Annotated in this window: 54 protein-coding genes, 1 tRNA gene and 1 riboswitch; of the genes, 36 read left to right on the top strand and 19 right to left on the bottom strand. The window is 60.3% G+C overall.

All coding sequences use genetic code 11. From position 1 onward, the window contains the following. The first annotated feature begins 43 nt into the window (after positions 1 to 43). Positions 44 to 1042: an AAA family ATPase gene (locus DYI20_RS07480; RefSeq protein ID WP_110101413.1), complete on the top strand. Its 999-nt coding sequence runs from the start codon at positions 44 to 46 to the stop codon at positions 1040 to 1042. 19 nt (positions 1043 to 1061) lie between these two features. On the opposite strand, the gene DYI20_RS07475 is transcribed toward DYI20_RS07480, so the two are convergent. The 4 genes from DYI20_RS07475 to purB form a co-directional block, all read right to left on the bottom strand. Continuing rightward, positions 1062 to 1256, bottom strand: coding sequence for a hypothetical protein (locus DYI20_RS07475; RefSeq protein ID WP_122549234.1), 195 nt, complete (start codon positions 1254 to 1256; stop codon positions 1062 to 1064). A gap of 201 nt (positions 1257 to 1457) precedes the next feature. Beyond that, the gene (locus DYI20_RS07470) at positions 1458 to 1871 is read right to left on the bottom strand and encodes an MFS transporter (protein WP_122549233.1); all 414 of its coding nucleotides are present in this window, start codon (positions 1869 to 1871) and stop codon (positions 1458 to 1460) included. A 60-nt stretch (positions 1872 to 1931) separates the two neighbouring features. Further along, on the bottom strand, positions 1932 to 2828 hold the full coding sequence (locus DYI20_RS07465; RefSeq protein ID WP_341771012.1) for a trimeric intracellular cation channel family protein: 897 nt from the start codon (positions 2826 to 2828) through the stop codon (positions 1932 to 1934). A gap of 17 nt (positions 2829 to 2845) precedes the next feature. Further along, positions 2846 to 4291 carry an adenylosuccinate lyase gene (gene purB, locus DYI20_RS07460; RefSeq protein WP_122549232.1) on the bottom strand — a complete coding sequence of 482 codons (1446 nt, stop codon included), beginning with the start codon at positions 4289 to 4291 and terminating at the stop codon, positions 2846 to 2848. 170 nt (positions 4292 to 4461) lie between these two features. Between purB and DYI20_RS07455 the strand changes: the two genes are divergently transcribed. Beyond that, a complete protein-coding gene (locus DYI20_RS07455) occupies positions 4462 to 4878 on the top strand; it encodes a hypothetical protein (protein ID WP_110122982.1) in 417 nt (138 codons plus the stop codon). Next, positions 4878 to 6452: a hypothetical protein gene (locus DYI20_RS07450; protein WP_147472544.1), complete on the top strand. Its 1575-nt coding sequence runs from the start codon at positions 4878 to 4880 to the stop codon at positions 6450 to 6452. The genes DYI20_RS07455 and DYI20_RS07450 overlap by 1 nt, the downstream gene beginning before the upstream one ends. 12 nt (positions 6453 to 6464) lie before the next feature. On the opposite strand, the gene DYI20_RS07445 is transcribed toward DYI20_RS07450, so the two are convergent. Continuing rightward, positions 6465 to 6860: a phage holin family protein gene (locus tag DYI20_RS07445; protein WP_110098154.1), complete on the bottom strand. Its 396-nt coding sequence runs from the start codon at positions 6858 to 6860 to the stop codon at positions 6465 to 6467. A gap of 64 nt (positions 6861 to 6924) precedes the next feature. On the opposite strand from DYI20_RS07445, the gene DYI20_RS07440 reads away from it, so the two are divergent. The 9 genes from DYI20_RS07440 to DYI20_RS07400 all read left to right on the top strand — a co-directional run bounded on the left by DYI20_RS07440 (position 6925) and on the right by DYI20_RS07400 (position 18147). Next, a complete protein-coding gene (locus DYI20_RS07440; protein ID WP_110110952.1) occupies positions 6925 to 8118 on the top strand; it encodes a histidinol-phosphate transaminase in 1194 nt (397 codons plus the stop codon). 133 nt (positions 8119 to 8251) lie between these two features. Continuing rightward, positions 8252 to 9460, top strand: coding sequence for a thiamine pyrophosphate-dependent enzyme (locus DYI20_RS07435; protein ID WP_110101417.1), 1209 nt, complete (start codon positions 8252 to 8254; stop codon positions 9458 to 9460). Next, on the top strand, positions 9457 to 10461 hold the full coding sequence (locus DYI20_RS07430; protein ID WP_110122979.1) for an alpha-ketoacid dehydrogenase subunit beta: 1005 nt from the start codon (positions 9457 to 9459) through the stop codon (positions 10459 to 10461). Before DYI20_RS07435 ends, DYI20_RS07430 begins: the two co-directional genes overlap by 4 nt. Positions 10462 to 10476: 15 nt before the next feature. Next, complete coding sequence (locus DYI20_RS07425; protein ID WP_122549230.1) at positions 10477 to 11832, top strand: dihydrolipoamide acetyltransferase family protein; 1356 nt, start codon at positions 10477 to 10479, stop codon at positions 11830 to 11832. Positions 11833 to 12222: 390 nt separating this feature from the next. After that, positions 12223 to 13053, top strand: a complete 831-nt coding sequence (locus DYI20_RS07420) for an alpha/beta fold hydrolase (RefSeq protein WP_166769842.1) — start codon at positions 12223 to 12225, stop codon at positions 13051 to 13053. Between the two features lie 110 nt (positions 13054 to 13163). Then, complete coding sequence (locus DYI20_RS07415) at positions 13164 to 13937, top strand: LamB/YcsF family protein (protein ID WP_255580650.1); 774 nt, start codon at positions 13164 to 13166, stop codon at positions 13935 to 13937. Next, positions 13934 to 15595 (top strand): 5-oxoprolinase subunit B/C family protein, encoded by a 1662-nt coding sequence (locus tag DYI20_RS07410; RefSeq protein ID WP_122549229.1) that lies wholly within the window; start codon positions 13934 to 13936, stop codon positions 15593 to 15595. Before DYI20_RS07415 ends, DYI20_RS07410 begins: the two co-directional genes overlap by 4 nt. Before the next feature lie 37 nt (positions 15596 to 15632). Next, entirely contained in the window at positions 15633 to 17372 is a 1740-nt protein-coding gene (locus DYI20_RS07405) for an acetyl/propionyl/methylcrotonyl-CoA carboxylase subunit alpha (RefSeq protein WP_122549238.1), read from the top strand. After that, entirely contained in the window at positions 17365 to 18147 is a 783-nt protein-coding gene (locus tag DYI20_RS07400) for a GntR family transcriptional regulator (protein ID WP_122549228.1), read from the top strand. The genes DYI20_RS07405 and DYI20_RS07400 overlap by 8 nt, the downstream gene beginning before the upstream one ends. Here the strand turns inward: DYI20_RS07400 and DYI20_RS07395 are convergent. The 3 genes from DYI20_RS07395 to DYI20_RS07385 all read right to left on the bottom strand — a co-directional run bounded on the left by DYI20_RS07395 (position 18064) and on the right by DYI20_RS07385 (position 20852). After that, entirely contained in the window at positions 18064 to 18840 is a 777-nt protein-coding gene (locus tag DYI20_RS07395) for a putative hydro-lyase (protein WP_110122989.1), read from the bottom strand. The genes DYI20_RS07400 and DYI20_RS07395 overlap by 84 nt on opposite strands. After that, entirely contained in the window at positions 18837 to 20012 is a 1176-nt protein-coding gene (locus tag DYI20_RS07390) for an NRAMP family divalent metal transporter (RefSeq protein ID WP_233242879.1), read from the bottom strand. Before DYI20_RS07390 ends, DYI20_RS07395 begins: the two co-directional genes overlap by 4 nt. A gap of 297 nt (positions 20013 to 20309) precedes the next feature. Next, complete coding sequence (locus DYI20_RS07385) at positions 20310 to 20852, bottom strand: hypothetical protein (RefSeq protein WP_122549227.1); 543 nt, start codon at positions 20850 to 20852, stop codon at positions 20310 to 20312. Between the two features lie 105 nt (positions 20853 to 20957). On the opposite strand from DYI20_RS07385, the gene argG reads away from it, so the two are divergent. From argG to DYI20_RS07365, 4 genes are all read left to right on the top strand, one after another. Further along, positions 20958 to 22379, top strand: coding sequence for an argininosuccinate synthase (gene argG, locus DYI20_RS07380; RefSeq protein ID WP_122549226.1), 1422 nt, complete (start codon positions 20958 to 20960; stop codon positions 22377 to 22379). Positions 22380 to 22567: 188 nt separating this feature from the next. Then, positions 22568 to 24043 (top strand): sucrose phosphorylase, encoded by a 1476-nt coding sequence (gtfA, locus tag DYI20_RS07375; RefSeq protein ID WP_208392136.1) that lies wholly within the window; start codon positions 22568 to 22570, stop codon positions 24041 to 24043. Further along, positions 24030 to 24803 carry a glycerophosphodiester phosphodiesterase gene (locus DYI20_RS07370; protein WP_166769843.1) on the top strand — a complete coding sequence of 258 codons (774 nt, stop codon included), beginning with the start codon at positions 24030 to 24032 and terminating at the stop codon, positions 24801 to 24803. Before gtfA ends, DYI20_RS07370 begins: the two co-directional genes overlap by 14 nt. A 136-nt stretch (positions 24804 to 24939) precedes the next feature. Then, positions 24940 to 26016, top strand: coding sequence for a 2,3-butanediol dehydrogenase (locus DYI20_RS07365; protein WP_122549224.1), 1077 nt, complete (start codon positions 24940 to 24942; stop codon positions 26014 to 26016). 64 nt (positions 26017 to 26080) lie between these two features. Here DYI20_RS07365 and DYI20_RS07360 read toward each other — a convergent pair whose 3' ends face one another. Continuing rightward, the gene (locus tag DYI20_RS07360; RefSeq protein WP_122549223.1) at positions 26081 to 27598 is read right to left on the bottom strand and encodes a protein adenylyltransferase SelO; all 1518 of its coding nucleotides are present in this window, start codon (positions 27596 to 27598) and stop codon (positions 26081 to 26083) included. Positions 27599 to 27601: 3 nt separating this feature from the next. Continuing rightward, positions 27602 to 28231 (bottom strand): GerMN domain-containing protein, encoded by a 630-nt coding sequence (locus tag DYI20_RS07355; RefSeq protein WP_147472543.1) that lies wholly within the window; start codon positions 28229 to 28231, stop codon positions 27602 to 27604. A 162-nt stretch (positions 28232 to 28393) separates the two neighbouring features. On the opposite strand from DYI20_RS07355, the gene DYI20_RS07350 reads away from it, so the two are divergent. The 11 genes from DYI20_RS07350 (at position 28394) to DYI20_RS07300 (ending at position 41059) form a co-directional block, all read left to right on the top strand. Beyond that, the gene (locus DYI20_RS07350) at positions 28394 to 29239 is read left to right on the top strand and encodes an HpcH/HpaI aldolase/citrate lyase family protein (RefSeq protein WP_122549221.1); all 846 of its coding nucleotides are present in this window, start codon (positions 28394 to 28396) and stop codon (positions 29237 to 29239) included. Positions 29240 to 29350: 111 nt separating this feature from the next. Next, positions 29351 to 30469: a mevalonate kinase gene (gene mvk / locus DYI20_RS07345; RefSeq protein ID WP_110122991.1), complete on the top strand. Its 1119-nt coding sequence runs from the start codon at positions 29351 to 29353 to the stop codon at positions 30467 to 30469. Continuing rightward, positions 30466 to 31476 carry a diphosphomevalonate decarboxylase gene (gene mvaD / locus DYI20_RS07340; protein ID WP_110098139.1) on the top strand — a complete coding sequence of 337 codons (1011 nt, stop codon included), beginning with the start codon at positions 30466 to 30468 and terminating at the stop codon, positions 31474 to 31476. Before mvk ends, mvaD begins: the two co-directional genes overlap by 4 nt. After that, the gene (locus DYI20_RS07335) at positions 31476 to 32669 is read left to right on the top strand and encodes a phosphomevalonate kinase (protein ID WP_122549220.1); all 1194 of its coding nucleotides are present in this window, start codon (positions 31476 to 31478) and stop codon (positions 32667 to 32669) included. Before mvaD ends, DYI20_RS07335 begins: the two co-directional genes overlap by 1 nt. Next, complete coding sequence (fni, locus tag DYI20_RS07330) at positions 32666 to 33826, top strand: type 2 isopentenyl-diphosphate Delta-isomerase (RefSeq protein WP_122549219.1); 1161 nt, start codon at positions 32666 to 32668, stop codon at positions 33824 to 33826. Before DYI20_RS07335 ends, fni begins: the two co-directional genes overlap by 4 nt. Further along, positions 33823 to 34917, top strand: a complete 1095-nt coding sequence (locus DYI20_RS07325) for a hydroxymethylglutaryl-coenzyme A reductase family protein (RefSeq protein WP_122549218.1) — start codon at positions 33823 to 33825, stop codon at positions 34915 to 34917. The genes fni and DYI20_RS07325 overlap by 4 nt, the downstream gene beginning before the upstream one ends. 77 nt (positions 34918 to 34994) lie before the next feature. After that, on the top strand, positions 34995 to 36170 hold the full coding sequence (locus DYI20_RS07320; RefSeq protein WP_122549217.1) for a hydroxymethylglutaryl-CoA synthase: 1176 nt from the start codon (positions 34995 to 34997) through the stop codon (positions 36168 to 36170). Further along, positions 36167 to 39709, top strand: coding sequence for a DEAD/DEAH box helicase (locus tag DYI20_RS07315; protein WP_122549216.1), 3543 nt, complete (start codon positions 36167 to 36169; stop codon positions 39707 to 39709). The genes DYI20_RS07320 and DYI20_RS07315 overlap by 4 nt, the downstream gene beginning before the upstream one ends. Before the next feature lie 10 nt (positions 39710 to 39719). After that, positions 39720 to 39944, top strand: coding sequence for a hypothetical protein (locus DYI20_RS07310; RefSeq protein WP_146206446.1), 225 nt, complete (start codon positions 39720 to 39722; stop codon positions 39942 to 39944). Between the two features lie 45 nt (positions 39945 to 39989). Beyond that, the gene (locus DYI20_RS07305; RefSeq protein WP_233242891.1) at positions 39990 to 40301 is read left to right on the top strand and encodes an antibiotic biosynthesis monooxygenase family protein; all 312 of its coding nucleotides are present in this window, start codon (positions 39990 to 39992) and stop codon (positions 40299 to 40301) included. Between the two features lie 44 nt (positions 40302 to 40345). Beyond that, positions 40346 to 41059, top strand: coding sequence for a DUF2625 family protein (locus DYI20_RS07300; RefSeq protein ID WP_110110978.1), 714 nt, complete (start codon positions 40346 to 40348; stop codon positions 41057 to 41059). On the opposite strand, the gene DYI20_RS07295 is transcribed toward DYI20_RS07300, so the two are convergent. After that, a complete protein-coding gene (locus tag DYI20_RS07295) occupies positions 41056 to 41763 on the bottom strand; it encodes an ABC transporter ATP-binding protein (RefSeq protein ID WP_110098131.1) in 708 nt (235 codons plus the stop codon). The genes DYI20_RS07300 and DYI20_RS07295 overlap by 4 nt on opposite strands. Beyond that, positions 41760 to 43403 (bottom strand): ABC transporter permease, encoded by a 1644-nt coding sequence (locus tag DYI20_RS07290; protein WP_122549215.1) that lies wholly within the window; start codon positions 43401 to 43403, stop codon positions 41760 to 41762. The genes DYI20_RS07295 and DYI20_RS07290 overlap by 4 nt, the downstream gene beginning before the upstream one ends. A gap of 73 nt (positions 43404 to 43476) precedes the next feature. On the opposite strand from DYI20_RS07290, the gene DYI20_RS07285 reads away from it, so the two are divergent. Next, positions 43477 to 44457: a hypothetical protein gene (locus DYI20_RS07285; RefSeq protein ID WP_110101436.1), complete on the top strand. Its 981-nt coding sequence runs from the start codon at positions 43477 to 43479 to the stop codon at positions 44455 to 44457. 45 nt (positions 44458 to 44502) lie between these two features. Here DYI20_RS07285 and DYI20_RS07280 read toward each other — a convergent pair whose 3' ends face one another. Further along, complete coding sequence (locus DYI20_RS07280; RefSeq protein ID WP_122549214.1) at positions 44503 to 45594, bottom strand: thiamine ABC transporter substrate-binding protein; 1092 nt, start codon at positions 45592 to 45594, stop codon at positions 44503 to 44505. A gap of 80 nt (positions 45595 to 45674) precedes the next feature. Further along, positions 45675 to 45784: riboswitch (TPP riboswitch) on the bottom strand. 277 nt (positions 45785 to 46061) lie between these two features. On the opposite strand from DYI20_RS07280, the gene ectA reads away from it, so the two are divergent. From ectA to DYI20_RS07265, 3 genes are all read left to right on the top strand, one after another. Next, entirely contained in the window at positions 46062 to 46580 is a 519-nt protein-coding gene (gene ectA, locus DYI20_RS07275) for a diaminobutyrate acetyltransferase (protein WP_110098127.1), read from the top strand. Between the two features lie 74 nt (positions 46581 to 46654). Then, complete coding sequence (gene ectB, locus DYI20_RS07270; RefSeq protein WP_122549213.1) at positions 46655 to 47962, top strand: diaminobutyrate--2-oxoglutarate transaminase; 1308 nt, start codon at positions 46655 to 46657, stop codon at positions 47960 to 47962. A gap of 82 nt (positions 47963 to 48044) precedes the next feature. Next, complete coding sequence (locus tag DYI20_RS07265) at positions 48045 to 48470, top strand: ectoine synthase (protein ID WP_122549212.1); 426 nt, start codon at positions 48045 to 48047, stop codon at positions 48468 to 48470. 88 nt (positions 48471 to 48558) lie between these two features. Here DYI20_RS07265 and DYI20_RS07260 read toward each other — a convergent pair whose 3' ends face one another. The 3 genes from DYI20_RS07260 to DYI20_RS07250 all read right to left on the bottom strand — a co-directional run bounded on the left by DYI20_RS07260 (position 48559) and on the right by DYI20_RS07250 (position 52188). Continuing rightward, the gene (locus tag DYI20_RS07260) at positions 48559 to 50610 is read right to left on the bottom strand and encodes a TRAP transporter permease (protein WP_122549211.1); all 2052 of its coding nucleotides are present in this window, start codon (positions 50608 to 50610) and stop codon (positions 48559 to 48561) included. Continuing rightward, positions 50607 to 50954 (bottom strand): DUF1850 domain-containing protein, encoded by a 348-nt coding sequence (locus tag DYI20_RS07255; RefSeq protein ID WP_166769844.1) that lies wholly within the window; start codon positions 50952 to 50954, stop codon positions 50607 to 50609. Before DYI20_RS07255 ends, DYI20_RS07260 begins: the two co-directional genes overlap by 4 nt. A gap of 178 nt (positions 50955 to 51132) precedes the next feature. Further along, positions 51133 to 52188, bottom strand: a complete 1056-nt coding sequence (locus tag DYI20_RS07250; RefSeq protein WP_199223138.1) for a TAXI family TRAP transporter solute-binding subunit — start codon at positions 52186 to 52188, stop codon at positions 51133 to 51135. 175 nt (positions 52189 to 52363) lie between these two features. On the opposite strand from DYI20_RS07250, the gene DYI20_RS07245 reads away from it, so the two are divergent. The 4 genes from DYI20_RS07245 to DYI20_RS07230 all read left to right on the top strand — a co-directional run bounded on the left by DYI20_RS07245 (position 52364) and on the right by DYI20_RS07230 (position 54707). Continuing rightward, positions 52364 to 52436, top strand: a tRNA-Ala gene (locus DYI20_RS07245). Positions 52437 to 52862: 426 nt separating this feature from the next. After that, on the top strand, positions 52863 to 53753 hold the full coding sequence (locus tag DYI20_RS07240) for a DUF6226 family protein (RefSeq protein WP_122549209.1): 891 nt from the start codon (positions 52863 to 52865) through the stop codon (positions 53751 to 53753). Continuing rightward, a complete protein-coding gene (locus tag DYI20_RS07235; RefSeq protein ID WP_110098121.1) occupies positions 53746 to 54459 on the top strand; it encodes a putative RNA methyltransferase in 714 nt (237 codons plus the stop codon). Before DYI20_RS07240 ends, DYI20_RS07235 begins: the two co-directional genes overlap by 8 nt. A gap of 62 nt (positions 54460 to 54521) precedes the next feature. Beyond that, the gene (locus tag DYI20_RS07230; RefSeq protein ID WP_110101443.1) at positions 54522 to 54707 is read left to right on the top strand and encodes a hypothetical protein; all 186 of its coding nucleotides are present in this window, start codon (positions 54522 to 54524) and stop codon (positions 54705 to 54707) included. On the opposite strand, the gene DYI20_RS07225 is transcribed toward DYI20_RS07230, so the two are convergent. From DYI20_RS07225 to DYI20_RS07215, 3 genes are all read right to left on the bottom strand, one after another. Next, positions 54679 to 55050 carry a hypothetical protein gene (locus DYI20_RS07225; RefSeq protein WP_146206448.1) on the bottom strand — a complete coding sequence of 124 codons (372 nt, stop codon included), beginning with the start codon at positions 55048 to 55050 and terminating at the stop codon, positions 54679 to 54681. The two genes, DYI20_RS07230 and DYI20_RS07225, sit on opposite strands and share 29 nt — an antisense overlap. 195 nt (positions 55051 to 55245) lie before the next feature. Then, complete coding sequence (locus tag DYI20_RS07220) at positions 55246 to 55605, bottom strand: GntR family transcriptional regulator (RefSeq protein WP_110098119.1); 360 nt, start codon at positions 55603 to 55605, stop codon at positions 55246 to 55248. 8 nt (positions 55606 to 55613) lie between these two features. Beyond that, on the bottom strand, positions 55614 to 56636 hold the full coding sequence (locus DYI20_RS07215; RefSeq protein ID WP_110101445.1) for a hypothetical protein: 1023 nt from the start codon (positions 56634 to 56636) through the stop codon (positions 55614 to 55616). Between the two features lie 328 nt (positions 56637 to 56964). Here DYI20_RS07215 and DYI20_RS07210 point away from each other — a divergent pair, with 328 nt between their 5' ends. After that, complete coding sequence (locus tag DYI20_RS07210) at positions 56965 to 57540, top strand: MFS transporter (protein WP_110101446.1); 576 nt, start codon at positions 56965 to 56967, stop codon at positions 57538 to 57540. The last annotated feature ends 131 nt before the right edge of the window (positions 57541 to 57671 follow it).

Raw genomic sequence — 57671 nt, 5'->3', positions numbered from 1 at the left:
GATGGGTATGTCACACTACATGATCTAAGGGACTGATTTCTCCATGTCAGGGCTAAGCCACGACATTTCTGCCTTAGTCGCCAACCACGCTGCCGGCGACGACGAAAGCTTCTATGCGGTGGCCCGCGACGTTGCTACCCGCGAGCTACGCGACGGGCGACGCAACTCCGCCCAAGAGATTCACAACGCGGTCAATGCTGCCACCGGTGAGAAAGCCAGCGAAGACGAAGACCTCGACGCCGAATACACCGACGCGTTGGTTGATTCGGACCTGACCGAATATATTGAGGTCACCCGCCCCAAGGGACATCTGGATGATCTGATCATCTCTGATGACCTCATCGAACGGCTCCGGCAACTGATTGCCGAGCACCGTTCGGAAGAAGAACTCAAAGAAGCCGGCCTCTACCCAGCCTACCGGGTGCTCTTAGAAGGCCCGGCCGGGACTGGTAAAACCGCTACCGCCAAAATTTTGGCCTCAGAACTGGGGTTGCCACTGGTCACCGTCTGGTTGGACTCGCTGTTGGCGGCCTACTCCGAAGATGAGGATGTTCGGTCCTTGCGGGGCGTATTCAAAAAACTCACGCAACGCAACGCGATCTTCTTATTCGACATGTTCGGCGTCGTCGCCATCGAACACCGCGACGCCCGGGACCGTGGCGTGTTCCGGGCGTTCATGATGTTTTTGGACGAGATTCAGCCCGGCTCCATCGCGCTGGCGGCCACCAATCGGCGGGAAGCGCTGGAACGGTACATGTTCCGCCACTTCGACGTCGTGCTGAACTTTTCGCTACCAGACCCGCGGGTGGCGGTCCAGGTGATGCGCAATGAACTGGGTAACCTGGCTCCGGACGTCACGGTCAATGAGGCCGACGTGTACGGCCAATACATGCCCGGACTCAGCCACGCCGAACTGGTGCTGGCCGCCCAGGACGCCGCCAAGGCCGCAGTGCTACGTGGCGCGACCCAGGTGACACAGGACGATCTGATTTTCGCACTCACCAACCGTGGAGCGCACATGCTCAACGACCACGAGGACTAGTACCCTGCCGATACCGCCCTCAGTGCTGAGCGCGGGAAGCGAACACCACGGCCACCAGTGACAGCAGGCAACAACCGGCCAGGAAGGCACCTTGGCCTCCCGAGGTGAAGGTGATGACCAGGCCGTCGCCGGTCGCTACGGCCAGCACGGCGAGCCACGCAGAACTCGAGGCCAGACCGAGCAGGATCGCAAAAGCGGTGACCGAGCCGATCATCGCCCCGGGCGGCCGGGCGGGAGAGCCCGACGTGTTCGAAGGTCATCGGCGAGATGGCGAACACCGCCAGGGTGTAGTTGATGGCATTGTGGCCGGTCATCATCAAAAACCCGGTGACCAATCCGTGCAAATGGTGGCGGAACAGTCGTGAGACCGGAGCACGCTGCTGGTCCTCTCGTTCTTCGGTGCGGTCACGTGCCTCTAAGTACTCGGGTGTTTCTTCCAGCCGTTGGCGGATGAAAACCGCCAGGAACGCCAGTGTCGCCAGGGCGATACCGGCCGCAGGCCTGCCCACGACGAATGAGGTGAACAGTCCACGCCGTTTTGGGGAACAAATTCGGCTACCAGCGTGGTGGCCCCGGAGAGCCCGATGCCGGCGGTAGCCACACCCATGACCATGACGGTCAGCAACAATGCGGGGCGACGGCCGTAGTGGTCGCCGACATGACCAATGATCAACCCTCCCAGCCGACGGGCAATACATCCCACCGCAAAAGTGGCGAACGCAGCCAGCGTGGCAGGTGTCTCCCCGCCGGGGCAGAACAGCGGCGCGACTAGGGCTCGGTGGGCGTCAGCAGACGGGCGCTCACGACGTTGTTCAAGTATGGCCGTCATTTATCAATGCTCAACGTCAGCCCCCAGAAAACGGCCTGTTTATGACACCGGGCACACACCCTAGAACTTGTCGGGGCCGTGATCGGGATCTGAATCATCCGAGTCAGAACCTGGATCGTCATCGGGACCATCAAGCTCGTCGAGTTCATCCTCCAACTCGTCCGCTAATTCCTCTTCATCGTCAGGCTTGGGATCGATACGTTGCCAGGGCCAGGCGAAGGTCCCGCCAAAAGCCGCGCTGGGAGCATGCCACTTAAATCGCAGGGCCACGAGTCGGAAACTAAACACCGCCACGGCAGTCACGGCACCCCAGAGTGGCTCGTAGACATCCAAGGCGTTCAAAATTGCCACCACCGCAGCGCCGGAGACCGCCGGGATGGCATAGATATCGTGGGGGTTGAAGATGGCCGGGATCTGGTTGGCCACCACATCGCGTAAGAGCCCGCCAAAGACCGCGGTGGCAGCGCCCAAAAGTGTTGCCGAGACGACCGGTAGCCCCGCATCGGTGGCGATCAGGGTACCGACCACGCAAAACACAGCGAGTCCTCCGGCATCAAACACCAGGATCGTGCGTCGGAGCCGGTCTGAGTCAATGACTCGGATATACACCAGTAAGACCGCCAGGGCCACCGGGATCATGTAGGACGGGGAAGCGAACGCATTGGGGACCCCAGCGTTAATGATCACATCGCGGACCACACCGCCACCCAGTCCGGTCAGCGCTGCCAGCAGCGCCGAGCCGATGATGTCGAAACCACGCCGGGAGGCCAGCAGTGCACCGGAGACCGCGAAGAAGAACACCCCGGATAGGTCGGCAAAATAGACAATATCGGGCAGATAGTCCACCGAAGAGTCTGGCATCTGCTCCGTGGGTTCCGGGAATTCATCGATCCCGCGGGGCTGTTGGTCCTGGATATCGTCTGGGTCGGTCTGGGCCAGGATGAATGACGCTAACACACTGGTGAGGCTTCGCGTTAGCGACGTCCCTCAAGCGTTTCGGCCGCCAATTGTGCGGCCACCCCGGTGTAGGCCGCGGGGGTGAGCTTCAGTAGCTGCTCCTCGGCCTGGGAACTCAGCCCCAAGGACCGGACAAACTCGCGCATCCGCTCGGGGGTCACTCGCTGACCGCGGGTGAGTTCTTTGAGTCGTTCGTAGGGTTGTTCCATGCCTTCGGTGCCGGCAATGGCTTCAGCGCGCATCACGGTCTGGATGGCCTCACCGAGTACTTCCCAGTTGTTATCCAGGTCCGCGGCCAGCACCTGTTCGGCGACGGTGAGTTGCCCCAGCCCGCGAGTGACGTTGGACAGGGCCAGCACCGAGTGGCCCAGCCCCACCCCGATATTGCGTTGGGAGGTGGAGTCGGTCAGGTCGCGCTGCCACCGGGACTCGATCAGGGTCTGACCCAGTGTGTGCAGGATGGCATTGGACAACTCGCAGTTGGCCTCGGCGTTTTCGAAACGGATCGGATTGACCTTATGCGGCATGGTCGAGGACCCGGTCGCCCCGGCAACCGGGACCTGGGTGAAATAGCCGATGGAGATATAGGACCACACGTCCTGGCAGAACCCGTGCAGGATCTGGTTGAACCGGCTGAGATCATCGTAGAGCTCTGCCTGGTAGTCGTGGGATTCGATCTGCGTAGTCAGGGGATTAAAGCTCAGCCCTAAGCTTTCCACAAAGGACTGAGCAATTACCGGCCAGTTAGCGTGGGGGACAGCCACGTGGTGGGCGGCGTAAGTGCCGGTGGCGCCATTAATCTTGCCCAGGTATTGCTGGCGGGAGATGCGATCCAGCTGGCGTTGCAGGCGGTGGACAAACACCGCCAATTCTTTGCCCAGGGTGGTTGGGGTTGCCGGCTGGCCGTGGGTGCGTGAGAGCATCGGGGTGTGTTGGCACCCTTGTGCGAGCTCGGTGATCGTGTCGATCGTTTCTTGCGCTCGCGGGATCCAGACCTGGTGGATCGCATCGCGAATACCCAGGGCATAGGCGAGGTTATTGATGTCTTCGCTGGTGCAGGCGAAGTGCACCAGCGAAGTCAGCCGCTGCAGTCCCATGTCTTTCAGATGGGCGGAGATGAAGTATTCCACGGCTTTGACGTCGTGGACGGTGGTGGCCTCAAACTCAGCCAGTTCGGCGATCGAGGCAGCGTCGAACTCGGTGTACAGCCGGCGTAACTCGTGCTTCTGGTCGGCGGAGAGCTGGTCCAAACCAGGCAGGACCTGAAGTTCACACAGGTGAATGAACCACTCGACCTCCACCACCACACGATTTCTATTCAGTGCCGCCTCGGAAAGATGCTCGGTGAGCTCCGAAACGGATGACCGATACCGGCCATCCAGGGGTCCGAGCACTGCCCCGGCGTCAGCTAAAGAACGACGTGCAGAATCGGTGGTCGCGAGTGAAGAATCAGTGGAGGTCATTTTTCTATTTTTGCACGTTTTCCCGCCCGGTCCACAGGCTTGAAGGTTTGCAACGGTTATCCACTGTTGGCCCGAGAAGACGGTGGAGAACGTGGGCGCTTCCTACGCTGAATTCGTCGATACGTTGATTCGATGAGTTATGAGATGACGCAGGAGACGAAAGGCGCGAGATGACACTGATTGAAACCGCCACCGGAGCGTATTGCACGCATGTGGCCCCCCACATTCAGCAGTGGTCGGAGGGACCCGGGGTGGGAGACCTGGGAGTGGCCGCCATCGAGAAAGCCACCCTGGCACTGGAAACGGTCGTGGACGAAGTTCAGGGGGTTCAGGCAGAAATTGAGCAGCTGGCCTCCCGACTCCGCGATATCAGTGGCCTGGACTGGCACTCGATGGCCGGGGAAGCGTTCAAAGACAAGACCCGACGTACCGAGGCGAAGACCCGGGATATCTCTGACTCAGCGCTTGCCATGAAACAGGCGGGCCGGAAGGGAATCGACGAGCTACGGGTCCAGGCGGCCCAGGCCCGGGATGCTCTGAACGCGGCCCGGTCCACGGTCGCTGATATTGCGACGGGAGTGTGCTGATGGCCTCGGTGGTGGGTGGAGCCTCGTCAATCCAGGGCAATCTTGAAGAACTGGAACGTGGTAGTCAATTCTTGAAAGACATTGCAGTGCGTGCCGGGGTACTGGGGGCAAAAGCTACTGCGTGGAGTGGTGCGCTGAGTTTCGCAACAGTGACCGTTCCTTCAGGAGCCCAGGTACGGGCCCGTGCTGTCGAGGTGAGTTCAGGACTGGCCTGGCTGGCCACTGAATCCTACGGCTTAGCGGAGGGCGTGGATTTCGCTGTGGCAGGATACCGTCAGGCAGAACGCGTGGTCGAAGAGCAGATGTCTTCCTTAATGCTGGCGGTGTCCGGAACACGAATGTTGGGGGATCTGGTGACCGGCCAAGATATCCGCACCGAAGACCTAGCCCGCTTACTCGAAGACGGGCCCGAAGCGGTATTAAACCTGCTCCACGTTGGTTTTAGTCCGGCCGGCGGCCTTGCTCTTGGCACAGTAGCCAATGTCACTGAAGCCGGTTTGAAACTGATAACCGACAACCCGGAGCTCTCCCAGACTGAAGCATTGTGGATGCTGGCCGGAGGCGTGGTTGGCACGGCGGGACTTTTGCGAGTCGGCCGGTATGACACCACAAACACCACGAAAGGTGACACCGATGCCCAAGGGTGGGCCGAGGCTGGACGGGCGGATGGCAGTATTGCGTGGTTGCTGAAGCACCAGGAGGGGTCCTTCCCTGAAAATGCTGGAGAATCATCCATGCAGGTTGGCAGGATCACTCTTGACAGTGGCGAGGAGGTTTATACGGTCAGCTACCCGGGGTCACAATTTGATGACCTGGACATCTCAGACCCTGACGAGCTATTCAACCCCCAACAACTACTTCAAGACTTCGGATTTGAAGAAAATGCCTGGGGTGCCACTGGAATGCGGGAAGGGATGACCTTAGGGTCTCAACACGTCGCTGATGCCACCGTCGAGATTCTTGCAGAAGCTGGGGTGCCCGAGGGGGCGAAGGTGATCTTCAGCGGCTATTCCCAAGGCGGTATGCATGCCTCAACGGTGGCGACCAACCCCAAGATCACTGACGTCTACGATGTGGAGGCGGTTGTCACCTACGGTGCACCAGACCACCACGTCGACCACGATCCAGACACTATTTATCTCGGGTTTCAGCACATCAGAGACCGGGCGACCGCGCTCAGCGGCCCGGTACCCGATGGGGGAGTGAACCATTCCCGAGTGATCCTGGAAGATCTCCCTGCGGGAGCAGACCCCGCTGAATCCGGGGCGTTCGGTGCCGGGCACAGCTGGCATAACCTGGAGGAAATGACTCGGGACGCAGTGGCGGATCCGGTGGTTCGGGGGCAACTGGAGCATCAGCTACAGCATCTGTCTGGAATCACCACTGGGGCGGTGGCCACCAAAACCTATTCGCTCCAGCGCCGCGATCCCGGAGCACCCCGTAATCCGTTAGACCGGATCGCAGAGGGCGCCCACTCTGTCATGCAAGACGTGGGAAAGAACAGTCGGACCCTAAGCCCCACCACGAGCCCATTAGGGCCGCCCCGGATCAGCATGCCACCGTTGCCCTCCTAACAGGCCGGTGCCTTAGGCTTCGGCTGGCGGAAACAGCGCTGCGAGCACTCGCTGCATAATGGCTGAGGCCAAGGAGATGATAATGGCGGCGAAAATGGCGGTAAACCAGAACTCATCAATTTCTAGGTGCACCGGGAAAATCTGAGAGATCCACGTGCTCAGCCACAACAACACAGCGTTGATCACCAGAGTGAATAACCCCAATGTCAGGCAGGTGACCGGCAGCGAGAGCACCCGCAGAAACGGGCCAATCACGGCGTTCACCACGCCGAAGATGACCGAGACACCGAGGAGTCCAAGGATTTCCTCCCCGGTCGAACTGGCGCCGACGAAATACATTCCGGGTAGTAGCCAGGTGGCAAGCCACACAGCCACCGCGGTAACAGCGGTGTTGAGCAAGAATCTCATGTCCTCATCGTGGCACACGAAGGTGAAAATGTGGTGAGCACCATTCAACGATACGATGGTTTTTATGAATGTCCCTGAATCTTCCGCGTCCCGCGACCACCACCAGGCTCAGCAGCCTGGCACCACAAACGGAGTTTACCCCCGCGCCGTGTTGAACGAGCTGCCCGCCTATGTTGCCGGGAAACCCTCGGGGGAGGTGCCGGGCTTGCGTTCCTATAAGCTCTCGTCCAACGAGAACCCCTACGCCCCGGTGCCAGCGGTGATCGACAAGCTGGCCGAACTGTTCAGCGCCGCACCGACCGAAGACCACGAGCGACCTGCCGGTGAGATTCTCAACCGCTATCCGGACACGATGTACACCGCTCTGCGCCAGGAACTGGGAGAGACCCTGGACGTTGACCCCGACGACATTGTGATCGGCGCCGGATCGCTGGGTGCGCTCACCCAGTTGGTGTCCACTCTGGCGGGCACCAGCGCCGACGGGACCCGTGACGAGGTCATCATCCCGTGGCGTTCCTTTGAGGCTTACCCGATTGTCGTGCTCTCGGCAGGCGCCCAAGATATTCGGGTCCCGTTGCTAGCCGACGGTCGTCACGACCTGCAGGCCATGGCCGACGCACTCACCCCGGCAACGCGGATGATCATGCTGTGTAGCCCCAATAATCCCACCGGCCCGGTGCTGACCACCGCCGAGGTCGATGAATTCATGGCCAAGGTTCCCGCTGATGTTCTCGTGGTCCTCGACGAAGCCTACGTGGAATTTATCGAGGACCCCCAGGCCGTCAATGGCCTGGAATTCTTTGCCCGCTACCCCAATGCGGCCGTGGTGCGAACCTTCTCCAAAGCTCACGGGCTGGCCAATCTTCGGATCGGCTATGCGCTGGTGCATCCGGACCTGATGCCCCACGTGCGCGTGATGGCTACCCCGTTTGCAACCTCCACCATCGCCGAAACCGCCGCGATCACTTCTTTGCAGAACCTCGACCAGGTGCATAAGCGGGTGGCCATCGTCCAGCAACAGCGTCGTTGGGTGTTGAGTGAGCTGCACGCCATGGGTATTCAGGTACCCGAAAGCTCAGCAAACTTCTTCTGGCTGGACCTTCGCGAACGCACCCCGGAATTCGTACAGAAGGCCGCGACGTGGGGTCTGTCCGTGCGCGGGTTCGGACAAGAAGGCGTGCGCGTCACCATTGGTGAAGCTGAAGCCAATGAGCGGTTGTTGCAGATGGTGGCAGAGTTCTTCAACGTCTCTCGGTAAGTCGCCCCCGCAACCGGCGGAGCATTATACAACTGTCCGGCATGGTTTCGCGGTTCTCCTGGTAGATTAGTGATAGTTCTCACGTGTTGGAGTCACCCATTCCAACGCGATGACGACCAGGAAGGACCTTGCCATGACCGAGAGAACCTCTATTGTCCCCGTCGGTGATGATGGGTCAGAGAAGATCCCCGCTGACCTACCTGCCGACACTGTCCAATTCCTCGACCCGGATGGAATCTATCAGCCCTCCCACACTGCGGATCGATTCCAGTCCCACGCGGATCACCTCAATCAGGAACAACTCCAGCAGCTCTACCAGCTGATGGCAACGACCCGCAGAATCGATAACGAGGCCACCAGCCTGCAACGTCAAGGCGAGCTGGTACTCTGGGCCTCCTGCTTCGGTCAAGAAGCTGCCCAAGCTGGGGCAGTCTTTGCTCTGGATGACACCGACCACATTTTCCCCACCTACCGTGAGCATGTGATGGCTTTCCATCGCGGAGTTCCCGTGCGCGATATGCTCACGTTCTTCCGCGGTGCCAAAAACTCCGGGTGGGATTCTCGCGACTTCAACATTCACCCCTACACCATCGTGTTGGGCACCCAAGTTCCCCAAGCCGTGGGGTATTCCTGGGGCACCAAACTCGATCACGCCAAATGGCAGGGTGCTGATCTAAAACATCGCCCCCCGGTAACGCTGGCTTGTTTCGGGGACGGCACCTCCTCGGAAGGTGACGTCCATGCCGGTATGGTCTATGCCGCATCGCAAAACACGCCCACCCTGTTCTTCTGCCAGAACAATCGGTGGGCTATTTCTGTGCCTTTTAACGTCCAATCACGGGTACCGATTTCCACCCGCGCAGCCGGCTACGGCTTCGAAGGCATCAACGTTGACGGTAATGACCCTATCGCGATGTTTGCCGTCACCCAGTGGGCTGCCGAACGCATTCGTTCCGGCAAGGGCCCGGTTTTGATTGAGGCGCACACCTACCGGCGCGGGGCCCACACCACTGCTGATGATCCCACCAAGTACCGGACCAAGGACGAGGAAGATGCCTACGCCCGGTTGGATCCGCTGAGACGCACAGAAGCTTATTTGCGACGGCAATATAAGGTCGACGACGATTTCTTCGAACAGATTGCCACGGATGCCGATGCACAAGCCAATCAATTGCGCGACATGGTCTTGGCGATGGCGCCAGAGAACACGTTGACCCTCGAAGAGTTCATGCAGAACACTTACGCGGAGCCACACCCGTTGATTGATGAAGAACTAGCTGAATACCGTCAGTACCACGCCGGCTTTGCTGACGAACCCGTCGCGAACGGCGGTGAACGATGAGCGCTACCGCCGAGACTGCGACGAAGAAACTGACCATTGGTCAAGCCATCAACCAGGCCCTGGCCGATGAACTCGCCAGCGACGACAAGGTGCTACTGCAAGGCGAAGACATCGGCTCACTCGGTGGGGTCTACCGTGTCACCGAGGGCTTGAAAGCCGAATTTGGTGGCGACCGGGTGGTGGATTCGCCGCTGACCGAATCCGGGATTATTGGCACCTCGATCGGGCTGGCGCTAGCTGGTTACCGCCCTGTGGCCGAAATCCAATTCGATGGGTTCGTCTACCCGGGCTTTGACCAGATCACCTCCCAGCTGGCCAAACTCCATGCCCGCATGGATGGGGCCCAACAGGTTCCGGTCACCATCCGACTACCCTACGGTGGCGGGATCGGGTCTGTGGAACACCACGGTGAATCACCCGAGGCCCTGTTCACTCATACCGCTGGGTTGCGGATCCTGACCTATTCCACGGCCCACGACGCCTACTGGCTGACTCGGGCTGGAATTCGTAGCCACGACCCGGTGATGCTCTTTGAGCCCAAGCGTCGCTACTTCGCCCGCAGTATCGTCGACTTCTCCGATCCCGGTCACGCAGCCGACCCATGGAAGGCCGTGGTGGCCAAAGAAGGCACAGATCTCACCTTGGTGGTTTGGGGCGCGATGACCGCGGTCGGACTGGCCGCTGCCGAAGCCGCCGAAGCTGAAGGAATCAGCATCGAGGTGGTGGATCTGCGCTCGCTGTCACCGATCGACTTTGACACTCTGGAAGCCTCACTGAAGCGCACAACCCGGATGGTGGTAGCCCACGAGGCCTCCGTGTTTGGTGGGCTCGGCGGTGAAATCGCGGCCCGGCTGACCCAACGGTGCTTCTACTACCTGCAAGCACCGATCGCCCGGGTAGGCGGATGGCACATCCCGTATCCGCCCTCGCAGATCGAGCACGACCACATCCCGGATCTCGACCGCATTCTGGATGCGGTCGACACCACACTGGCTTTCTAACCTGAGGGGGTATTCATGGAAATTTTTAAGCTCCCCGATGTGGGAGAAGGCCTGACCGAAGCCGATATTGTCGAATGGCGGGTTGCCGTCGGTGACACCGTTGCCGTCAACGATGTGCTGGTCGAAATTGAGACCGCTAAATCACTGGTTGAACTCCCCAGCCCCTTTGCCGGCACCATCCAAAAGCTCTTCGCCGAGGTAGGCGATACCGTACTGGTCGGTGAAGACCTGATTGGTATTGGCGACTCAGCAACCGCCGGCGACGAACCTGACTCCAGCGGAGACAGTGCAGTAGCGGCCGATAAACCCTTGGTGGGTTCTGGGCCGAAAAATGAAGCTACCCGTCGCCGGGCACGGAAAAAAGCCGCCACCTCGGCCCAGCCGAGACCGGCCACCCAGAAGCTTGACCCAGCACCAGAGTCAGCACCGGAGCAAGCACCGAGTCCGACACCGACGACAACTGTCGTGCTGGCCAAGCCACCGGTGCGATACTTCGCCAAGACCCAGGGCGTCGATCTTGCGCAGGTCACACCAACCGGTCCTCGCGGCGATGTCACCCGCGCGGATGTGGAAGGCTTTCTGAACCAGTCCACTCCCGCTGGTGCCACGGCAACATCGGGTCGAACCCAAGCTCAGGCACAGGCCACCGATCCCCGGGCTATCGTCGCGCGCACCCCGGTTAAAGGTGTGCGCAAAGCCACCGCGAACGCGGTCATGCAGTCGTATTCGCAGGCTCCGCACGTCTCGGTGTTTAAAGACGTCGACATCACTCGTAGCATGGAATTCTTGGCACAGCTCAAGGCCTCACCCTCCTGGGAAGGCATCAAAGTTAGCCCGATGATCCTGGCCATCCGAGCCATGGTCCGCGCCGCCACGATCTACCCTCAGTTCAACTCGCTGTGGGAATCGGGGACACAAGATGGCCAACCCGACGAGATCGTGCAGTACCAGCACGTCAACGTCGCGGTCGCAGCCGCCACGCCTCGCGGGCTGATCGTACCGGTGATCCCGCAGGCGGACTTGTTGAGCCTGAAGGATATCGCGCGAGCGATGATGGAATTGACCTCCCGCGCCAGAGAAGGCAAGACCCAACCGGCCGAACTCGCCGGTGGTACCGTGTCGATCACCAATTTCGGGTCGCTGGGTCTCGATGCCGGAACCCCGATCCTCACCCCGGGCCACACCGCGATCGTGGGCTTGGGTAAAGGGTCGAAGAAGCCGTGGGTGGTGGATGACCAGATCGTGCCCCGCACCGTGCTGACCCTCGGGGGTTCCTTCGACCACCGCGTGGTCGACGGAGCAGAGATTGCCACCTACCTAGGTGAAATCGCTGCCGTGTTGGCTGAACCTGCGGTGCTATTGGACGAATAGTGCAGAGACCTGTCTGCCCATGGACCAGGACAAACCGGGTGAAACGGGGCAGACCAGCATTAAAGAAGCCGACCCGGTTGCTGTCGACAGCAACCGGGTCGGCTCTACTCATCACTCACACCTCGAAGAGGATGTTTAACATCGTAATGACCCCAGATGATTAGACGCTGGAGGAAATATGAACGTTTCCTGGGAATTTGTGTCGCGGAGGATCGGCCTGATGGCCCTCTGATGTTAAGCCAGTCACGTTACACTGGTGGAATTGAAGTGAACTGAAGTGTCGTGAGAGTTCAGGCCGAACCGTGCCTGACAATGTCGTCAGGCGGGGAAGCAACACGATCGGGGCCGACTCACTCAACGACAGACGTCTGCCGAGAATGGAGCCAATCAATGACCGACCAGCTGAAGCACGCGAGCGACGAGCAATCCACCCCGGTGGTCAATACCGTCTCGCTGACCGATTCACCTGCTACCGACAAAGATGTCCTGGTGGTAGGAGCCGGCATGGGGACCGGGGTGCGTGGGCTGTGGCAGCACGCGGCCAACCACTTGGCAGAGCGCTTCAGGGTCATCGGTTGGGATCTGCCCGGCCACGACACCTCACCGCCCCACCAGGCCAAAGTGCGGATTGAGGACCTGGCGGATGCGGTGGCTGCAATCATCACCACCCAGCGGGCTGAGGGAACCATTGGTCCGGAGGCCAAGGTCTACTACGCCGGTGTCTCGATCAGCGGTCAGGTGGGGCTCCAGCTCGGTCTCGACCATGGAGAACTCTTCGACGGAATCGCCATTGTGGCCTCCGCGGCCAAAATCGGCGAGCAGGCGGGTTGGCAAGAGCGCGCCCAACTGGTCGAATCGGCCGGCACCGCAACCCAAGTGATTGGCTCGGTGAGTCGGTGGTTCGCCGAAGGCTTTACCGACCAGCACCCCGACCGGGCTGAATCGTTGCAGACGGTATTAGAAAAAGCCGACCAGGTGTCCTTCGCTCGGCTATGTGAAGCTCTGGGTGCCTTCGATGTGCGCGAAGCGCTGCCGAAGATTTCCGTGCCGATCGTGGCGATCAACGGTGCCGACGATCAGGTGTGTTCCTCCTCGGATGCTCACCTGATTGCCGATCGGGTGCAGCACGGTGCCCAGGCCACCGTCGATCAGGCCGCCCACCAGATTCCCGTGGAACAACCCGAACGGTTGGCTGAGATTCTGCTCGAGAACTTCTCTTAGATCTCGAGACCTCCTCCGACGCTCACAGAACCCTCGGATTGTTGAACAATTTGAGGGTTGTGTGGCATTCTAGAGATCTACACCACTCGAGATGAGACGGAGGACACGTCGTGAACGCTGAGCACAAACTCACGATCGATATCAACAGTGATGTGGGAGAGTCTTTCGGGAACTACACCATGGGTGATGACGCCGCGATTTTCTCCTCAGTGTCGTCGGCCAATGTGGCCTGTGGGTTTCACGCGGGCGACCCCTCCATTATGCTCAACACCTGCCAGCTTGCAGCTGCGCGCGGGCTCACGGTGGGCGCCCATGTTTCCTACAACGACTTCGCTGGATTCGGACGTCGTTTCTTGGATGAGGACCCTCACCAGCTACGCAACGACGTGCTCTATCAGATCGGGGCCCTCGATGCGATGGCCACAGCAGCTGGTACCCGGGTGGCTTATGTCAAACCCCATGGCGCGCTGTATAACACCATCGTCAATCACCGCGAACACGCCGAAGCTGTGGTCGATGCGCTGGTCACCCACGGTCACGGACTGACACTGTTGCTTCTGCCCGGCTCTATTGCCGCCTCCCTGGCCGAATCAGCGGGACTGCCCGTGGTCTATGAAGCGTTTGCCGATCGGGGTTACACCCCGGAGGGGACCCTGGTCTCCCGCCGGCAACCCGGCGCGGTGCTCCACGACGAGCAGGAGGTCGTCCACCGGATGGTGCGTCTGGCCAAAGAAGGCATCATTGAAGCCGTTGATGGCACCGAGATACAGGTCAACGCCGGTAGCATCTGCGTTCACAGCGACACACCCGGGGCAGTGTCGATGGCTGCCGCGGTGCGTCGTGGCCTGGAAGAAGCCGGTGTGACGATCGAGTCCTTCGCATGAGCGCCCCGACCATCCGCTGGGCCGGTCGTCGCTGCTTTCTGGTGGAATGCGCCGATATCGATCAGGTCATGGCGCTCCACCAGCGCCTGTCCACCCACCCGGTCGCAGGCCAACGCGAAGTCCTGGCCACGGCTCGCACCGTGGGGCTATTCTTTGACACCGACGCCGAAGCCCGCCACGCCGCCGAAAACATCAGCCAGTGGAACTTATCGGATGCCGCATCGCACGACGGCGCGTTGATCACCGTCGAGGTGGTGTATGACGGTGCAGATCTCTGCGAAGTCGCCACCCAGTTGTCCATGAGTGTCGATGAGGTGATCAACTGGCACACCGGCACCACATGGTTGGGCGCCTTCGGTGGTTTCGCCCCAGGATTCACCTATCTGGTTTCCACCGGCGACAGCTATTCCATTCCTCGCCGGCCAACGCCGCGTACACGGGTACCAGCACAGTCGGTGGCCGTGGCGGGAGAATTCTCCGCCGTCTATCCCCAAGCCTCACCGGGCGGGTGGCAACTTCTGGGTCACACCAACGCAGTGATGTGGGATCTTGACCGGCCCTCTCCAGCGCTGGTTGCCCCCGGTGACCGCGTCCAGTATCACGCCGTCCGGGAACGGCTGACCACCACCCAGAACTCCACCGATCACCGGTCTGGTGAGCAACCACACGAGAAACTCAGTGCCACCGCAACACCGCAACACGGGCTGGAAATTATCACCACCGGACTCCAGACCTTGGTGCAGGACCTGGGGCGGCCCGGCTACGCCGATCTGGGAGTCAGCCACTCCGGGGTGGCCGATCGGGCCGCGGCCCGGCAAGCCAACCGGCTGGTCGGTAACGACTCCGACGCCGCCGTCCTTGAAGTGCTCATGGGCGGGCTGACGATCCAAGCCCGCGGGCACCACGTGCTGGCACTCACCGGAACCGGCACCCCTGCACAGATCTGGGCCCCGGAGACCGCACCGACCGGTTCTCGGCAGGCTCCGGTCAACGCAGCTTTTGCGCTCTTCGACGGTGAACACCTGCACCTTCCCACCCCTGAGGCCGGGCTACGCACCTACCTGGCAGTCCGAGGTGGCCTGGAGGCGACCGACCAGCTTGGCAGTCGCGCTACCGACACGCTGTCGGGCATCGGACCAGAATCGGTGCGGGAAGGCGCCGTTCTTGCGGTCAATAAACCCCAACACCCCCTAGCCGCCACCGGAACTGCCGAACCAGCAGTGCACCCCACTCTGCCGAGAGTCGACGGGCCAGCTACCGTACTGCGGGTGCTCCCCGGGCCACGCGATGACTGGTTCGGTCCCGCCGGACTGGAACAGCTGACTGGCCAACCCTGGCGGGTCTCCGACGACTCCAACCGCATCGGCGTGCGGTTCGAACTTTCCGAGGGTGGCACCGCGCTACAACGGGTTCAGGACGCGGAACTGCCGTCTGAACCAGCCGTGACCGGAGCCCTGCAAGTCCCCCCATCGGGTCTGCCGGTGCTGTTTTTGGCCGACCATCCCGTCACCGGTGGGTATCCGGTGATCGGTGTGGTGACTGAGGACGACCTGGACCTAGCCGCGCAATTGCCACCCGGAGCCACCGTGAGGTTCCAGATTGATGACGAGACAACTGATGACAACCCAGGCAAGGACACCCACCATGACCAACACTGAAGCCACCGCCACCACAGTCCAGCAACTCTCCGGGCGGATGTCCAAAGTCCTGATCGCCAACCGTGGCGAAATCGCGGTGCGCGTTGCCCGGGCAGCCCGGGACTGTCATCTGGCCTCGGTGGCGATCTTCGCTGACCCCGATGCTGAGTCCCTGCACGTCGCGGTGGCCGATGAAGCCTACGCGCTGGAGGGATCCGCTTCGGCCGACACCTATCTGAATATCGACAAAATCCTGGAGATCGCCCGCCGGTCCGGGGCCGACGCGGTGCATCCCGGGTACGGGTTCCTGTCAGAAAACGCCGATTTCGCCCGTGCCGTGATCGAGGCGGGACTGACCTGGATCGGTCCCAGTCCCGACGCCATTGCCACCCTGGGAGATAAGCTCTCCGCCCGGGCGCTGGCCGTGGAGGTGGGTGCCCCGCTGGTTCCCGGCTCGGACGGGCCGGTGGAATCTGCCGATGAGGCTCGAGCCTTCGCTGAAGAGAACGGCTTGCCGATCGCCATTAAAGCCGCCTTCGGCGGTGGCGGACGCGGCATGAAGATCGTCCACCGTGTCGATGACATCGAATCCGCTTACGATTCGGCGGTGCGTGAAGCTCGCACCGCTTTCGGTCGCGGCGAGTGCTTTGTTGAGCGCTTCTTACAGCGGCCCCGCCACGTCGAAGCCCAGGTCGTGGCCGATACTCACGGCAATGTGGTCGTGGTCGGTACCCGCGACTGCTCACTGCAGCGACGCAACCAGAAACTCATTGAGGAAGCTCCAGCCCCCTGGTTGAGCCAGGAACAACGCCAGCGGATTCACGACTCGGCCGAGGATATTTGTCGGGCGGCCGGTTATACCGGTGCCGGCACCGTGGAATACCTCGTGGCCCCCGACGGGCTGATCTCGTTTTTGGAGGTCAATACCCGGTTGCAGGTCGAACACCCCGTCACCGAACAAACCACCGGGGTCGATCTGGTCGCCGAGCAGTTCCGGATTGCTGCCGGACTGCCACTGAGCTTCACGGAAACCCCCGAACCCACCGGGCACAGTTTTGAATTCCGGCTCAACGCCGAAGACCCCGCGTTGGGCTTTGTGCCCAGCCCCGGGACCGTGGAGCGGTTCGAGTCTCCTACCGGTCCGGGCGTGCGCCTGGACAGCGGGGTGGTCTCCGGCTCAGTGGTTCCCGGGGAATATGATTCCATGCTGGCCAAGCTGATTATCACCGGTGCCAATCGCGAACAAGCGCTGATTCGGGCGCGCCAGGCCCTAAAAGAACTGGTGATTACCGGGGTGCCGACTGTGGTGGGCTTCCACCAAGCGGTGCTGGAGACCGAGGACTTCACCAGTACCGAAGCGTTCGGGGTCTATACCACCTGGATTGAAGACGAGTTCACCCCTGAACTGCAGGCTTCGCCTTATCTGACCCATCCGGGTTCCGCACGACGAGAAATCACCATCACTCTGGACGGTAAAGCACACGCCTTGGGTCTGCCCGAGGAGCTCTACCGTGCCCTGCGCCACGGTTCTGGCGGGGCTTGCGATGAGGACTCGACCGGCCAGGATGCGACGACTGAACGGTCAGCAACAGCGTTGACTGCCCCCATGAACGGTAGTATCGTCAAGTGGTTAGTCGCTGACGGCGATCAGGTCGAGACCGCAGACCCGGTTGTGGTCGTTGAAGCGATGAAGACCGAAACTACGTTGCGGGCTCCGATGGCGGGAATCTTCCGGCGTGAGTCCTTTAACGAGGGCGATGCCGTGAGACGGGGAGAGGAACTAGGACACTGTGAGTAAGCTCAGTGGGGCAGCCGAGCGAGCTGCCACGAGGTTGCGCGCTGAGATCTCCCACGGCCAGTTAGTGCCCGGCACTAAATTAGGCGAGCACCGGCTGGCCGAACGCCTGAGCATTTCCCGCAACACTTTGCGTGAGGCCTTTCATTTGCTGGGCGAAGACGGGCTCGTCGAGAAAATCCCGCACCGTGGCGTGTTCGTCGCTCGACCCACCCACGAGGATGTGCGCGAAATCTATCAACTGCGTCGCATGATTGAACCGGCCGCTATCATGTGGGGTCATCTCACCGATGAGCAGCTACGCACCCTGGATGAGGCCACCACGGCGGCGCTGGACTACCGGGAGGCCGGGGCCGTGTCGAAAATGGCCGATGTCAATCAGCTGGTGCACGAAACCATTGCCTCGATGACCGGGTCCACCTCGTTGATTCAACTCATGGAACGCACCCTGGCCAGAGTGCGGTTGGTTTTTCACGGCATGGCCGAAGTTCCCGATTTTCACTCGATGTTTGTCGACGACAACCGGCACGTGGTCACCTGCTTGCTACAGGACCAGCGCGAAGAAGCTGCGGCGTTGATCCCGCCCTATTTCGCTCGGGCTGAATCACTGTTGCTGACCTTTATGTCCCAGTCCCAAAACGATCCGGAACCGCTCAGCGACGAGGCGCCGGCACCACGTCGTGAGGACACCCGGTTAGGGAACCTGGTAGTCGGCATCCCGGGCATCGGTGATCATCATGTGTCCGGGCGCGTGCCCGATGGCCAGATCGGGGGCTGACTCCATCACCGCTGCCTGAGGAGTGACACCACAAGCCCAGAATACCGGTAACCAGCCCTGCGGGATCTCGGCTGGCGGATCCCCGAAATCCGGGGAATACAGGTCGGTAATCCCGATCTGTTCGGGGGCGCCAATATGGACCGGGGCCCCGTGCACGGCCGGGTAGCGAGAGGTAATCCGTACCGCCTCGGCGATGTGCTCGGCAGGAACCGGGCGCATCGACACCACCAATGGCCCGCGGATTGCTCCGGCGGGCCGACACGGCACAGTGGTGGTATACATCGGCACATTCCGCCCGTGGAGCTGATGAGCGAGCGGAATGCCCGCCTGAGCCAAGGCACGTTCGAAGGTGAACGAACAGCCGATGAGGAAACTGACCAGATCGTCCCGCCACAGCCCGGTGATGTCCTGGGGCTCATCGACCAACTGGCCGTGGCGGTAGACCCGGTATTGGGGTGCATCGGTGCGGATATCGCCGTCGGGGATCAGCTCCGAGCTCGTCTGACCCGGCTCCAGGACTCCTAGCACCGGCATGGGCTTCGGATTGCGCTGAGCGAAGAGCAAGAGATCGAAAGCGTAGTGACGCGGCACGATCAGCAGGTTCGCCTGGGCATAACCATCGCACAGTCCCGAGGTGGGAGATAACCGTCCTGCACGGAATGCTTGGCGGGCGTGAGCGGGGGTTAGTGTCATGCTGCGTTACCGGTCATCAGCTCGATGGCGGGCAGGAACGAGGTAACGGCCAGCACGAGCGTGAGCACCCAGGCCAAGGTTCCGATCACCACCAGCCAGCGCGGGTAGTGATAACCCTGCAACAGGTCGCGACGACGCCAGGCCACCCACAGCAACACCCCGAAACCAATCGGCAGAATCAGGCCGTTGAAGGCACCGGCAAAGATCAGTAACTGTTGTGGGGCCTGGCCGACGAATAAGAAGATCACCGTGCAGACACCGATCAACCCGATGGTGAGCCAGTTGCGGACCTTCACGCTACCGTCAGAACGGGTGATGAAGGTAACCGAGGTATAGGCGGCGCCAATGACCGAGGTCAACGCGGCAGCCCAGAGCACAATACCGAATAGTCGCAAGCCAATCTCGCCGGCGGCGTGGCGGAACGCATCGGCAGCCACGTTATCAGCCGCCAGCGTGACGCCGGAGGCAACCACACCGAGGATGGCCAGGAACAGTAGCACGCGCATCACACCGGTGACGACAATACCGAGAATGGAGGTGTTGGTGATCTGACGGACGGACTCGGGTCCGCGAATGCCGGAATCGATCATGCGGTGGGCGCCGGCAAAGGTGATATAGCCACCCACCGTACCGCCGACCAGTGTGGTGATCACCAACATATCGACCTGCTCGGGCATCACGGTGTTCTTCAAGGCTTCGCCTACCGGTGGGGCAGCGACGATGGCGACGTAGAGCATGAGCAGAATCATCACGGCGCCTAAGATCACCACAATGCGGTCCAGGGCCATACCGGCGCGCTTGGAGAGGAAGATCAGGATAGCCAGCACGGCCGAGATGGCGCCACCGATACGGGCATCTGCTCCGAACATGGCGTTGGTGCCTAGTCCTGCGCCGGCGATGTTACCGATGTTGAACACCGCGCCGCCGATGAAGACCAAGCCGGCTAGCACCCAGCCGATGCCGGGGAGGACTTTATTGCCCAGTTCTTGGGCGCGCATCCCGGACAGACCGATAACGCGCCAGACGTTGAGTTGCACACAGATATCGATGAGGATCGACGCCAAGATCGCAAATGCGAAGGCGGCCCCGAGCTGAACGGTGAAGTTGGCGGTCTGGGTGATAAAGCCCGGACCAATCGAGCTGGTGGCCATTAAGAACATCGCACCCAACAAGGCGGTGCGACGAACATTCTTGGGCTTTTTGGATTTTTTGGTGGTTTCCGAGACGGTGGGTTCTTGCTCGGATACAGCGGTCGTGGTGGGACCTGCCTCTTCGTGGGTGTTGGACACAGCGGCCTCCGCGGGTGAATGGTATCTCCGTGACGTGAACTGAGTCACGCATATTGTGAGGGTAGCTTACAGGTTGTTGAACAATATCTGCAAGATCTTGTTCAACAATATGAGCCGGGGCGGAGGGGGCTCGCGTGCGAGCCTGGTGGTGTCGGTGTCCTACAGGCTCGACATAGTGGCTTAGGCGACCCGGTCCGAGATGCTGGCGAAGATGGCGTCCATGGTGGACACGAAGAGATTGGCCGCCTCGTCGTCCAAGAACCGGCACAGGGCTCGGTGGCCGTTAGGGCCATCAACTTCCATCAGGGCAATGGCTTCCATCTGCCGATGGGGTAGGACCCACATCCGGGCGACCGGCTTGGTGGTGTCTGGAACCGGCTTATTTTCCTCGTTGGTGGTCAGCGTGAAACCAAGGTATTGCACCCCGGGAGCTTGGGAGGTCTCAGCCTCGCGCACGTGTGCCCCACCGATCCGGGAGCTGGCCGGTGACGTGGTCAGACTATTGATCAGAGACACCGTAGCCACCGCGTCGTCACGGTCGGAGAAGATCGCCAGTGGCTGGGTTTTTGCTGCCGAGAAGTACACGAGCGCATATGGGCCGGTGGTCGGGTTTCCGCCAATAATCAGACCCTGGTTCTGCTCTCGCGTCTCGCCCGGAGCAATCCAGTTCTGCAAGGGTTCGAAATCGGCGGAGGGCTTGCTGGAAGAGCGCTGATCGGTCATGTCTGACAGCCTAGTGTTGCCCCAGTCTTGAGGCTAGAACTCGGGTCAGGCTCATAATGGGTTAAGAATTCCGGTCAACCGGCCCTCGGCGATAAGGTAGGAGTTATGTCTAAGGTTTTGTCTTCTCTGCCCACAGGTGAACGCGTCGGAATTGCCTTTTCTGGAGGTCTCGATACGTCCTGTGCTGTGGCTTGGATGCGGGAAAAGGGTGCTACGCCGTGCACCTACACCGCCGATATTGGCCAGTACGATGAACCGGACCTGGAAGGCGTCACCCAGCGTGCCAAGGACTACGGTGCCGAAATCGCTCGTTTCGTGGACGCCAAGAAGCCACTGGTGGAAGAAGGGTTTGTTGCCCTAGCCTGCGGTGCGTTCAACGTCCGCTCTGGGGGGAAGACGTACTTCAACACCACCCCGCTGGGTCGTGCCGTGACCGGCACCATGCTGGTGCGCGCTATGAAAGAAGACGGCGTTGACATCTGGGGTGATGGCTCCACCTATAAGGGCAATGACATTGAGCGGTTCTACCGCTACGGCCTAATGGCCAACCCCAAGTTGCAGATCTACAAGCCCTGGCTGGATGCTGCCTTTGTGGATGAGCTAGGTGGCCGTCAAGAAATGAGCGAGTGGCTGGTCGAGCACGGCTACCCCTACCGCGATTCAGCTGAGAAGGCCTACTCCACTGACGCCAATATTTGGGGCGCGACCCACGAGGCTAAGCAACTGGAGTTCCTCAACACCGGCCTGGACATTGTTGAACCGATCATGGGTATCCCCACCTGGCGCGAAGAGATCGAGGTTGCCTCGGAGGAAGTCTCGGTCGGTTTTGAAGCCGGACGCCCGGTTAGCATCAACGGTGAGCGCTTCGAAGACCCGGTGGCGCTGGTCTATAAGGCCAATGAAATCGGTGGCCGTCACGGTCTCGGCGTCTCCGACCAGATCGAAAACCGCATCATTGAGGCCAAGTCTCGCGGCATCTACGAGGCTCCGGGGATGGCTCTATTGCACGTGACCTACGAACGGTTGCTCAATGCCATTCACAACGAGGACACTCTCGATAACTACTTCACGCTGGGTCGTAAGCTCGGGCGGATGATGTACGAGGGTCGTTGGTTCGACCCGCAGTCGCTGATGTTGCGCGAATCGCTACAACGCTGGGTGGGCTCGGCAGTGACCGGTGAGGTCACGTTGCGTCTGCGTCGCGGTGATGACTACACCATCCTGGATACCACCGGTGAGAACCTTTCCTACCACCCGGAGAAGCTGTCGATGGAACGCGTCGGCTCTGCCGCCTTCGGCCCCGAAGACCGCATCGGCCAGCTGACGATGCGCAACCTGGACATCGCTGACTCCCGGTCTCGACTGGAGCGGTATGCCACCACCGGTATGGTCACCGGCCCGACCGGTGAGCTGATGGGTGAACTCGAGGTCGGAGGCGCCGCCGATATTGCCTCCGCTACCGGCCAGCCCGATGAGACCTCCGACGAGTTGGGACTTTCGGCTGCCTTTGATACCGGCACCGACTAACGCACGGCGCAATGCGCGCAACCACCCAACGACCGCTGGGTGGTAACCATCGGTCAACGTGGTGCCGGCGAGGAGCAGACGTTTCGTAGCTTTCGATTCGCCAGCGACGGTAATCTGGTGGATATCGAGCACTTTTCGATCACCGCACCCGAATGGCCCGATGTGGCCCAGCGACTCAGAAATCGGTTATGACCACCTCACCACTGCCGGAATCCCGCACCCCTGCCACCACCTTGCGGAATGGCGTGCAACTGATTGTCTACGCCAACCGCTTCGGCGGTGATCTGCTCACTACCCGTCGCTGGATCGATACCTACTTCCCGGGCGCGTTCACGGGTGTCCACTTATTGCCGTACTTTCGCACCTATGACGGCGCTGATGCCGGCTTTGACCCCATCGACCACCGCGAAGTCGACCCGCGATTGGGCGACTGGCCGGATGTGGCTTCCGTGGCGGAGGCCTACGATCTGTGCTCCGACATGATCGTCAACCACGTCTCAGCCCGCTCCCCGCAATTCCAAGACTTTCTTGCCCATGGCGCCGACTCTGAGTATGCCGATATGTTCTTGTCCTACTCCGGGATCTTCCCCGAGGGAGCGACCGAGGACCAGCTGTTAGCCATCTACCGGCCACGGCCGGGACTGCCCTTCAGCCTCTACCGGGTCGCCGGCCAACCTCGCCTGCTGTGGACCACCTTCACCTCTGAACAGATCGACATTGATATCAACTCCGATCACGGTGCACAGTACCTCACCGAGATCTTGCACCAGCTGGCTGAAGCGGGCGTGAAATTGATCCGCATGGACGCGGTGGGATATGCCTTCAAACAGGCCGGGGCCAGCTCATTCATGATGCCCGAGACCTTCGAGTTCATCGGCAGACTCACTGAACAAGCCCACCAGCTGGGCATGGAAGTTCTTGTCGAGATCCACTCCTACTACCAGACTCAGCTCGAGATCGCCTCGCGCGTGGATTGGGTCTACGACTTCGCTTTGCCACCACTGTTGCTCCACACTCTCACCACGGGGTCCGTCGCTGCGCTGAGCGAATGGATCCGGGTGCGTCCGACCAACTCGATCACGGTCCTGGACACTCACGACGGAATCGGTGTGATCGATGTGGGGCCCGACCAGCTCAACCCCCATCGTCCGGGACTGCTGCAAGACGCCGAGGTTGATGCACTGGTGGAAACCATCCATCGGCTCTCGGACGGCCAATCCCGGTTGGCCACCGGTGCAGCGGCCTCAAACCTGGACCTCTACCAGGTCAACTCGACCTACTATGACGCGCTGGGTCGGGATGACCAACGCTATCTCACCGCACGAGCTATCCAGTTCTTCCTGCCCGGTATCCCACAGGTGTACTACATGGGCGCGCTGGTTGCCGACAACGATATGGAATTGTTGACCTCCACCGGCGTGGGCCGTGATATCAACCGTAGTTATTTCACCGTCGAAGAGGTCGAACGATTGATGTCACGCGACGTCAATCAACGGTTGCTCCAGCTGATGCAGTGGCGCAACCAGCACCCGGCCTTCCAGGGCGTCTTCTCGATGGTTGAAGCCACCGAGACGATGGTGCAGCTACGTTGGGAGCATAACGACCACTGGGCTCAACTCACCGTTGACGCGAGCGCGGGAGATTTCAGTTGTGAGTGTTCCTGACCGCCACCGGGACCGGCCACTGGTCGTAGGCCACCGGGGAGCCTCACTGCTGGCACCGGAGAATTCTCTGCTGGCTCTGCGTGCCGGCCTGAATGCTGGCGCGGATGCGGTCGAAATCGACGTGCAGCTATCGGCTGACGGGGTTCCGGTGGTTTTCCACGACCGTCTGTTACAGCGCACCACGAATATCGACGAGGTGTTTCCCGAACGACACCATCTCACCCTGAGTTCTTTCAGCTACGAGGAACTCTCCCAGTTGCAACTGCGCGGCCCACAGGGGCTGTCCGGCGAACGCATCCCCACCCTTGATCAGGTGCCCCAGGTACTCGGCGATCACGCGCAGCTGTTTGTGGAAGTCAAAGAACCAGCACACTCGCCGGGGATCATCCAGCTGCTCATCGGCCGGCTCACCCAGGACCCGGTTTTCTCCTCGCTGGTGGCGCAACACCGACTGCGTTGCATCAGTTTCGACCACGCCACCATCCGGGATGTGGTTGCCGGGGTTCCAGGACTACACGGTCAATATTTGGTCGATCAGCCTCCCAGCCGGCACGTGGTGATCGATGCGGCACGCCATTGTCTATCGATGGGGACGAACCACCGCACCCTGGATGCTGCAACAGTACGGGCAGTGCACGAACACGGCATGGCGCTCAGTGTCTATACGGTCAACACCGTCGCGGACGTCCAACGGGTCACCGAGCTCGGAGTTGATGTGATCACCACCGATGACCCTGGCCTGGTTCCTTCAGGGTCGTGAGCTAATGGCGGTCATTGAGCCATGGGGTAGACGTGCTTGCACGAGTAGGGTGGGCGTTATGGGGCGGATCGGAATCATACGCCCCACATCTACGCAGTGAATCTCCATACATCTGATACCCCGCCAGGGAGGCGTCATGCGCGCAGCGCGTTATTATGATCAAAAAGATATCCGAATTGACGACATCGATGCCCCTGAGGCTCAGTCTGGCCAGGTGCTGATCGATGTGGCGTGGTGTGGCATCTGTGGCAGTGACCTCCATGAATATCTTGACGGACCTCTTTCGATTCCTCCGGCCGGACAGCCACATCCGATATCTGGTGAAGAAGCTCCGGTCACGATAGGACACGAGATGTCCGGAACCGTGGCCGCTCTGGGCGACGGTGTGACTGATCTCGAGATTGGTCAGCAGGTCGTCGTCGAGCCCTACGTCATTGAGGAAAAGTACAAAAATACCGCAAACTATAATTTGTCTCCGAACATGGGCTTTATTGGTTTGGTCGGCCGCGGTGGTGGTCTTGCGGAACAGATTGCCGTGGACCGTCACTGGGTTCACCCAATTTCGGATGACGTTCCTCTGGACCAGGCAGCCATGATCGAGCCCTTGTCGGTCGCTCATCACGCGTACGTGAAATCTCAGGCTCAGTCTGGTGATATTGCATTAATTGGTGGAGCCGGACCGATCGGCGTACTCACGACCGCCGTGCTAAAGGCTGAAGGAATCACCACCATCGTCTCTGAGCCCTCGGATCTGCGTCGCAACCGGGCTGAAGAAAGCGGTGTCGCCGATTACGTCTTAGACCCTCGCAACGATGATGTGGTCGAGGAAGTTCTGAAGATCACCGACGGTCGGGGCGTTGACGTGGGCTTCGAGTGTAGCTCAGTGCCGGTGGTCCTCGATACATTGATTGAGGCTGTCCGCCCGGCCGGCACGATTGTGAACGTTTCGGTCTGGAGCTCTAAGCCGGAGGTCAACATGCCGAAATTGGTTCTGAAAGAGATCAAACTGGCTGGGGTGATCGGTTACTGCAACGACCACAAAGACACCATCGATCTTGTCGAATCGGGCAAGATTGACCTCAAGCCCTTCATCACCGGAAAGATTGGTTTAGACGATCTGATCGACAAAGGGTTCGATGCGTTGATCAACCACAATGAATCCGCGATTAAAATTCTGGTCTCACCCTCGGGCCAGGGCCTCGACGAGGTGTAATTACCTCTGAGAAATGAGAAAAGGGTGCACAGCTGAGATGCCACAGCTCGTGCACCCCGGTGGGCTAGGTCCCGCAGAAGGTCTGGAAACTGTGAGTGAAACTCTCCGGAGCCGGTTGCTCAAAGCGTTCGGTATCTGGTTTCCAGTCGTAGGGGTGGGTCACCAGGTCCCACAGCGTGGTGAAACTGTCGCTGACCCGATCTCGTCGGGCGACAACCTCGCTCACCGAGTCCCCCAGGGCTTCTTCCACCAGATGGTTGCGCGGAATATAGCGCGGGTTGAGGGCCTGTAGTCCGGAGGTTTCCGGTTCGAGCGCTCGCCACTGGGTGAGCCACGTACGGGCCCGTTCGGTCTCACCGAGGACATCGGTGTCGGTCTCGTCTATGGTCCCTGCCAGCCTGCTGAGGCCGAGGAAGAACTGGGTGAGATCCACCCGGGTTTCTTGCCACAGCTCGGGAAGCTCGCGCACCAGCTCACGGACGCGGTGGTCGTCGTCGTAGCGTTCGGACAGCCCGACTTTCGCGGCCAAACCTCGTTCATACGCGTCGACAAACGCCGGGGCAAATTCGCGCACCTGGTGCTCAGCGATCTCCAGGGCCCGGTTCGGGTCAGGATCAATGTTCGGCAACAGCGCCTCGGCCAAGCGGGAGAGATTCCATTCGGCCACCGCTGGTTGATTGCCGAAAGCATACCGGCCGTTGGTATCAATGGAGCTATACACTGCGGTGGGGTCAAAGCGGTCCACGAAAGCACAGGGGCCAAAATCAATCGTCTGACCGCTCAAGGTCATATTGTCGGTGTTCATCACCCCGTGCACGAATCCCAGTCGCATCCACGAGGCCACCAGCTGGGCTTGGGCGTGCACGGTGTGGGCCAAGAGCTCCTGAGCCGCGGGTCGATCAGATTCCAGACGGTCCGGGGCATGTCGGGTGAGCGCTAGTCGTATCAGACGGTCCAGGACCTCTTCGGACTGGTCTGAACGCGGTTTGACGTGGCGGGCCAGCTGCACGCTACCAACGCGAAGATGAGAGTCAGCGACACGCACGAGGATCGCTCCCGGTTGAGTCTCGCTCCCCCGCACAACTCGTTCACCGGTGAGGATGACGGCCAGGGCGCGGGCGGTAGCAATTCCGAGCGCATGCATGGCTTCACTGATCAGATACTCGCGCAACACCGGGCCGAGCGCCGCCTTGCCATCCCCGGCCCGGGCGGCCCCAAACGGGGTCAACCCTGACCCCTTCAGGTGGAGGTCAACACGACGTCCGGTGGCAGAGCAGGTGAGCTCGCCCAACAGCACAGCCCGGCCATCGCCTAAGACCGGAGAAAAAGCGCCGAACTGGTGACCGGCATAGTTCTGTGCCACCGGGACAGCATCCTCGTCCAGGTGCTGGCCCAAGAGGAACTGCAGGCCTGGGTCTGAGCTCAGCAAGTCCGGGTCGAGTCCGAGATCCTCTGCCAATTGAGTATTGAGTAACAGCATCTGGGGAGCCGGGCCCGGCTGGGGGGAGAAAGGAACACTGAGCTCTGGGAGCGTGTGGGCAAATTCCGCCCCCAGTCGTGGGACAGTGGGGGAATGAGACATGATCTAGGACTCCGTGGTGATTTCCTCGCCCAGCTCAATATCAGCGATGCCGAGCACCTCATTGAGGGGCTGGTCGTTGACGGTAATCTTTGATTGTGAGACATGCGCTGCCCGCTCGGCTGTCTGCTTCAATTGCGCCAGAATGCGTTGCGACTCGCAGTCGCTACGGGTGACCACCTCTCCAGACAGCTTTACGGTTACCGTATCACCGTCGATGGTGGTTTCCTCAACCTGTAGCGATTCCCGAGAGAACACCACGGAATTGGTAAATGGCGGATCGCCGTGACGGTAGTGCTGGTCATCCAGCAAAAACTGCACAGCCTGTTTGACCGTATCGGTCTCGTTCTCCACCAGGGTGGGAGCGGACTGGACCGAAACCAACAGGTCTTCGCAACCAAAGGTGTTCCCGGTGGTATTTGGCGGGTAATTACCTGACAGTGCAACCAAGCTGATCGGCAGGGAGGTGTAGCCATCGTCATCGGGCTTTTGAACGTTGACTGTCCCTCCGGGACCGAGGGATTCGGGGTTCGATTTTTCGGCGGAACAGCCGGTCAAAACCAGTGCGCCACAGACCGCCACAGCAGACAGGCGGAGCCACAGAGAACCGCCGCGAAGACGTTTAGTGAGCAACATGGTTTTGGGCACTCCCGAGCGCAGATTGGAATAACGGCAACAAGATCTGCCAAGATCCTACCGCTAAAACCGGGGAAACCGGTCTGTTCTGCGACGGGTTACTCGGTGGCTGTGGGTGAACAGCCGGTGTCAGCTACACAGCGATCGACTAATGTTTAATGCATGCCTTTGAGGAACCGACGCGCTGCTGCTTTGCCCGCTAAACTGTCTCGTTCGTGGCTGTTGATGAGTGCGGCAGAACAGGATCTGTTTGCGCCCGGAATGGCTTCCGAAGCCGATTCCATCATCCTGGATTTAGAAGCTGCTGTTCCCGCAGAGCAGAAAGATCAGGCGCGGGAAAATGTGGTTGAGGCATTGACCTCGGGGATGACTGGCTGGGTGCGCATTAACGGCCCGAATACCGATGAATGGGCCGAAGATCTTCGTCAGCTCCAAGGACTCAGCGGACTACGTGGCGTGATGTTGGCCATGTCTGAACACCCCGAACAGGTCTCACACACCGCCATGCGTCTGGGTGCTGGCGTTCCGGTGTTGGCTCTGATCGAATCTGCGGTGGGAGTCGAAAATGCCGTGGAGATTGCCCGGGCACCGGGCACCTTCCGCTTAGCGTTGGGCACCAATGACTACCGCAAGGATGTCGGTGTGTCCGAAGATGCGCTGGCCATGGCTTATGCGCGCTCGCGGTTGGTCAATGCTTCCCGCGTCGGCAAGCTTCCTGGCGCCATTGACGGCCCGCCCGCGGTGGAGGCAGCCGTCGAGACCGTGGTGGAAAGCTCCCAGCTGACCGCGTCGATGGGGATGACCGGGCGTCTGTGTTTGAATCGAAGCCAGGTCGAAGACATCAATAAGGCGCTGAGCCCATCCGAGGACGAATTGGCTTGGGCTCACGAAATGCTCGACGCCCATGAAGCCGGCGCGCAAGCTGGGGAAGGGTCCTACCTGCCACGTCTGGCACGCGCCCAAAAAATTGCCGATTTGGCCGACTCCTACGGGTTGTGGAACGCCTAGTGCCGTGCGAGGTTCGGTGATCACGTAGAATAAACATTTCGCGAGACGACCAACGCCTGCGGACCGTACCGTTAGAATGCCCATGTCAGCTACGCACCAGTAATTGAGTTCATGCAACCAACACAGGATTACGCCCCACGTCGTGGTTCTCGGCACCACCACGCCGTCGTGACTGCTCCAGAAGGGCCCACAGCTCGCGAGAGCAAAGACCCCTCGACCGGTGTGCAGTCCGGGCTGGGCTCAGCACACGGCAAGGCGATTCTGATCGGCGAACACGCGGTGGTCTACGGTGCACCAGCGATCGCGCTACCTCTGCTGGACTTGCAAGCCACCGCTAGTGTGCGCGATTCTCGGCGCGGGTATCTCACCACCGATCTCTACACCGGTCCGCTCAACGACGCCCCCAAAGACATGGGGCCGATCGTGACCGCGTTACGTGCCTCAGCAGAAAAATTGGATGTGCGGGCCGAGCGACTCGATGTCATCTTGCGCTCAACCATCCCGTTTGAACGTGGTCTGGGCTCTTCGGCGGCTACCGCCGCGGCAGTCGTGAGAGCCGTGGCCAACCACGCTGGGGTCCGGTTGTCTCCGGCAGAAGCCCATGAGCTGGTGCAGACCGCCGAAACCGTTGCCCACGGTACCTCTTCCGGACTGGATGCCCACGCGGTGCAGTCACTGGCCCCATTGCGGTTCCAACAGGGCAAGCCCACCACCGTTCAGGTCGGCGCGGGACTGACCTTTGTTATCGGGGATACCGGCACGGTCGGCTCCACCGCGGCCGCGGTGGGAGGAACCCGGATGCTACGTGATATCCAGCCGGCAGTCGTCGATCGTGTCATGGAGGATCTCGCCGATCTGACCGACGATGTGGCCGTGGCCTTAGGGGACGGTGACGCGGTGCGTGTGGGCCGCAATATGCACGAAGCTCACACGCTTTTGGCCTACCTGGGAGTCTCTGCTCCGGCCCTGGATGCCCTGGTCGCAGCGGCCCTTGAGGCCGGCGCTTACGGGGCCAAACTCACCGGCTCGGGACTCGGTGGGTGCGTGCTTGCTCTGGTCCCCGACCAAGAACTCGCCGGAAAAGTCGCGGCGGCTATGACCGCGGTGGGCGCCACCCGCGTCTGGACCACCTCGTTGACCCCCAACACCACCGACAATCAGACGGCACCCACCGCCCGGATTGCTCCCTCCTCTGCCCCCACCCCCTCATCCGCCCAGGAGGATCGTTGAGTCACGCCATTGCTCAAGCTCACCCCAATATTGCCCTGGTGAAGTACTGGGGCAAGGCCGATGAGCAACTGATGATCCCTCTCGCCGGGTCCCTGTCGATGACCCTGGACGATTTTGCGACCACCACTCGGGTGGAACTGCTCGGCTGTGCCAACAGCTCCGCCGATAACCTCGACACAGACCTCTTTGAACTCAACGGTGCGCCACAAACCGGATCGAACGCGCAGAAAATCAGCGCCTTCCTGGATCTGGTGCGCACCTTGGCCGCCGAAGCCGGTCTGGACACCGCCACTGCCCGGGCCCGGGTCACCTCCTGCAACGAGGGGCCCACCGCGGCCGGAATGGCTTCTTCGGCCTCGGGCTTTGCCGCCCTGGCCACTGCCGCTGCCGCCGCCTATGGGTTATCGCTAGATACCGCCCAACTCTCCCGGCTGGCCCGGCGCGGGTCCGGTTCCGCCTGTCGGTCGGTGATCGACCGGTTTGCGGTCTGGCACGCTGGCACCGACGACGCCACCAGCTATGCCACCGCAATCCAGGCCCCCGACATGCGCATGACCGCGGTAACCATTTCCGGCACCCAGAAAAAAGTCTCCTCCCGTGAAGGAATGCGTCGTACGCTGTCGACCAGCCCCTTTGTCGCTGGCTGGGCCCCCACCACGGACGCGGTGCTGAAACAGATGATGGCCGCCTGTGCCGCCGAGGACTTCACAACCATCGGTGAGCTCACCGAGCTACACGCCCACCGGATGCACGCACTGATTAATTCCGCCAACCCGCCGATCCGCTACCTCGCCCCCGATAGCTGGCGGGTCATCGAAGCCGTAACAGGTCTGCGTGAAGCCGGCACCGAATGCTACGCCACTGCCGATGCCGGCCCCAATGTGGTGATTATTTCCCGCCCGGAAGATGCCGAGACCGTCGTGGCACGCATGCACGAGCTCCTCCCACAGGCCGGGGTGAAAACCTTCGCTCCGGGGCCCGGCGCCCGACTGGTGGAGGCCCCCTAGTGTCCAGCCGCCTTCCGCTGACCGCCCAAGCCCCCGGCAAGCTGTATGTCACCGGCGAATACGGTGTCGTCGAGCCTGGATGCTCGGCCGTGTTGATTGCCGTAAATAAGTACCTGAGCGTCACCCTGCGCGCACCCGGCTCACATCGGGGCCACGATGTGCTCACCGCTGCCCGAATCTCTCAGGCCATCGACACTGCTCGCACCGGCACCGACTATGCGCTGACCACCGCGGTGATCATGGAAAAATTCCGGGCCGAACGCGCACTGACCCGTATCCCGGTTGACCTGGATGTCCACAATGACCTCCGGGACGCCAATGGGGCCAAGTACGGGCTGGGCTCTTCCGGGGCGATCACCGTGGCGACCGTGACCGCCTTTGATGCGCTCTACCAGCTTGGATTGAGTGAGTACGACAAATACCGGCTGGGCCTGCTGGCCTCCATTCAGGTGGCCCCGCGAGCCTCCGGTGGCGACGTGGCCGCCTGTCTGAGCGGAGGGTGGAGTTGCTACACCTCCCCGGACCGCGCCAAGTTGCCCCGGGTCTTGCCCGTAGATGTCGCCGGGGACCCGCAGGGCCCCGTCAGCTCAGTCACCGACGCGTTGGCCTCGGAACACTTCGCCGAAACCCCATTTCGGCGGCTCACGGTGCCCGAGAATCTCACGGTGTTAGTGGGATGGACCGGCCGGCCGGCACTGACCGATCAGCTGGTCGGTGAAGTCCATAGCTCCAAACAGGCCTGTAGCGAGAGTGATGAGAGTTTCCAGTCGCTACTGGCCACGTATCAGCACATTGTCGCTGACGTGGTCACCGGCCTGGAATCCGGGGATTTTGCCACGGTCCGCGACGGGATGGTCGCCACCCGCACCGCGTTGCACCAGTTGCAACAGCTGACCGGGACCAGCATTGAAACTCCGGCCTTGAAAACACTGATCGACCTGGCTCAACAGGTCGGCGGCCAACTGTGCTGCGCCAAATCTTCCGGGGCCGGTGGGGGAGACTGCGGCATCGTGCTGGCCGACCAGTCGGTCGATACCGCGCTGATCACCGGAGCCTGGCAAGAAGCCGGCATCACCCCGCTACCGATCGGAGTTAGTCCCACCGGAGCCCGTATCATAGAAACTCCAGACCTGCCCGCATCGCACCAGGGTCAGCACGAGACACCGTACGAGGCAAAGGATTATCACCAGTGAACTCCACGGCAGCATCGCGCAAAGACGACCATATTCGCTTGGCCGAGGCCCAACAGCACCAGCTGGCCGACCACCCTGTGGTCACCGACTACGACCGGGTCGAAATCCTCCACCACGCCCTGGCCGGCATCAGCCCCGAGACCACGACCACCCACGCTACCCTGGGACCCTGGCAACTGGTCGCCCCGCTGTACATCAACGGCATGACCGGAGGCACCGAACAGGCCCGGGAGATCAACCGGGCCCTGGCTCAAGCAGCAGCGGCTACCGGAATCCCGATGGCCTCCGGGTCGGTGGGTATCGGGCTGGATGAGCCCAGTACCGCTGACTCCTTTCGCGTGATTCGCGAAGAGAACCCGGACGGGCTGATCTGGGCCAATATCGGTGCCGGACGCAGCGTGGAAGATGCTCACCGGGCGGTGGACCTGCTCGATGCCGACGCGCTACAAGTTCACCTCAACGCCATCCAAGAAACCGTGATGGTCGAAGGCTCGCGAGACTTCAGCAACTGGCTGGGACTGTTAGAAGACATCGTGCGCGCCCTGGAACCCGATGGGGTACCGGTGATCATCAAAGAGGTCGGTTTCGGACTCAGTGCCCGCACCCTGGGCCAACTGCGCGATATTGGGGTGACCATTGCCGACGTGGCCGGTGCTGGAGGCACGAACTTCGCCCGCATTGAAAACGACCGTCGCGCGAGCGGAGAGGACCCGATTGCCCAGGCTGGCAACTGGGAGTGGATCACCCAGCTGGGCTCCTCGGCAGCCCGGTGCCTGCTCGATGCCCACGCCGCCGGTATCCTCTCCAGCCCACACACGCTCGCCGAGCACCATCACTGCGAACTCCAGGTGCTGGCCTCCGGCGGAGTGCGCCACCCGCTGGACGTGGTGCGAGCCCTGGCACTAGGCGCCCGTGCGGTGGGGGTAGCCGGAGCGTTTTTGACCATCGCCAGACACCACGGTGCGGAAACTCTCACCGAGGTGATCCGCATCTGGCTCACCCGCATCCGCCAGCTGATGGTGCTGTTGGGTGCGCACACCGTCGAGGAGTTGCAGTACACCGATGTGATCCTGCATGGGCCTGTGCGCGAATTTGCCCTGGCCCGCGGGGTCGACCTGGCTCAGCTGGCCAATCGTTCTGGGAAGGAGACCCGATGACCACCGACAGCCCACTGCGCGATCCGGGTACCAGCACCTACTCTCAGGAATTTCCCACCGGGGTGCCGACCCGCTGGGTAGGCCCGATACGGATCGGTGGTGATGGCTTCACCACCACCGAAATGATCGACATTCCACTAGCGACCTACGAAACCCCGTTGTGGCCCTCCGTGGGGCGTGGGGCGAAGATCTCCCGGCTCCACGAGACCGGCTTGCAGGCGACAGTGCATGACCAGCGGATGACCCGCTCGATTCTGCTCACCGCCGATTCAGCGCGCACCGCTCAACGAGCGGCCGAGGTTATCGACGCCCGCCACCAGCGCCTCAACGAGCTGGTCACCGCCGGATCCCGCTACGCCAAACTCATCGAGATTCATCCCGAGATTGTCGGTAATTTGCTGTTTGTGCGACTGGCCTACACCACCGGGGACGCCTCCGGACACAATATGGTCACCGCCGCCTCTGATGCGGTGCTGTCGGAGATCCTCAGCTGGGACCTGGGGCTGGGATACGGGTCGGTGTCAGGAAATTTCTGCACCGATAAAAAAGCCACCGCGGTCAACGGTGTGCTTGGTCGCGGAATCTCGGTCACCGTGGAGATGGTCATCGACCGCGACGTGGTGGAGAAGAATCTGCGCACCACCGCCGAGCAGCTCACCCAGTTGGTCGTGCAGAAAAACTATGTGGGTTCCACCATCGCCGGAGCGATCCGATCGGCGAATGCTCACTTTGCCAACATGCTCTTGGCCTTCTATCTTGCTACCGGCCAGGACGCGGCCAATATTGTCGAAGGCTCCCAGGGCTTCGCCTATGCAGAAAACCGCGACGGCGACCTGTACTTCTCGGTGAGTCTGCCTCACCTGATCGTCGGCACGGTGGGTAACGGCAAGCACCTGCCCCACGTGCAACAAGCCATGGCACGGATGGGGCTGAACGAACACCGCGAGATCGGCGAGAACTCCCGCCGGCTGGCCGGGTTGATCGCCGCCAGCGTGTGGTGCGGTGAATTGTCCTTGCTGGCAGCTCAAACCAACCCCGGTGAGCTGATGAACACACACCGAGCATTCGAACGCAACCAGCAACAGCGCTAGACTAGACAGACTGCAGACAAACGGCTGAGACGCCCAGCGGGGGCGAAAAAGCGGGCAAGAAGGGGTAGAACTAGCGCATGACCCAGTACAGCATTGGCCTAACCGATCTCGATGTGGCCACCACCGGCTATGTGCTCTCGCTTGATGATCTGGCTGACTATCAGGGCACCGATCCGGCGAAATATCACCTGGGATTGGGACAAGACTGCTTCTCGGTGCCCGGCGCCGATGAAGATATCGTCACCCTGGCCGCCACCGCCGCCTCCCGGCTGGTGGCCCGGCACCCCGAGCACAAAATTACCCAGTTGTACTTCGCCACCGAAACCGGAGTGGACCAGTCCAAATCGGCCGGAGTCTTTGTCCACCAGTTACTCGGCCTGGCACCGAACGTGCGCACCGTGGAGCTGAAACAGGCCTGCTATTCTGCCACCGCGGCACTGCAGCTCGCGGTCGGGCACATTACCCGGTTTCCGCAAGAACAGGTGTTAGTGATCGCTTCCGATATTGCCCGCTACGCGCTGGACACCCCCGGAGAACCCACCCAGGGTGCCGGTGCGGTGGCTATGTTGGTTTCGGCCGAACCACACCTGGTTGCACTGGAACCGGTCACCGGGTTTTACACCGCCGACGTTAACGACTTCTGGCGGCCCACCGACTCCTCGACCCCTTACGTTAACGGCCACCTGTCCTTAGACGCCTATCTGGATGCCACCGCCGGAGCCTACGATGACGCGATGCGTCGGGCACCGGGACTCGACCTGGAGGACATCGACCGGTTCTTGCATCACCAACCCTTCACCAAGATGGCCCGGAAAGCCCACCGTCACCTGGGCCAACACCTCGGCGTGGAGCTCGATGACGCGCTGATCGAGGAATCCATGAGCGTCAACCGCCAGCTGGGCAATAGTTACACCGCCAGCCTGTACTTCGCCCTGGCCGCCCAGCTGACGAATAACGCTGAGCTGGCTCGCAAACGGCTGGGCTTCTTCTCTTACGGGTCCGGCTCGGTCGCTGAATTCTTCACCGGTGTGGTCCAGCCCCGCTATACCGAGCACCTGGACTACCTGGAGCACCTCCAGGCAGATCTGAACGCGCGAAAGACGCTCAGCGTCGAGCAGTACCGCCAGTTGCACCACAGCCACCGGTTGGACTCGGATAATTACACCACCCCGACTGATACCGCCACCGGCTTCCGGTTCGCCGGGGTGACCGACCACGTCCGACAATACGAGACAGGATTGCTACCCTCGTGACCGCAACCGCGGGGTCTACACCGACTGCACCCTACATTGCCGTGGAGGAAATCTACGGTAGCTTTGGCGAGACCATGGCCGAGCGTGGCCAAGAGTACGCCAATGAGCACCGTGTGCTGACCTTCACCCAGCGCTGGCACGACGAACGAATCTTGGTGTGCTCGGCCAAGGTTGAAGGGACCCGCAAATATCACACCCGCCTGGCCTTGCAAGTTTCCGAAGACAGCGAGCAGTACCAGGTCATCGACGCGGTGTGCACCTGCCCGATCGGTAGCTTCTGCAAGCATGGGGCGGCGGTGGCGTTCACCTGCTCGATCAAAGCCGCCGAAGCGGTGTTGGGACGGGAAGCCAATACCGAAGAAGCCGAAATGCTCTTCGAAGAACACATGGACCCGGCCGATCTGGCCCCGTCGCCGGAATCTGATCTCTTTCAGGACGCCGATGCCGACGAACAGACCGAAACCACGGTGCACTCCGGACCCGATTGGCGACACGCGCTGGGTGTCCTGCTGCCTCGAGAACAGCCCGAGGAAGACTACACGGAGGTCGGTCTTGGGGTAGAATTATTCGCCGCTCACACCGGGGGAGCCGGCTCGTGGGCACGACGCTATATGGTGCGCTGGGAGACCGCTCGGCCCCAGGATGTGACCGCCGGCCGGGCGTTATCCATCCGGTTGCGACCATTGCGCAAAGGCACCCGTGGACGGTGGATTAAAGGCGGGCTAAATTGGACCACCTTCGAACACCGGGTGCCGGTCTCGTCCAATAAGTACTGGCCCGAACAAGCCCTGGCCCTGCACCGGCTGGTGCAACTGTATAACTCCAGCGTCTCGGTGCTGGGCTCTCAGGATTTGATCAACCTGTCCTTGGTGTCCTCCCCGCAGATCTGGGACCTGTTGCGCTCGGTGTTAGAAGCACAGATCCCGCTGATCGCCTACGCTGGCTGCTCTGAGGTGGAATTATGCTCCGAGGGCGAGCCCTACGTCGACTTACAGGCCCTGGATGCGGACCTGGGAGAAGAGTCCGGGATGCGCATCGGCATCAAGGCGCTGGTGGACCAGCACAGTGAATCCCTTGACGGGGCGATTGGCTCCATCGGTTTCTACCAGGCCCGAGCCCATCAGGCCGCTGAGCCAAGCATCGGGCTTCGGATCATTCCCAGCTCCCAGCCGCTAGAATCTCAATTGTTAGAACTGCTGGATCAGAACGAGAACATCACCGTTCCAGCCGCCGATGTCCCCGAGTTTTTCGACAATTACTATCCGGGCCTGAACCGGGTGCTGTCGATCGGGTCAGCCGACCACTCGGTGGACCTGCCCGAAATCCCCCCGGCGGTCTTGGATCTGCGAGTTGCGATCAACGCCGAATCCGGCACCACGACGTCACGGCAGCGTGACACGGTGCGTGTCAGTGCCCGGTGGTCCTATCAGGGCACGCAGGACCAGACCGAGCACATGGCCCAGGTGCTCACCGCCGCCCGAGAGTATTGGCCCGATGCCGACCGGGGGAGCTTCGTCTACACCGGGGCCACCGCAGCGATCTTCATCGACCAAATTCTGCCCCAACTCCACGACATGGACTATATCCAGGTCACCGAGATGGGGGATAAGCCAGACTACGAACAGCTCGACGGGGAACCCTCGATTACCATTTCGGCCACCCCCTCAGCCCAACGCGACTGGTTCGACCTGGGATTTCAAATCACCGTTGGCGAGACCACGGTGCCCTTTACCGATGTCTTCTCGGCCCTGGTGCGTGGAGAAAATTCGGTGCTATTGCCAGACAAGACCTACTTCACCTTGGACCACTCGGCCTTCGACGAACTACGCCGGCTGATCGCTGAGGCCACCGAACTGCACGAATGGGACCCCGAGGCCCCCACGGTGTCCCGCTTCGAACCCGAAGTGCTCTCCTATGCGGAAGAAATCGCCACCCGGTGGGAAGTGGACCCGCGAGTCAGCGCCTGGATGAACCAACTAGACTCGCTACGTGGCGTTGCTGACCTACCCCCGGCCGAGGTTCCCGAGACCGTCAACGCCGAATTACGCGACTACCAGGTGCAAGGCTTCCGGTGGCTGGTGCAACTGTGGCATCTGAAACTCGGCGGCATCCTCGCCGATGATATGGGCCTGGGCAAAACCCTGCAGACCCTGGCCCTGGTCGACTATGCCCGCACCACTGCCCGCCAGGACACCACCGGCAACCCCGAGGGGCCATTCTTAGTCATCGCCCCCTCCTCGGTGGTGGGTGTGTGGAAATCCGAGGCGGAACGGTTCGTCCCCCACCTGAACGTCACCGTACTCGACACCAGCTCCGCACGCTTGAGAACCGATGTCTCCCGAGTCGTTGAAGACTCCGACCTGGTGGTGACCTCGTACGCCATTGCGCGTCTGGATGCCGACCGTTTCGCCGAACACACCTGGGGTGGAATCATCCTCGACGAAGCACAGTTCGTCAAAAATCACCGCACCAAGGCCCACAAAGCCATCCGCTCTTTCCAGGCCCCCTTCTGGCTGGCCATCACCGGCACCCCAATGGAGAATGCGCTCTCGGACTTGTGGTCGATCCTCAACCTCACCGTCCCAGGACTGTTCGGGTCCTACGCCACCTTCCGCGACACCTACCAAAAACCCATCGAAGCCGGCCAACGCATTTCTGCCGAACAGCGTGCCTCGGGAGAAGACGCCGAGATCCGTGGCAAAGCTGCCGAACGTATGAACCGGCTACGACAGCGCATCAAACCGATTATGTTGCGTCGTACCAAGGACGTGGTCGCCCAAGAGCTACCCGAAAAACAAGAACAAACCATCACCGTCCGACTCAATCCGGAGCATCGTCGCCTCTACGACCGGGTGCTACAACGGGAACGGCAAAAGGTCCTGCACCTCATTCAGGACTTCGACTCCAACCGGATGAACGTCTTCCGCTCGCTGACGCTGTTGCGCATGCTCGCCCTCGACCCGCAGATCGTCGACGAAGAGTACCGGGACGTGGAGTCCTCGAAACTCACCGACCTGATGCAACGACTGCAGCTACTGGTCGCTGACGGTCACCGCGTGATCGTCTTCAGCCAGTTCACCTCCTTTTTGCATCGGGTGGCTGAGACACTAACCAAACACGACATTGCCCACAGCTACCTCGACGGAGCCACCCGAAACCGGTCAGCGGTGATCGAGCAGTTCCGGGCCGGAGACATCCCGGTCTTTTTGATCTCACTCAAAGCCGGTGGATTCGGACTCACCCTGACCGAAGCCGACTACGTGTTCCTCCTCGACCCGTGGTGGAACCCCGCCGCCGAAGCCCAAGCCGTGGATCGCACCCACCGGATCGGTCAAGACCGACGGGTTATGGTCTACCGGATGGTCGCTGAAGGCACCATTGAAGAAAAAGTCGTCGAGCTCCAGCGGGCCAAAGCCGAACTCTTCTCCTCACTGACCGAAGACGATACCGCGTTCTCCTCCTCGCTCGGTGCCGAGGATATTCTGGCTCTCTTCGATGCCGGTGCCTCCACTGAGTCCGCTGAGCCCACGGATCCATAGCACCACTGAGGTGCCGGCACACACGGTGGGGAACCTGACCACCGTGGCGGTGATGTGGCGACTCACGCTCCGCGTTGGTCCGCAAGTACTGATCGGCTTGGTCCCGGCGATCGTGCAACGTGGACCGCCCGCAACCGACAGCTACCGGCCCGGACCACCTCATCCCCAGGGTTCGGCTTCGATAGAGCGAACGTACAAAGACGCCGTGAAAGACCTCGAAAAGGTCTACACTTGAACCGGTAGAATACTCGGGGCAGACTTCGTCCCGGTATGAGGAGGAATGACCGACATGACTTTCGTCAATATCACTGCGCTGACGGTTCCTGATGGTGCCCATAATGAGGTTGAGCGTCGCTTCGCGAACCGCAAGCGGGCCGTTGATACCTTCGAGGGATTTCAAGGCTTCGAAGTACTCCGCCCGGTGGTGGGTGAAACCCGGTACTTCGTCGTCACCCGGTGGGATTCGCAGAACAGCTACAAAAAGTGGGCCGAATCCCGCGACGAACACGCCCATGACGAGGATGAAGAACGCGGATTCTCCGTCGATATCCTGGGCTTCGATGTGGTCGAGGACGAAGAAAACCTCAACTAGTCGGCTTCCGTCACCCTCTGTTCGACACCACACAGGATGAGACCATGATCTTTTTTCGGCGTCAAAAGAAATCCCGTGGGCCCCAGCGCCATAAGCGCTCGCTAACCATCCCCGAATTCAGTGACACCTGGCCGGCTATTGACGAATTGCTCAGTGAACAGAGCGAACGCGTCCACCGGGTCGAAGCTGATCCCGCCCGGGCACGTCAGGTGCTCAACGAGCTGGGTGTCTCCGAGGTTTCACACATGGGAGCACTGCTGACCCACACCGCCGGCTTGTTGATCGATGGCGGGTGGTTGCGCATCCTCGGGTCGGGAAACGATGAGCTCCCCGATCTGACCGTCTGGACTCCGCGACACAATGGCCGACCACTGTATATGACCATCGCGGTGGACGTCATCGGCGGTATTTATGCCATCGATGGTGGCGGACTGGGCATTAGCACCGGCTATATTTGCTATTTCGACCCGGTGCGGTTGAACTGGGGCCCGTTAGCCCCGGATTACGCCGGATTCTTGAACTGGGTCTTCAGCTCCGGTTACGAGGAACTGTATGAAGATCTGCGCTGGGAAGATCACCTCCAGCAGGTCCGGACTTTGGATATGACCGAAGGTATCCGCTTCGACCCGCCACTGCACCAGAGCGAGGGCGTTGACATCAACACGCTACAACGCGAAACCGTCGAGCTCGAAGACCTCTGGGCCACCGAATTTGTGGCAGCCCGCTCCCAGCTACCGGCACCGCACCGCGAACACTAAGCGCCTAACACTTCGGTGACCGTGCCCACGCGTTGCAGACGTCCCTGGTCGATCAACGCCACCTGATCGGCGACCATCCGGGCTTCTGCATGGTCGTGGGTGACATAGACTCCGGCAATCTCGGCCTCGGTGAGGATCTGCCGAATATCGTCGGCCAATCGTGAGCGTAGCTCGGTATCTAACGCCGAGAGTGGCTCGTCAAGTAGCATCACCGCCGGTTCTACCGCCAAGGAACGAGCCAAGGCCACGCGCTGGGCCTGACCACCCGAGAGTGTGGCGACGTTGCGACGACCAAAACCGGGCAGGTTCACCAGCTGCAGCAGACGCTCCACCCGGGCCCGGCGTTGCGACCGGGGGAGATGTTCCACTTCGAGGCCATAGGAAATATTGCCGGCCACAGAGCGGTGCGGGAATAGTTGGGCGGACTGGAATACCATGCCGATGCCGCGCCGGTGTGCCGGAACATGTTGGCCTGGCCCGGCCAAGATGCGGTCGCCAAAACGCAGGGTGCCGGAGCTGATCCGCTCCAGTCCGGCAATGCCACGTAACAGCGAAGACTTTCCCGACCCCGAGGGTCCTAACAGGACCAGGATGGTGCCGGCGTGAACCTGGAAGCTGGCCTCGGTGATGGCTTGGTACCCGTTGGGATAGTGCACCGAGATCTGCTCGGCGATGAGTTGCTGTGGTGTGGTGGAAGCTGTCACGATGTCCTTTCCTTCACGCCCGCCGGGCGAAGCCGTTCGCAGATCAACAATATGCCAGCACTCAGCACGGCTAACACCACCGAGCCAGCCATGGCCATCCCAAAATTATCGGAACCAGGACGCGACAGCAGCTGGACAATGACCACCGGCAACGTCTGATAGCTCGGGGACGCTAAAAAGCTGGTGGCCCCAAATTCTCCCAGCGAGACCGCAAAACCAAAGCCGGCAGCCAATCCGAGGCTACGGACCACGTAGGGGCCATCAATGGTGGCGATCACCCGGACCGGGGAAGCCCCTAACATCGTGGCAGCCTCACGTTGGGCCGGGTCGACCGCGGCCAACACCGGCACCAGAGTGCGTACCACCAGGGGCAAAGCCACCACCGCCTGAGCCAACGGGACGAGCAATCCTGACTGCGCTAGGTGTGGGAAGGCTGGTTGCAAGGAGATCAAGAATCCGAAACCGATGGTCACCGCCGAAACACCCAACGGGAGCATGAAGGCGCCATCGATGAGCCGTTGCAGGGACCGCACCGCCGGGGAATGGGTGGGACGGGTGAGCAACAACGCGAGCGGAATTGCCAACAGGACGGTGACTATTGTGGCATCCAGTGCGATACGTAGCGAATGGTCCAGTGCCTCCACCACCGTGGCGCCACCGGCAAAACCGGTTCCCGAATGCGTAGCCAACAGTTGGTAATGGCGCGTGCTGAATTCGCCATCAACCGTCAACGACCGGGCCACCAAGGTCAGCAAGGGAGTCAGTATCAGTCCGAGGACCACCGCGAGCGTGATCGTCAACGGGAACCAGTCGGTGCGGGTCAGCCTCACCCGGTGCGCTTGGTGCAACCGAGCCGCCTGCGAGGAACCGGTGCGCTGGGTAATGATCACCGATATCACGACAATCACGCACTGAATCATCGACAACACCGCGGCGGTGCGCAGATCGAGGAACGTCTTGGTCTGGCGAAAAACCTCGGTCTCTAACGTCCCGACTCCCGGGGCGCCCAGCGACCGCACTAGCCCGTAGGCGGTCGAACAAAACAGAAACACCAACCCGGCGCTTCCAGCAATGGCTGGACGTAGCGCTGGCAAGGTCACGGTGAAAAACGCCCGAGCCGGGGAAGCCCCGAGCATTCTGGCCGCTTCAGTGGAACGTGGATCCAAGACCTGCCACAACGACCCCACCTGACGGATCACCACCGAATAGTTGAAGAACATCATGGCGATGATCACTGCCGTCGTGGTCTGATCCAGAAACGCTAGGCTGGTGCCTGGCCCAAAGACCGCACGGAAGGCTACCCCCACCACCACGGTGGGCAACACAAACGGGACGGTGGCCACCGAACGGAGCATCTCTCGACCCGGAAACTGTGTGCGGTAGAGGATATAGGCGCCCGGGATCCCAAGCACCAGGGAGCCCAGAGTTCCGGCGGTGGCCATGAACAAGGTGTGACCAATAATCCGCCAGGTGCGTGCGGTGCCGAAGACTTCCCCAAAACCCGACAGGTCCAGCGAGCCCTGATCATCAACCAGGCCTTGGGCCAGCATCCCCAGCACCGGCCAGGCGAAAAAGACCGCAAGGAAGGCCAACGGTAGCAGGGCGACGAGCACCCACACGATCCAACGAAAACGCGACATCACACCGTTCTTTTCAGGTCAATTGGATTTATGACGGGTCATTAAGCCGGGGGTCCTGTAGAGTAGGCCCGTGATGAAAACTCCCTGCGACTTCCGTGGTTCTCGTTTGTTCGCCGTTCTGTTAGCTACCGGTTTAGCGCTGAGCGGTTGTAGCTCCTCAGATGGGGCAGATCAGGCCAGCGACGCGGGAAATAACACGACGTCTAGCCCCTCGGCAGAGCCCACGACTGCCTCGCCCTCGCCGACCCCGGAACCAGAAGAACTGCCCGGTGGCGGTGATACGCTGTTCCCCGACCGCCGGTTCGTCGCACTTTATGGTACCCCGTCCACAGAGGCACTGGGTGCCCTGGGAGAACAGGACCTGGAGGGGTCGATAACTCGTGTCGAAGAGCTGGCCGATGAGTACTCGGAAAACAGTGAGGATCCGATCCAACCGGCCTTTGAAATCATCACCTCCGTCGCGACCGCTCACCCCGGCGAGGACGGCAACTACTCCAACGCCCTGCCGGTCGAGGACCTGCAAGAGTGGGTCGATCGGGCCAAAGAAGAAGACATTTACGTGATCTTGGACCTGCAACCGGGTCATAACGATTTCCTCTCGCAGGCGAAACTCTATGAGGACCTGCTGAAAGAACCCCACGTGGGTTTGGCGCTGGACTCCGAATGGCGCTTGCAACCCGGTCAGGTGCACGGCCGTCAGATCGGCACCGTCGATGCCGCTGAAATCAACGAGGTCATCGACTGGTTGGCCGAGCTCACCGCAGAAAACGATCTGCCCGAGAAAATGCTGGTCCTGCACCAATTCCGCACCTCGATGATCACCAACCGCGACCAAGTGGATACCTCCCATGACGAGCTGGCCGTGGTGTTGCACGCCGATGGCCACGGAACCCAAGAGGTCAAACAGGAGACCTGGAGCGTGCTCACCGAGGACTTGCCCGAGGATATGTGGCCGGCGTGGAAGAACTTCTACCGTCAAGACCAGCCCATGCTGACGCCGGCACAAACCTACGACCAGGTGAATCCCACCCCCTGGTTGGTCACCTACCAGTAAGGCAAGCAACCAACCAGACAACAAGGCGGGACGCCATAGAGACGACTACTGGGCCTCATAGGTTTCGGTCCAAGAGTTCAGCCAGTCTTCACGCTGGTCCGCGACCTCTTGCAGATCCGGCTCAATGGGGTCCTCGGTCAGTGAGGCATATTCGCTCCACTCGTCTGGCAGCTCGATGCTGTCATCGACCGGATACATAAACATCTGCTCAGGAATATCCGCCTGGAATTCTTCGGAGAGCATGAAGTCGATGAAAGCCTGAGCGCCCTCGGGGTTCTCGGCATCCTCCAGCACGCCAGCATATTCGATTTGCTGGATGCAGGTGCCGTCAATGCTGGTGGTCCGACCTTCTTCAGCGGCCGGTGACGAGGAGTAAGACACCACCAGCGGGTAGGGTCCTTCACCTTCAGAACCGGAGAAGTCGGTGTAATAAGCATCAGACCAGCCACCGGCGACTTTCACCCCGTTATCGAACAGGTCTTCCCAGTACTGTTCGGCATCGTCGCCGAATTCCGTCCGGGTGGCAACCAAGAACGCCAGGCCCGGGGAGGAATCATTCGGGTCACTGGTGACCAACAGGTCCTTGTAGTTCTCATCAGTGAGATCGTCCAAGGTCTCCGGAAGCTCCAGGTCGTTGTCGTCAAACCACTCGGTATCAGCGTTGATGCACACCTGACCGTGGTCGATCGGCACCAGCGCGTCCGAGCCATCAACGGCGAGGTTTTGGGCAGATTCTGGAAGTTGACCGGAATAATCCTGCAGGAAGTTTTCGTCCAACAGCGTCTGAGCCGAATAATTCTCCACCCCGAAGAAGCCGTCCACGGTGGGGGAGTCCTGTTGCAGGATGAGCTGGTTGACGACAGCCCCGGCGTCACCGGGGGCTGTGGTGGTGACGGTGTAACCGGATTCCTCTTCAAACTGCGCGAGCAATTCCTCGGAGACACTGAAGGAATCGTGAGTCATCATGGTAACTGTCTGGTTCTCGTCACCGTTGTCTCCACCATTATTATCTGCCTGATCTGCGGCCGAACATCCTGACAGTACCAGCGCTACCACCGCCGAGAGCCCGAACACCGTGCTGATCTTTCGACGGTGAGACCGGGCGGGCCCAGGTGAGTGATGGGTGAGGTGCGACATCAGTGCATATCCTCCTTCAAGGGATAGGAGGGCGAGCACCCTGGGTGAGGTGAGAATCACCCGCGATTAGCCCACGGTGCAAGGAGAGATACTCGACTCCCTTCGCCGGCATGGCCCGGAATCAGGTTCGAGGGTCTGCGAAATGCGTTCGCACTCTCAGCACCACGGTGGTGCTCCCCTGTCGATGAGAAAAACCCTACCGAAGACCTGTTCACCAACCCAACTCCTGAACGCCGTGAGATGAGCTCGAGTGTAGAATCGGGAGGCTACCCCACTTAAAATGTGACATCCAACATGTCTTGTATAACAATTTGGTAACAGCTTTTGGCTCGGCTTCTCGAGCCCTGGCGCTCTCCGGGTCCCTAATGATTATCAACGGTTTAGGCGTTTTTTCCGGCCTAAAATGGGCCCACACAGGCGTCAGGGGCGGGTTGAAAGCATTTTTCAGTCGTCTATTGTGAAAAAAGATGGATGACACAAAGACCCTTCCAGACCACCCGACCGACAAACCCCGCGCTATCACGGTTCGACCGTTCGCTCCCGGAGACGGAGCAAAAATTTATCGGATCGCTCGTGACACGGGCGTCTTGGACTTGAACTCCTCGTATAGCTATCTGCTGTGGGTTCGAGATTTCTCCCAAACCTCCGTTGTTGCCGAACTCGATGGTGAAGTCGTCGGGTTCATTACCGGCTACATCCGCCCTGATGCCCCAGACACGTTGATGGTCTGGCAAGTTGGCGTCGACGAAGCCGCTCGGGGACTGCGCGTGGCCTCTCAGATGTTGGACGCGCTCAACGAATCGGTGCAGCCGAAAGTGTTGGAGACGACCATTACCTCCACGAATAAAGCCTCCAACGCCCTGTTTGCTTCCTTTGCCAAGCGCAACAACGCTGGTGAAGAGATTACCCCCTTATTCACCCCTGAGATGTACCCCGACGATCAGCCCACCGAATACCTTCACCACATCGCACCGCTGAACAGCTAGAGCAGGATCGCACTGATCCCGCTCGCTGGCGGAGAGATGGGTCGAGACAACTTTTCCACGGAAAGGAATTCCCCATGGATACCGAGATTTTTCAGACAACAGAGTCCGAGGTTCGCAGCTATTCCCGCTCCTGGCCGACCGTGTTCGTCAAAGCATCTGGCTCCCACCAGATCGCCGAAGATGGCACCGACTACCTGGACTTCTTCGCCGGGGCTGGTGCTCTGAACTACGGACACAACCACCCCAAGCTGATCGACGCCATCCGCGAGTACCTGGACAACGGTGGCCCGTTGCACTCGCTGGACATGATGACCCCGGCACGTCGCGACTTCTTGGAAACCTTCAAGAAAGTCATCCTCGAGCCCCGCGGTCTGGACTACAAGGTCATGTTCCCTGGCCCGACCGGTACCAACACTGTTGAGGCCGCACTGAAGTTGGCCCGTAAGGTCACCGGACGCCAGCACATTCTGTCGTTCACCAACGCCTTCCACGGCATGACCCTGGGTTCGCTGTCAGTCACCGGTAACTCGATGAAGCGTAAGGGTGCGGGTATTCCGCTGACCAACAGCTCGAAAATTCCCTACGACGACTACTTCAACGGCGAGACCGAAGACTTCATCTGGCTGGAGCGCGTTCTGGAAGACTCCGGATCCGGTGTCGATAAGCCAGCCGCCATTATCGTCGAAACCGTTCAGGGTGAAGGTGGTCTGCGTGCCGCACGCGCCGAATGGTTGCGTCAGCTGGCCAAGCTGTGCAAGAGCCACGAAATCTTGCTGATTGTTGACGATGTGCAGGCCGGTTGCGGTCGTACCGGTAGCTTTTTCTCCTTCGAAGAAGCCGGTATTACCCCGGACATTGTCTGCGTGTCTAAGTCCATTTCCGGTTCCGGTCAGCCGCTGGCGCTGACCCTGTTCAAGTCTGAACTGGATGTGTGGGGTCCGGGTGAGCACAACGGTACGTTCCGTGGCAACGCCCTGGCGCTGGTGACCGGTGCTGCCACCTTGCGTGAGTTCTGGGCCGATGACACTTTCGAGAAGGGTCACCTGGCTCAGGCTATCGAGCTGGTTCAGGACAAGCTGATCAAGATTACCGCTGCTGCTTCCGGATCTGCAGTGCGTGGCCGTGGTCTGCTGACCGGTATCTACTTCGAAGATCAAGACCTGGCAGGCAAAGTGGCTGCTGAAGCCTTCAAGCGTGGCATGTTGCTGGAAACCTCGGGTCCGGAAGACGAAGTTCTCAAGATCATGCCACCGCTGACCACCGAGCTCGACGAGCTGGAGCGCGGTATGAATCTGATCGCCGAAATCCTCGGCGAGCTGACCGGGGCCGATGTCAGCAGTATTACCGGCGGACAGAACGAAGACAACCTGGCTAACGCCTAAATTGACGGCATAGACCACGACGTCAGTAACAACCGGCTGGCCGCGGCGTCAGGTCGGCGCCAGCCAGTGAAAGGAACTTGATATGTACGTTATTAACCGTGATGACACCAATGACACCGAGCGTGACGTAACCTCGGAGAACTGGCGCTCACGTCGCATGGTGCTCGCCCGCGAAGGTGTTGGTTTCTCCATGCACGATACCGTGATTTACGCCGGCACGACCTCGACCTTCCATTACCAGAATCATATCGAGGCCGTCTACTGCGTGCAGGGTAACGGTACCTTGACCAACGAAGAGACCGGTGAAGTTCACGAACTCAAGGACGGCACCCTGTACCTGCTGGATGGTCACGAGAAGCACACCGTGCGCGCTGAAACCGAGCTGCGCATGGCCTGTGTGTTCAACCCGCCGGTCACCGGCCGTGAGACCCACGATGAGAACGGGGTGTACCCGGCAGTCTTCGAAGAAGGCTCTGACCGCAAGGTTCCTAAGCAGCCTCGCGCCTAAGCAATACAGCTGACGTACCACGGCGACCGGCCCCATTTCGGGGCTGGTCGCCGTTTTTGGTGGGTGATGTTAGAGAACTTTCCTGGTACTAGATGGCCCTGAGCCCGAAGTTGCCTTGCTTTTTAGCCAAGATGGATTGGACGACCAGAACGAGGATCCCGATTCCCAGGCCGCTGAGGGATAGGAGCATATTAGAATTCAGCAACAGGATGGCCGCGCCTGCGATCACGATGCACAAAAACCATGGCATATTCACCATAAAGTGCCGTTCCAATGCCACGCAAAGCATCAAGATACCAATGACAGCTGTGGTGACCACCAGAATTCCTTGACCAAACGAGACATCTCGAAGCAACAGTTCCGGGCTGTAGACAAAGATATACGGAATAATAAACCCTGCTGCGGCCAGCTTGAGCGCCGCGAAACCAGTTTGCATGGGAGAAGCCCCAGAGATACCGGCTGCGGCAAAGGCAGCGAGCGCGACAGGCGGAGTGATGTTGGCGAACAACCCGAAGTAGAACACGAACAGGTGTGCCACGATCGGTTCCACACCGAGTTCGGTCAATGCAGGAGCCGCCATGGTTGCTGTGATGAGGTAAGCGGGAATCGAAGGGAGGCCCATACCCAGCACCAGGCAGGCAAGCATGGTGAAGACCAAAGTCCAGAACAAAATACCGCCTGAGACCGACACAATGGCCGAGGCTAGCACCACACCGAAGCCGGAGATAGTCACCACGCCAACGATGATCCCCACGCTTGCACAAGCTACAGCCACGCTCAAGGTTTGTCGGACGCCGTTTTCCAGGGCGTCGATAATGTCTTTGAAAGACAATCTTGAGGTCTTTCGCAACATAGCGACCACAATGGTGACAATGATCGTGAGAAGAGCGGAATAAAGGATGGTGCGCCCTGAGAAGAAAAGCATGTAGATCAGGAAGAACAATGGGATTAACAGGTGACCACGTTCTTTCAGGACATCGAGAACTGCCGGCAAATTATCTCTTGAGATACCTTTCAACCCTTCTCGAGTCGCTCGCAGATGGATCTGGACGATCAGCGAAAGGTAATAGAGCAGCGCTGGAACGATAGCCGCTACTGCCACTGTGGAGTAGGGGACGCCAAGCGTTTCCGCCATAATGAAGGCCGCAGCGCCCATGACCGGGGGCAAAATTTGCCCGCCCACCGATGCCGTCGATTCCACCGCGCCGGCAAAAGTCTTGGTGTAGCCGACTTTCTTCATCATTGGAATGGTGAATGCCCCTGTTGAGACAACATTTGCAATAGCTGACCCGTTGATGGATCCCATGAAACCAGATCCCAGGGTGGCAACTTTGGCAGGGCCTCCACGACTCTGACCAGCTATAGCAAGAGCCAAATCGTTGAATAAGGCTGACATTCCGGACTTTGCCAGAAACGCACCGAAGAGGATAAAGAGAATGATGTACGTGGCAGACACGCCGGTCGCTGTTCCAAAAATACCTTCGGTAGTGGAGAGGAACTGATAAGCCAGAGTGTCCCATTCATAACCGCGGTGGCGCAACACGCCCGGTAATTCACGGCCGAAAATGCCGAAGAGGATGAAAAGTATCGCCAGAATTGGAAGGGCCCAACCTGTGACCCGTCGAGCGGCTTCCAATACGAGAACGACCAAAATGGTGCCGACAATGACGTCTGTAGTTGTAAACCTCCCAGCTTGAAGGACCACTTGCTCATAGTTTGTTGCGATGTAGACCGATGGAACTAGCGAAGACAACGCTAAGACGCCGTCAACGAGTTGAACGGTCAGTCCTTGAGCTCGTCTGAACGGAGGGTAGATCAAGAAGATCAGGAACAGAACGATGCTGACGTGGATGGAACGGTGAACCAGCGTAGGTGGTGATCCGAAGTAGGCAGTCCACATGTGGTATATCGCAAATGCGCATGCCACCGCGGTGATCAAAATTGCCAGAGGACGCCACCGAATACTGCGCGTCCGAGACTCAGCGTCATACTGGGCCGCAATTTCGGCTGCTTCTTGTTCCTGAGCGCGACGTTCTTCGTCGGTGTGAGGAAGATATTCAGCGTCCGTGATGGTGGCGGTAGCGAGTGAATCTGAAGATTGGTTTGTTGGTTGCTTTTGGGGCCGTTGGGGAGGTGTCATATCAGAACAATCTCGAGTCTTTGGTGATCAGGTAGTTGCTTTGCGTCTATACGTTGCGGATCATGATCGATGAGAACCCGGTACTGGGCGCGGTGAGAGTGAATCCAGCGAATCGCGTCGAAGGGGCGGTCGATGTTATCGATAACCACTTGGTTTCCTTCGTAACGCAGATCTCCTTGGTCTCCGGCGGGCATGCCGGCTCCGTAAGATGAGAAACGAGTTTGGGTAAGCACCAGGCCAGCTGGAGTGACCGTGAAGATGTCGGTCCAAGGTGTGAGCTCAATCGAATGAGCCCAAGACAGGCTGATGGTGGTGCCGTCGATGGCGGGAAGTGTGGCGTACACGTCGTGATGTTGCTGATGGCGACATACGATCTGGCGTTGTTGGGTCGGAACTGAAGCGGTGACGCCACACCCGCCAGCAACCGCGAGGACGGTCCCCACTGTCAAAGTGAGGACCGATCTGCGACTGATATCTGGCGGTGTCATGAAAACACGAGGCTTTAGCCACTCAACGACTTACTCAGTCTTCTTCTCCGGCAACATGGCCGGAGACATCGACACCATTTTCCTCCAGGTAGCGGGCAGCTCCCGGATGCAAAGGAACAGTTAGCCCCTCCGTAGCTTCTTCGAGGCTGATGTCCTCAGCAGCAGCATTGGAATTGTGTATCGCATCGAGGTTGTCGAAGAAAACACGGGTGACGTCGTAGGCGGCGTCTTCGCTCAGTTCTGAGCTAATCATCAAGTGGTTGACGACGCCGACGGTCTCAACATCTTCTTCCTGTTGGTAAGTTCCGCCCGGAATAGTGGTTTCAATGAAGTAGTCATTCTCCAGGAGTTTCTCTCGCGCGTCCCCGTCAATGGTGAGAACGTTGAAGTCTGTATTGGTGGACAGTTCGGTCAAAGCGGGGTTCGGAACACCGGCTGTTACGAATGCCGCATCGATATGTCCGTTAGCCATCTGGTCGGTGGCCTCGGCATAATCAAGATAATCCTCGTTGATATCGTCGTAGCTCATATCATATGCATCAAGAATCGTTTGCGCGTTGAGTTCTACCCCGGAACCAACGTCGCCCACGGCAACGTTCTTCCCAGAGAGATCTTCGATGGTTTCGATACCTGAGGAAGCAGTAGCTACTACTTGCACCGTATTTGGGTACAAAGCTGCCACAGCCATAAGGCCGTCGCGCGGCTCTCCCTCGAAGGGTCCGGTACCTTCTAAAGCCTGGACGTTAGCGTCCCCCATGGTGATCGCTAGTTCAGCGCCACCGTCGGTGAGGAGGTTAATGTTTTCGGCGGAGGCACCGGTGGCCTGGACCGTGCTGTCTGAACCCAGTTCGTCGCTGAGTAGATCACTGAGTGTGGCGCCGACCTGGTAATAGACTCCAGACGAACCTCCTGTTGCAATTGTGAGGAACTCGGTATCGAGATCTCCTGTTTCGGCAGATCCATTTGATGAGTCGTCTCCACAAGCGGTGAGCGCCAGGGTTGCCACTGCGACTGTTGCGCCAAGCTTGGTGAAACGTGAATTTCTTGTACTGCGGTTGTGCGTTTTGGGCGCGTGAGTCATGATCGACATAGCCTTGCTCCTCGTGATGTGTGACCTTGGTGAGTGTCGTGATTGGCAGTTAAGGCACATAGCATTAAATGTGTCGTAAATCACTACATTGAGAGTAGCAGAAGTCACAGTCTCAGACGTTAAATTTCATGAAGGGTAGAGGGGTGGGAAAACAGGCGTAGACTATACCCGCTATGGGGCTATAGCTCAGCTGGTAGAGCGCGTCGTTCGCATCGACGAGGTCAGGGGTTCGACTCCCCTTAGCTCCACTGAAGAAGAGAAGATCGAAACTGCCCCGCCTGATGGCGGGGCAGTTTTGTGTCTGCAGTGACGTGCGCCGGGACGTCGATGCTGATGGAGTGGACAGCCCTGCGCCGACAGGACGAGCCTCGTACATGTGGCGGTCCTCAGTGAGTCTTAGAGCGTGGCGGGGCACTCCGGGCGTGAACCTCGCTCGTGTGGCGTGGTGTTCCATGCGCGAGAGTGCCGGTGAGGTCAGCTCCAGGCACAACCGGTGGGGCCATTGGCCGGAATGCTGTGGCATCGAGCTTCTCCGCATAGGACGAGAGCTACAACTAGTTGTTCGAAGCTGCGTTTGCCTTCCCCACCTGAAGTCACAATTCGAGTACATCACAATGACTCCGACAAACCGGCGGGGATTCTTGCGGCATGCTGATCAGCAGTACAGTCAAAGCATGGACCAGCGCAGCAGCGGCAGCACCCCATGGTGGGTGCAATCCCACCACAATCCGCCGACTCCTGATGAGCGCAGGCTGCTTGAACGTGTCGAAGAGCTGTTCGCTGCAGAGTCTGCTGGCCTGAGCGAGTGGGACGACCCGCACTATGATCCCTCGGCACCGGGCGAACGCCGGGACGCGAAGGAGGAGGAGTACAGCCAGTGCCTGGATCCACAGAAGTACAGGATCGTGCTGGCCAGGGCCGACGCCTGGACCATGGTGCTCACCGAACTCGGCTGGGCAGAGGCACAGGACACCAGCGGTGCATTCGACACCCCGGATTCACCCATCGAATGGGCACTGTTCCCGTGGTCCTCCCCCGCGTCCGGACATATGGCAGTGCTGCGTCCCCACGCTGAGGGAGCTGTGCCGCTGACGTTCTGGACCGTGGACGCTGCCGAAGACACTGCTGCCAGTGTTTCCATAGGCGCCGGAGACCCCGCTGTCTTTCTCGAGCAGATGCCGGATTGCGGCTGCGATGCCTGCGACTCCGGATCAGAGGACATGTTCCGAGTCATCGATGAAACAGTACTCTCAGTGGTTGGCGGTTCACTCATCGTGGAGCTGAACAAGAAGTGGCTGAGCGTCCAAAGCGGGACGGGCTCCAGCGCTGGCGGCCCAGATTCCCTGTTCCGGCAGACGACATCCTTCCACGCATCCCCGTGGAGCGATTCTTGGGATCCACGTCCTGTGTTCGAGCCCCCTGTGCCCGAACCCATCGGTCCGCCGCGTCGGGGTCCCGGCGTGTCCCGCTTGGCGCGGGACTTCCGCTTTATGCCCCGTCGGTACGCCGCCTACGTGGACGATCAGCCCAGCGGAGCACTGCTGCGGAGGAAAAAGCGTGGCTGAGAGTTCACAGCGGCTGGGCATCCCAGAGCCGATTATGAACGTGCTGCGCTGCCCGCTCTGCGCTCAGTCCCTGGATCAAGGTCCTGCTCGACTGCACTGCCCATCCGGGCACAGCTTCGACCGCGCCAAACAAGGCTATGTCACCCTGCGGCGCGGTGGCCCGACGCCGAAGAATGCTGACACCCCCGCCATGGTCGCCGCCCGGGAGACTCTGCTGGGCAGCGGACTTTACGCGCCGATCCGTGACCGGCTGGCCACCCGCATCACCGCCCGACTGACCGAAGATCAGCCCAGCCCGGATCAGCCCAGCCCGGATCAGCACAGTACGGATCGACACAGCCCGGACCAGCACAACACGGCAGAGCACCATAACGACGCCGCGGCGCCCTTAGTTGCCGACCTCGGCGGCGGGACAGGTTACTACTTAGCCGGGATTCTGGAGTACCACCGACCGGCCTATGGGGTCTGTATTGACCTCTCGGCTGCCGCATTGAAGCGTGCCGCCCGGTGCCATGAGCGCGCAGCGGCTATCGGCAATAACCTGCTGGCAGATCCCCTGCCTTTGGCGAATAATTCTGTCACCGTAGCTACCAGCATCTTTGGACCCCGCAATCTCCCGGAGATCCGGCGCGTGCTGCGGAACAAGGGAGTTTTCGCCGTGGTCACCCCACCAGCGACCACCTGGCAGAACTGGTCGGACCCTTAAGTCTGGTCCAGGTCGATCAGCGCAAAGACGAACGCCTGGCTGCGAGTCTGAGCGACTTCACCATGATCGCTTCTGAGCAGATTTCCTACACCGCATCGGTCAGCCGCGATCAGGCCCGGGCACTGGTGGAGATGGGACCCAGCGCCCACCACATCAGCACCGAGGATCTCGTCTCAGGTCTAGACCGTCTGCCCAAGGATCTCGTCGTGACCGTCTCAGTCAACCTCGGCCTCTACTGCCAGACCTGAGCTGCTGGACCGCTGGGGCGGGTGCGCCGAACATCTCGCGTCCTGTGTTGATCAGTCGGATGACCTCAGCTTCTTTCAGCCCTCCGACACCAGGTACATAGATATAGCGGTGATGCCTATTCCATACTGGGCCCATCGGCGGGGAAATACGTGGACGAAGCTCCGGTGCCAGCAGGTGGTTCACGTGATAGACACCAGAGGGCGTCAGCACCATCACGATCAGGATGTAGAACATCACCCGCAAGGCATTCGACCAAGCTGCCGGCTTTCCTCGCAGTCTCACGCTTCGAGCGGCGCGCAAGGTACTGAGTGCCTGGTCGAAGGTCATGGGCATAAAAGCCACGCTATCGCTTTCTGTCCCGGACGCTAAAGCCAGAGGCATGAGGTCATGTAAGGTCCGCACTCGGCGGAACCACCTGCACCACGGTCTGCACTGCGACCAGCGGGATGCTGCTCCCAGCCGGCCACCGCCGCCTCAACAATCGGTGACCCTCTCCGCCCGGCGGCGTCGTCGGTCACGCGCGGCTTTCACCACAGATCAGTCCGCAGGTCGAAAGCGCTCCCGCACCAGAGCAATAAGGGTCTCTTCACTCAAGCCCAGCTGATTCACCGTGTCCCGGAGCGTATCGATCTGGGTGGTCAGCTCCGCTGTGGACTGCGGTACGTCCGCAACGATCGCTCCGCGACCCCGCCGCATATCCAGCAGGCCCTCTTCGCGCAGATCCTGGTATGCCTTCAGCACGGTATGCAGGTTAACCGTCAGGGAGGAGGCAACCTCCCGGGCAGAGGGCAGACGATCCCCCGGGGCGAGCCTCCCCTGGGCGATATCTGCCCGGATGGAAGTGGCAATCTGCTCATACAGCGGCACTGGTGAGGAGGTGTCAACCCGCAGAAACATCGCGGCGCCTAGTGTGTCGAGGCTGGGGATTCGCGCTGGAGCAGGGATGCCAGGACATCGGCAGCCTCATCCGCGTCATCGACGGTGACCACCAGTGCGGGCTTGTCGCGACGCTCCACACGCAGCGAGTTACCATCCTGAAGAATGATGCCTCGCGCGCCCGGAGCCATGCGCAGGCCCCATCCGCCGAACTCTGAAAACCCGCTTGTCTCACCGGAGCTGACCGAGGTGATCTCGCTCAGGCCCACATGGACCGACGGCCAGCCCAACGGCACCGAACGGAGCCTGAGCCCTTGGGCGTCGATCTGCATACTGAAACGAGTTGCCGTGAGGACTGCGAAAAGAACGACAATAACGGCCACGCCCATCAGCAGAATGATCCACAGCGGCGATTCGGGAGCTATCACCGCCGTAGTGACTACAACCATGCCTGCACTGAGGTACAGCACCCATCGGATAGAACTGGCCATCTGGATCCGGCGAACCCACATCACACTTTCAGTCTCTCCGAGCCCCAGCGAAGCGGCTTTCTCGGTCAACGGCTGCCGCGGCGGGCTTGCGGGAATCAGGAAGACCAGAGCGGCCGAAAGCACGACGGCACCCAATAGGGCGATTGCGGTTATCCCACCCACCGCACCGGCCTCCCGAGCATCGTCCAAGCCACGTTGGATCGCTAGACCTCCGGTCAGCGCGGCTGTGACCAGCAGCGATGTCCCGAGACTGACTCCAGCCATCAAGCGGGCCATGAACGTGGAGGCCCTGCCGGCCCGCACACTGGGAAGTACCAACACGCTGATGAGCACCGGAAGCAACAGGCCAAAGCCCAGGATGGAAGCTGCCATCACCCAGAGTTCGGCAAAGGAGTCCGCTCCCCCGGCACTCCAATGGATCGCCACCGGAGCTGGGAGCTCCGGTCGCCAGAGCGCCAGGAGCAGCAGGCCAACCCCTACTGCCACCGTGGGGAGAACCATGCTGATCACCACAAAGGTGACTGTCTGACGCTTCGCGTCGGCCCGTCCCTGCCTGTTCACCGCAGACCTCCTCTAAGAACTAGTTGTTATATCTCAAATATAACAGTTGATCAGCTCTGTTGTCTTTGACTGTTCTCACTCTCTTCGGGTAACTCAGTGATGGAGCAGGAATCCTCATCGTCTACTTGTCCAGGTCGGGTTCATCGCCTAATCTGGCGGGACCGACCAGCACTGGTGGCTAGGGCTCCGTCGGCGTGACAACGCGTCGAGTCTGGTTCAAGCGCCACGGTACACCGCAGAACAGTTGCGGCGTTGATCTTAAGGGATAGAAACCTTCAGGAGTGGTGTCGGCATCGTTCTGGTGCCCACCTACTTGGAGGCTTGTCCCATGTCTGTTTCATCAACAGGCTCTTCCCCTCATTTCATTCGCTTAGTGTATGCGCTGGCACTCAGCATCGGTGTCAGCTTCGGCGCGATCCTATTCGGCACCTCTGTGCTCATCACTTCTCATGCAGCTGGTGCCGAATTCTCCCTGGCACTTTTGTCTTCCGCGTTCTCCGGTTCCGTACTCACTGGAGCGTGTCTAGCAGTACCGGTAGGCCGACACGCAGACAAGAACGGCATCCGTGGCATCACGGCCTTAGGCGGGGCGCTCGTTGCTTGTGGTTTCCTCGGCTTCTCCCTCAGCACAGCCCCTTGGCAGCTGCTTGCTTCCTGGTGGCTGCTGATTGGACCCGGCAGCACAATGGTGCTCTTCGAACCTGGATTCATCGGTCTTCAACAATGGTTTAACCGCGAAACCCGCAATCGTGCAGCTGGAACCCTCACCTTGATCACCGGTCTCGCCGGACCGATATTCATCCCAACTACAACATTCCTCGTCAACGAGGACGGCTGGAGAGCAGTAGCGTCCTTTAATGTGGTGTACGGCTCCCCGGTGAGAGCGTCATTCATTACAGAGTGACGGTCACCGTGTGATCCTTCGAGTGAACCTACCAAAGCACTCTCGAAAGGACGTTTCACGATGACCGTCACCCCTTCTAGTATCGACCTTCGCGGCCTGTTGGAGGAACAGCTTTTGCAGGCAAGTCCTGA

Origin of the sequence: Auritidibacter ignavus, assembly GCF_003703835.1 — a bacterium.
Lineage (GTDB): Bacteria > Actinomycetota > Actinomycetes > Actinomycetales > Micrococcaceae > Auritidibacter > Auritidibacter ignavus.
Note: the sequence above shows the minus strand (reverse complement) of the source record. Positions and strands in the feature narration are given on the sequence as shown.

What these genes read in the sequence shown, in the direction of transcription:
- DYI20_RS07445 (WP_110098154.1), bottom strand. Translation starts at nt 6,860, where the DNA reads ATGAGATTCTTGCTCAACACCGCTGTTACCGCGGTGGCTGTGTGGCTT.
- DYI20_RS07320 (WP_122549217.1), top strand. Translation starts at nt 34,995, where the DNA reads ATGACCCAGTACAGCATTGGCCTAACCGATCTCGATGTGGCCACCACC.
- DYI20_RS07475 (WP_122549234.1), bottom strand. Translation starts at nt 1,256, where the DNA reads ATGATCGGCTCGGTCACCGCTTTTGCGATCCTGCTCGGTCTGGCCTCG.
- DYI20_RS07395 (WP_110122989.1), bottom strand. Translation starts at nt 18,840, where the DNA reads ATGACACTAACCCCCGCTCACGCCCGCCAAGCATTCCGTGCAGGACGG.
- DYI20_RS07350 (WP_122549221.1), top strand. Translation starts at nt 28,394, where the DNA reads ATGCCTTTGAGGAACCGACGCGCTGCTGCTTTGCCCGCTAAACTGTCT.
- DYI20_RS07470 (WP_122549233.1), bottom strand. Translation starts at nt 1,871, where the DNA reads ATGACGGCCATACTTGAACAACGTCGTGAGCGCCCGTCTGCTGACGCC.
- DYI20_RS07365 (WP_122549224.1), top strand. Translation starts at nt 24,940, where the DNA reads ATGCGCGCAGCGCGTTATTATGATCAAAAAGATATCCGAATTGACGAC.
- DYI20_RS07210 (WP_110101446.1), top strand. Translation starts at nt 56,965, where the DNA reads ATGTCTGTTTCATCAACAGGCTCTTCCCCTCATTTCATTCGCTTAGTG.
- DYI20_RS07480 (WP_110101413.1), top strand. Translation starts at nt 44, where the DNA reads ATGTCAGGGCTAAGCCACGACATTTCTGCCTTAGTCGCCAACCACGCT.
- mvk (WP_110122991.1), top strand. Translation starts at nt 29,351, where the DNA reads ATGCAACCAACACAGGATTACGCCCCACGTCGTGGTTCTCGGCACCAC.
- DYI20_RS07355 (WP_147472543.1), bottom strand. Translation starts at nt 28,231, where the DNA reads ATGTTGCTCACTAAACGTCTTCGCGGCGGTTCTCTGTGGCTCCGCCTG.
- DYI20_RS07405 (WP_122549238.1), top strand. Translation starts at nt 15,633, where the DNA reads ATGTCCAAAGTCCTGATCGCCAACCGTGGCGAAATCGCGGTGCGCGTT.
- DYI20_RS07435 (WP_110101417.1), top strand. Translation starts at nt 8,252, where the DNA reads ATGACCGAGAGAACCTCTATTGTCCCCGTCGGTGATGATGGGTCAGAG.
- DYI20_RS07360 (WP_122549223.1), bottom strand. Translation starts at nt 27,598, where the DNA reads ATGTCTCATTCCCCCACTGTCCCACGACTGGGGGCGGAATTTGCCCAC.
- DYI20_RS07420 (WP_166769842.1), top strand. Translation starts at nt 12,223, where the DNA reads ATGACCGACCAGCTGAAGCACGCGAGCGACGAGCAATCCACCCCGGTG.
- DYI20_RS07385 (WP_122549227.1), bottom strand. Translation starts at nt 20,852, where the DNA reads ATGACCGATCAGCGCTCTTCCAGCAAGCCCTCCGCCGATTTCGAACCC.
- DYI20_RS07425 (WP_122549230.1), top strand. Translation starts at nt 10,477, where the DNA reads ATGGAAATTTTTAAGCTCCCCGATGTGGGAGAAGGCCTGACCGAAGCC.
- DYI20_RS07450 (WP_147472544.1), top strand. Translation starts at nt 4,878, where the DNA reads ATGGCCTCGGTGGTGGGTGGAGCCTCGTCAATCCAGGGCAATCTTGAA.
- DYI20_RS07300 (WP_110110978.1), top strand. Translation starts at nt 40,346, where the DNA reads ATGATCTTTTTTCGGCGTCAAAAGAAATCCCGTGGGCCCCAGCGCCAT.
- DYI20_RS07440 (WP_110110952.1), top strand. Translation starts at nt 6,925, where the DNA reads ATGAATGTCCCTGAATCTTCCGCGTCCCGCGACCACCACCAGGCTCAG.
- DYI20_RS07220 (WP_110098119.1), bottom strand. Translation starts at nt 55,605, where the DNA reads ATGTTTCTGCGGGTTGACACCTCCTCACCAGTGCCGCTGTATGAGCAG.
- DYI20_RS07305 (WP_233242891.1), top strand. Translation starts at nt 39,990, where the DNA reads ATGACCGACATGACTTTCGTCAATATCACTGCGCTGACGGTTCCTGAT.
- DYI20_RS07240 (WP_122549209.1), top strand. Translation starts at nt 52,863, where the DNA reads ATGGACCAGCGCAGCAGCGGCAGCACCCCATGGTGGGTGCAATCCCAC.
- DYI20_RS07285 (WP_110101436.1), top strand. Translation starts at nt 43,477, where the DNA reads ATGAAAACTCCCTGCGACTTCCGTGGTTCTCGTTTGTTCGCCGTTCTG.
- DYI20_RS07265 (WP_122549212.1), top strand. Translation starts at nt 48,045, where the DNA reads ATGTACGTTATTAACCGTGATGACACCAATGACACCGAGCGTGACGTA.
- DYI20_RS07325 (WP_122549218.1), top strand. Translation starts at nt 33,823, where the DNA reads ATGACCACCGACAGCCCACTGCGCGATCCGGGTACCAGCACCTACTCT.
- DYI20_RS07260 (WP_122549211.1), bottom strand. Translation starts at nt 50,610, where the DNA reads ATGACACCTCCCCAACGGCCCCAAAAGCAACCAACAAACCAATCTTCA.
- DYI20_RS07230 (WP_110101443.1), top strand. Translation starts at nt 54,522, where the DNA reads ATGATCGCTTCTGAGCAGATTTCCTACACCGCATCGGTCAGCCGCGAT.
- DYI20_RS07250 (WP_199223138.1), bottom strand. Translation starts at nt 52,188, where the DNA reads ATGTCGATCATGACTCACGCGCCCAAAACGCACAACCGCAGTACAAGA.
- DYI20_RS07455 (WP_110122982.1), top strand. Translation starts at nt 4,462, where the DNA reads ATGACACTGATTGAAACCGCCACCGGAGCGTATTGCACGCATGTGGCC.
- DYI20_RS07410 (WP_122549229.1), top strand. Translation starts at nt 13,934, where the DNA reads ATGAGCGCCCCGACCATCCGCTGGGCCGGTCGTCGCTGCTTTCTGGTG.
- DYI20_RS07280 (WP_122549214.1), bottom strand. Translation starts at nt 45,594, where the DNA reads ATGTCGCACCTCACCCATCACTCACCTGGGCCCGCCCGGTCTCACCGT.
- gtfA (WP_208392136.1), top strand. Translation starts at nt 22,568, where the DNA reads ATGACCACCTCACCACTGCCGGAATCCCGCACCCCTGCCACCACCTTG.
- DYI20_RS07290 (WP_122549215.1), bottom strand. Translation starts at nt 43,403, where the DNA reads ATGTCGCGTTTTCGTTGGATCGTGTGGGTGCTCGTCGCCCTGCTACCG.
- DYI20_RS07430 (WP_110122979.1), top strand. Translation starts at nt 9,457, where the DNA reads ATGAGCGCTACCGCCGAGACTGCGACGAAGAAACTGACCATTGGTCAA.
- ectA (WP_110098127.1), top strand. Translation starts at nt 46,062, where the DNA reads ATGGATGACACAAAGACCCTTCCAGACCACCCGACCGACAAACCCCGC.
- purB (WP_122549232.1), bottom strand. Translation starts at nt 4,291, where the DNA reads ATGACCTCCACTGATTCTTCACTCGCGACCACCGATTCTGCACGTCGT.
- argG (WP_122549226.1), top strand. Translation starts at nt 20,958, where the DNA reads ATGTCTAAGGTTTTGTCTTCTCTGCCCACAGGTGAACGCGTCGGAATT.
- ectB (WP_122549213.1), top strand. Translation starts at nt 46,655, where the DNA reads ATGGATACCGAGATTTTTCAGACAACAGAGTCCGAGGTTCGCAGCTAT.